We start from the raw sequence: 57,671 nt of genomic DNA on the forward strand, positions 1-57,671 counted from the left end.
GACGCGGCGGACCGCGGCTACCACGTGACCGTGCTGCGCGACGGTTGTGCCGACGGCGACCCGGCGATGCACGACTTCTTCGTGGACGCGGTCTTCCCGAGCCGCGGGTTCGAGGTCGCGACGTGCGCGGACTGGCTGGCCGGCGGCGAATAAATCGCGAGACCGGCTCGCTCGGGTATGGCACCGTGGTCGCCGAGCCGATCAAGGGGGAGCCGGAATGGACACGAGACGACTCGGGCGCACCGATGTCGAGGTGACGCGGCTCGGATTCGGCGGCGGCCCGCTCGGCGGATTGTTCGCGCCGTTGGACGACGGCACCGCGGCGGGCGCGCTGGCCGCGGCCTGGGACGCCGGGATCCGTTACTACGACACGTCACCGCACTACGGGATCGGGCATTCCGAGCGCCGGATCGGCGAGTTCCTGCGTTCGCGGCCGCGTGCTTCGTTCGTCCTGTCGACGAAGGTCGGCCGCCTGCTGGTCCCGCGGGAACCGGACGGGGAAAGGGATCCGGCGGGGTTCCACGTCCCCGCGACGCACGACCGGGTCCGCGACTACACCCGCGACGGGATCCGGCGCAGTGTCGAGGATTCCCTGGAGCGGATGGGCCTGGACCGGATCGACGTGCTGTACCTGCACGACGCCGAGGAGTTCTTCGACGACGCGCTGCGCGACGGCTATCCGGCCCTGGCGGAACTGCGGTCCGAAGGGATCGTCGGCGCGATCGGCGCAGGCATGTACGACACGGCCATGCTGACCACTTTGGTCAAGGAGACCGATGTCGACGTGGTCATGCAGTCCGGCCGCCACACCCTGCTCGAGCACAGCGCGCTCGACACGTTCCTGCCCGCGTGCGAGGAACGCGGTGTCTCGGTGATCGCGGCTTCGGTCTTCAACTCCGGGTTGCTCGCCGTGCCGAGGCCTGTCGCGGGAGCGCACTTCGACTACGAGGTCGCCACGCCGGAAATCCTGGCGCGGGCGAACAAGATCGCCGACGTGTGCGAGGCGCACGGCGTGACGCTTCCACAGGCGGCCATGGCCTTCCCGCTTCAGCATCCGGCCGTCGCCGGTATCGCGGTGGGAATGCGGTCCGCCGAGGAGGTACAACGCAACGTGGAGTCCTTCGCCGCGGAGGTACCAGCACCGGTCTGGGGCGATCTGAAGGCAGCGGGCTTGATCCGTTCGACAGCGACTAGGGTGGTCTGATGGTGTCGGTGAAACAGGTCCAGGTCACTTTCGACTGCGCGAAACCCGAGCGCCTCGCCCGCTTCTGGTGCGAGGTACTGGGCTACGTCGTGCCGTCGCCGCCGGACGGGTTCGCCACCTGGGACGACTACAACCGCACGCTGGCGCCCGAGAAGCAGGACGCCGGCTTCGCCTGCAGCGACCCCAACGGAGTGGGCCCGCGGCTGTACTTCCAGCGAGTGCCCGAAGGCAAGGTCGTCAAGAACCGGGTGCATGTCTGCGTGCGGGCCGGCATCGGACTCGTCGGTGAAGAGCGCCTCGCCGTCCTCCAGGCCGAGCGCGTCCGACTGACGGCGCTCGGCGCGGTCTGCGAGCGGGTCATGCTGGCCGACGAGGAGAACGAGTCCTGCATCGTGATGCAGGACATCGAGGGCAACGAGTTCTGCCTCGACTGAGGTCAGGTTCATCGCGCCTCCCGAATGCTGAACGTCGTGATGCAGAAGCCGCCGTCCTCCGTACGATCCGCGATCACGGTGCCCCTGGCGGACCGTCCTTTGACGACTCCGGCGACGTCGGCGAGGACGAACTTGGCGGTTCCGCCCGCCCTGGTGATCTCGACGCGGGAACCCAGCGGGAGAAGTGAGTCGATCTTGTCGTCCATGAACCGCTTCTGCGCCTCGCAGGCCAAGGCGATCGCTCCCGCCCTGTCGCTCCCGGCGATCTTCGCGAGAAAGTCCGTGACCGCCTGAACACCCTTCTCCGGCGGCTGCGGAGCCGGGCGTACGGTCACAGTGACCCTCGGGCGCGTCGTGCGGCTGACCGTCGTCCTGCTCGGGCTGCTCGGGCTGCTCGTCGGGCTGGAGGTCGTCGCCGGGCTGGAGGACGGGACGGGCAACGAGATCCCGGCGCTCTCGCGGAGCAGGAAGCCCGGAGCGGCGAAACCGGTGACGCAGAAGGCGACCAGCGCGATCACCGCGACCAGGATCCCGATGGCCACACCGGGCTTGACGGTCGAAGACTGGGTGTTCTGCTGGTCGGGCAGGCCTGGATAGCTCATCGGATTCACCTTCCGTGGGATCTGAAGTGGCGATCCGACGGAGCCCTGGCGGGGCGGGTTCCGATCCTTTCGGAGACCTTACGGCTCCCCGGCTTCTGTTCCGTGATAGGGAAAATCATGCTTTCGGCAGGTGTCGGCGATCCTTGCCGGGCAAAACTGTCGGTGGTCGCTGCCATACTCCCCGCCATGACGAACGAGGTGCGCCTCAGGGCTGTCGAGCAGGCCGATCTCGAAGTGTTCTTCGAACAGGAGCAAGACCCGGTCGCCGCCGGTCGTGCCGCCTTCACGCCGCGTGACCGTGAGCGGTTCATGAAGCATTGGGAGACCAGGGTGCTCGGCGATCCGGCGGTGACGGTGCGCACCGTTCTGGTCGGCGGCAGGGTCGCGGGAAACGTGGTGGCCTGGCCACAGGACGGCAGGCATTGGGTGGGTTATTGGTACGGAAGGGATTTCTGGGGAGGAGGTGTCGGATCGCGAGGTCTTGCGTTGTTCCTCGGCGAGATGCCGGTCCGGCCGTTGTACGCCGATCCGGTGGAGACCAACGTCGGGTCGGTCCGGGTGCTGGAGAAGTGCGGATTCCGGCTGTTGTCCGAAAAGGACGGTGAGCACGTGCTGCTCGTCCTCGACGAGTGATCCGCCGGGCGACCGTGCCCCGGCCGCGAGAAGCGACCGGGACACGGAAGGCGACGGGTCAGCAGGGCTGCAGCAGCCAGCAGAGCCGGTAGTTCGCCTGGTACGACGTGGACGTGCCCGGCGCGATGATGTTCTGCGTCCGCGCGCCGCCATGTGCCCAGCTGGTGTAGGCGTACTTCAGGTTGAGCGGTGGCAGTTTCTGCGGGCTGTCCGCGCTGATCGAGTTGGTGGATCCGGCGATCACCGTCCGGGAGAACGGCGTCCGCTGCTGCATGCCGCCGACGGTGAGCGTCGCTTGGCCGGGATTGGAGGTGAAGCTCAGCGACACCGTCTTCGGCTGCAGGTCGATGGTCTTGGTGCCGGTGCGGCCGCCCGAGTCGATCGCCGTGAGGGTCAGTTGCAGATATGACGGGTAGTCGTGGTCCGGTGCGACGAACGAGCCGGACGCGACGCCGGGGAAGTCCTGGACGTTGTGCGTATGACAGGTGCCGTTGGCCGCGCAGTGCCGGATCGCGAGCCGCCAGGACAGCGCCGACGCCGGGAGCTGACCGTCTTGGGCGTCGACAGCGCGGCCGGAGAACGCCACGGTCTCGCCGACGGACCAGGTCAGCGTGCCTGCCGGGCTGTCGATGACCGGCACCGGATCGAGGCCCTGCGGGTTACCGACGGTGACCCGCACGGTCGTGGTCGCGCCCGCGCCGTGGGAGTCCGTCACCCGTAGTCCCGCGTCGACGGCGGCCGCCACGGTGTAGGTCCAGGTGGGGTTGGCGGCCGACGAGTCGTCGTACGCGCCGTCGGCGTCGAGGTCCCAGGCGTAGGACAACGTGTCCCCGGCGTCCGGGTCGGTGGAAGCCGTGCCGTCGAACTGGACGGTCAGTGGCGCGGGTCCGCTCGCCGGGGTCGCCGTGGCCACCGCGGAAGGCGGCCGGTTGGTGCCGCCGGGATGGCTCACGCGACGGAGTTCGCCGCTGCCCAGCGCGACGTAGAACAGGTCACCGCCCGGTCCGGTGAGTACCTGCACCGGCGTGTTGACACCGGTCACGAACGGTACGAGACGGCTCGCGTCCGGCTGGCCGTTCACGGCCTGCATGGCCCAGATGCAGCCGCGGGAGGAGTCGGAGAAGAACAACGCGCCGGAGTACTCGGCGGGGTAGTTGCTCCCGGACTCGAAGGCGATGCCGCTGATCGAAGAGCCGCCGGTGGGACACGGATCGCTCGCCACCACCTTGGCACGGTGGTTGTAGGCGTAATACGGCGTGGCGTGCCCACCGGAGGTGTAGAGGGACTCGCACCGGTCGAGGTTCGCGCCGTCGTAACCGGCCTGCCTGGCTCCACCCTCGAAACAGGGCCAGCCGAAGTTCTCCGCCACACCGTCGCCGACGTCGGCGACGCGGTTGATCTCTTCCCAGGTGTCCCAGCCGACGTCACCCGCCCAGAGCTCACGGGTGCCCGGCCGGAACCCGAACCGGAACTGGTTCCGCGCACCGTAGGCGATCACCCGCCGGGCGTTGGCGTCGGCGCTGTTCGCGAAGGGGTTGCCGGGCACGCCTTCGCCGGTGTCGGGATCGATGCGCAGCAACGTGCCGTTGAGCAGGACCGGCTGCCCGGCGGGGCGTCGCGGCGACTGCGAACGCAGTGCGCCACCCTCGGCCGCGGGCGGCGTCAGGTTCGTCCCGGCGGGTGAGGGCGGATCGGCGCAAGGGTTCCCGACCTGGCCGTAGTCGGCGAAGGTGAAGCTGGCGCCGTCGCCGCCGCCCGCGTACAGGGCGCCGTCCGGCCCGAAGGCGAGAGCGCCGACGGAGTGGCTGGGGAACTGCTGGCACCAGCCGGTGACCAGCGGCTTCTCGCTGACGGCCGTGCCTGCCGAGCCCATGGTCAGCTGGGAGACGCGGCCGGTGACGACGCAACCTTTGTCGGTCGCGCCCGGCGGGGTCGGGCAGGTGTCACCCCACCGCGGCGCGGTACCGCCGGGCTCCGCGTCGAAGGTGTAGGAGACGTAGACGTACGGCCTTGCGGGAAAAGCGGGGTCGACGGCCAGCCCGAGCAGGCCGCGGTCCCAGAAATCCTGTGTCTGCGGACGGAGATCGGCGAAAGTCGTCGCCGTCGTGTCGGCGAGTGAATCGAAGACCTTGACCAGGCCGCTCTTCTCCGCGACGAACACCCGGCCGTCCGGCGCGAACGCGGTGGCGGTCGGCGAGCTGAGCCCGCCGATCGCCACCGTGTCGGTGAAACCGGCGGGCACGGCGGCTTCGGCGGGCAGCACGGTGACGAGCCCGACGGCGAGCGCGCCGATCAGCGGGCCGATCACGCCCGCCGCCAACGCACGTCGTGATCTTCGGGGGAACAAGGAACGACGAGAACTCAACACACGGAACTCCTCCTGCGCGGGGACCGGACATAACGCGGCAGCTGTCCGGTATGGCGTGCCGAGACCCAAAGTTGTTACGTCGCTGACAGAAATGCGCACAAGTCGCTGAAGAAGAACCGGGTGGACGGGCGCCGTCCGGAGGTCTCATGTGGCGGAGTTGGAAAAAGAATCACCACGTTCGACAGAATGTTTGTCATTCGAATGTCCTTTTGAAGATGTATTCGCCTGTCTGTTCCGTTCTTCTTGATATGAGTGCGCTGAACGGCGTATGTGATATGCGTCGATGGTTTCGGGAGGCCGCGCCGCCGCAGATCTCCTTCGCCACGAAGAGCGGGGAGTTCCGGGACATCCGGACGCTCACCGGGCACGCCCTGCCGGTCACGAGCCTCGCGTTCGGTCCCGATGGGCGATCCCTCGCCAGCGGCAGCGACGACAGGACCATCACCGTCTGGACCTTGGCCGACGGCACGATGAAAAGCACCCTTCGCGGGCACACCGACATGGTCCTGGCACTGGCCTATTCACCGGACGGCGCGACGTTGGCCTCCGGAAGCCAGGACGGAACGCTCCGCCTGTGGGACGTCGCCACCGGTCTCCAGATCGGGCGTCCACTCGAGTCCGGGGCCGGCTACGTCTGGTCGCTCGCGCCCTCGGCCGACGGCGCGAGCCTCGTGGCCGCCAACGGATCGACGGTCGTCGAATGGCCGTTGAGCCGGGGAGCGTGGCTGGACCGTGCCGGCCGGCCGGTCGCGTCCTGACCGACGGACGAGCGGAATCGCTACCTGCGGGGAGAGGCCTCTCTACGCCCCTGTGCGTGACCAGCCACGCGCCGCGGGAAGGTCGCGCTCGTAACCGCGTGTGGAGCGGCATGTGGACGATTCACCCGTTCGGAATAAGCTCTGCCCCGTGGGTAACCTTCGGCGGGTCTCGGAGCTGTGGCGGCGGCGGTGTGGCCCGGTCTGGTATCTCCCGGTCGCTTTGGCGCTCTTCGTCGGTTCGCTGCTCCCCGCGTTGCACAGCCACGGCACACAGTTCGGCGGGATGCCGAACCGTCCCTACGACGTCCTGGCCGTCGCTGGAGTCGTTCTCCAGTGCGTTCCGCTCGTCGTTTGCCGCCGGTGGCCGGTCACCTGTTCCGCCCTGGTGTCGCTCGGGTTCGCCATCGATCAGTTCGGGGGCTATCACTCGTTCGCGGGCACCGCGCTGCCGATCGCCCTGCTGACCGTGGGGCTTCGGCTGGAACGTCACCGTCGCTTGGCGGCGATCGTGTTCTCCGCGGCGTACGTCGGGGCGGCGGTCGCGTTCACGCTGCTCGGTGGGACGGAGTCACTGACCGGCTATGTGACCTTCTATCTCGCGCTGGTGCTGGCGTGGGGGTTCGGGACCTGGCTGCGGTCCGACCGGGGCGCGGAGGCGGAACGACGACGCCGCGTCGCCGAGGAGACGCGGGCGGCCGAACGAGCGCGCATCGCCGCCGAGCTCCACGACGTCGTGACCCATCACGTCACGGCGATGGTCGTGCAGGCCGAAGCGGCCCGGTACCTCACTGACGCGCGGCTCGAGCGGAGCCTGACCGCCGTCGCCGACACCGGACGGCTGGCCATCGCCGATCTGCGTCACCTGCTCGACGTGATCGACCCCGGCCACGGGGCCGAAGCGATCCCGACGCTGGTGGAGCGCACACGCTTGGCGGGGCAACCAGTGGAGTACACCGAGAAGGGCGAGCCCGAGGCGCCGGCCGGAGACGCCGGTCCCGTCGCCTACCGCGTCGTACAGGAGGCGTTGACCAACGCGCTGAAACACGCCCGCGGCAGCCGTACTTCGGTGCGGGTGCACCACGGCGACGGGGAGATCACCGTCGCCGTCGACACGGACGAGTCCGGTGGGCACGCGGGGTCGCCGGACGGCGGCGGACGAGGACTCGCCGGGCTGCGCGAACGGATCGACGGCCTGGACGGCGATTTCAGCGCGGGCCGCCGAGGGGACGGCGGGTTCTCCGTCCGTGCCCGCATCCCGGCGAGGACTCCGTCGTGACCGCGCCGACCCGGGTCCTGGTCTGCGACGACCAGATGCTGGTCCGCACCGGACTGGTGACGATCATCGACGCGCAGCCCGATCTCGAGGTGGCGGGCGAATGCGGGGACGGGCGGGCCGCCGTCGAACTCGCCGCCCGCCTCCGTCCCGACGTCGTGGTGATGGACGTGCGCATGCCGGTGCTCGACGGTATCGAAGCCACTCGTCTGCTCGCGGGCGCCGGTGTGGCCGAACCCGGCAAGGTGCTGGTGGTGACCACGTTCAATCTCGACGAGTACGTCTACCGCGCACTGCGCGCCGGTGCGAGCGGGTTCCTGCTCAAGGACACCCCGCCCGACCGGCTGCTGCACGGGATCCGCACCGTGGCCGCCGGCGCGGCCCTGTTGGATCCCGAGGTGACACGTCAGCTGGTGGGCCGCTACGCCGCCAGGATCCGGCCCGCGGAGGACGAAAATCCGGGCGACAGCCCGCTGACTCCCCGGGAACTGGAGGTGCTCCGCCTGATCGCGGACGGCCTCTCCAACAGTGAGATCGCCGCGACCCTCATGATCAGCCAGGAGACCGTCAAGACGTTCGTGTCGCGCATGCTCGCCAAACTCGGTCTCCGCGACCGGGTCCAGGCGGTCATCTACGCCTTCCGCCACGGCCTTGTCACCTGAACTGTCCTAAGAGGACTTCGCGGCTTCGTCGGTGACGCGCTGAATCGTGCGAACGGCGAGGTCCGGCTGGTCGACGTAGATGTAGTGCTCACTGGTCGCCGCGGTGCTCAGATTGCCGCGGGCGGACAGCGCGAGCCATTTACGCTGACCCTCGGACCACGCCTGCTCCAGGGCGGCGCCGTACTCGGGGACGGCCGCGAGATACGGCTTGCCGTGCTGGATCACCTCGACCGGGATGGTCCCGGCCGGGCGGACCTCGCCGTCGGGGACCACCAGCTTCTCCGGACCCTGCCCCGCGATCACCGCCAAGGTCTGGTCCCGCAGTTCGGCCGCCATACCGGTGGCCGACTGCGGGATGTGCTGCCGCAGATCGGCGGCCTGGGTCGGAGACGTGGCGTCCATCAGCACCAGCCCCTTGACCCGGTCCTGATGGTCGGGGGCGTACCTGCCGGCGATCAACCCGCCGAGTGAATGCCCGGCCAGCACGACCGGCTTACCGCCGGCGACCCGGTCGATCACCCCGGTCAGGATCTTCCCGGTGCTCTCGAAACTCTGCGGTCCGTCAGGCTGGTCACTGGCGCCCGCGCCGAGCCGGTCGTAAGAGCAGACCTGACCCTGCGCGGCCAACGTGTTCTGGAGCCCCGCCAGCTTCCCGACATCGTCGCCTCCGCCGTGCAGCAGGACGACGACCGGCCGCCCCTCGACCGGATCACCCGCACACGACACGTTCACCGAACGCTCGCCGACCTTGATCTTCTGGGTTCCGGTGAACGCGACACGATCTTCCGCGGACGACTCCGATTCCGTGGCTTCGTCGCAAGCCGAAAGCGCAACACCGGCCACGGCGCAGCACAGCGCGATCAGAGCGGATGCCTTACGGGACATGATGAACTCCTGGTACAGGGGGACGATTCACGGCAACGCTACGGATCTCGCAGCCGGGAATCGTCACCATGCGGAGGACATCTGCGCGTAGCTCTCACGGGGGACAAGGCGGCTTGAATCACCCTTCAGTGTTGTTCGTTCGATTTCGTTGTCGCTTAAAATTACGAACGCCTGTTCGATTGTTTTGCGGTATTCTTGAGGGGTGTCCGAGACCTTTCTTCCCGAGTTGCCGCAGGAACTGTGGCGTGCCGGCAAGCTGGAGCTTGCCCATGGCGTGCGACAGTCGTTGCAGGTGATCAGGATGGCCACCGCTGGACTGGGGCGATTCTTGGCGGAGGTCGAGTCTCGTGGCGTCAAGGACTTGTACGGGTATGGCCGTACGGCGAACTGGTTCGCTGATGTGGCGGGGTTGTCGGTGGGTGAGGCGCGTGCGGTGGTGAATCGCGCGATCGCGTTGAACCCGACCCGCGCTTTGGACGGGACCGAAGTTCCTGCTGTCGCGCCCGCTACCGCCGCGGTGGCTGCGGAGGGTTTGGTCGGGGATGAGCGGATCGATCAGATCCTGGAGATCTTGAAGAAGCTTCCGGCCGATACCTCTGTTGAGGATCGGGCGAGTGCGGAGAAGATCCTCGCCACCCTCGCCCGCGACGCCGGACCCCGCCAGCTCGCCGACGCCGAAGCGAACCTGCTCGCCTGGCTCGACCCCGACGGCAATGAACCGAAGGATCCCGAACCCGCTCAGCCGCGCCGGGAAATCACCTTGGAGCGCCGCAAAGACGGTTACTGGAAACTCACTGGCTTGCTCGATGACGAAACCGGTGCCCGCACAGCGGCGGCTTTGGAGGCCTATGCGCAACCACGGCCGGTGGACGAGTTCGGCCAAGCCGATCTGCGGATGAAATGCGAACGCATGGGTGACGCCTGGGTCGACATCCTCGACTTGGCGATCGCGTGCCCGGATCAGCCCGGGACCAGCGGCTACCGCACTCTGCTGCATGTCACCATCGGCCTCGACGAGTTGAAGTCCGGTCTCGGGACCGCCTGCTTGGACTTCGTCGGGACGATGACCGCTCGCGAGGCACGCCTCGCGGCCTGCGACTGTCTCATGTTGCCGGTCGTGATGAGTGCGGCCGGTGAACCTCTCGATGTGGGGCGGCTGCGACGGTTCGTCACTCCCGGCCAGAGACGCGCGCTCAACATCCGGGATGGCGGCTGCGCGTTCCCTGGGTGTCATCGGCGGCCGAAGAACTGTCACGCTCACCATATTCATCACTGGGCAGACGGAGGTCCCACCGATCTCCGGAATCTTGTGCTGCTGTGCGGTTTTCATCACCGGCTGATCCATCACGGTGATTGGCAAGTCCGGATGGCGGGCGATGGGTTACCGGAGTTCATCCCACCGCAGTATCTGGACCCGCTACGAAGATCCCGGCGTAACACCTTGCACCGCACCGCCGCTTGATTCGAGGAGCCCGTCGGTCACACCGGCGACGGGCTCCTCGTCATGCCCGAAGCACAGACAAGTCCCTGCAAGGCAATGCCCAGGCTGCTCTCGACCGAGTGTGACCGCAGGCGGCGACCCCATCGGGACGGGGCGATGCGACGGTGGTCGGGAATGGCCGCGACGTACAACCGCGGCGAGGGGCGAAGCGCCAGGCCGAGATCCCGGCACCGGTTCGAAGAAGAAGCTCAACGATCTGATGGCGCAGTTGAGGCCGACCTGAGCCAGGAATCGCTCGGCGTTCTCGTCGACTGGCGGGAGGTCGGCGGCATCTCGTTCCGCGGTGTCGCGGACGAAGACCTCACGATCACCGAGATCACCCGGCTCGCCCCAGAACAGACGTTGCCCGTGCGCTACCGGCCGGCCGTCATGGACCACTACGTCGCCCTTGCCCGGGACGCGGACCCCGCCCATGTGCGGCAGCTTTCTGACGAGATCGCGACCCGCAAGCGGGCCTGACCCGAAGCCATTGGCCGGATCATCTGCCGGTATCGGTGCCGCATCCGCCCCACAGGGGATGGTCGATCGCTCGTCCTGTCCGGAGCCCGTCGCGGACCCCGGCCCGGATCGCCCAGGCACGTCGCGGCGGGGACGTGCCCGCCGCCGCAGTGTCCGTCCATTTTGGATCAGCCGTAGGCGCGTAGGAATACGTCCACCCCGTCGTCGAGGATCGCGAGGATCTCCGACTTGCCGACCGTGCCTGCCAGGTCGTCGTTGACCACGTCGAGGACCAGGCGCATCGTCAGTGCGACGAAGTGCTGCATGGCGCGCCGCGGGTCGGCCGGCCGGAGCCTGCCGTCCGCCGCGAACTTCGCGAACCGTTCCTCCATCATCCGTTCGGGCTGGTCGCGCGCCGCTTCCGGCAGTCGCGGCGCCACGGGGGCCTGCGAACTCAGCCGCCGGAACGTCGCGTAGTCCGAGGTGGGGAACATTCCCGTCGTCACCCGCCGCGCGAAGCCGAGCAGGGCGGCGCGGATGTCCCTGTCGTCGGTGAGTTCTTCGTCGATCGCCTTGTGCACGGTCGCGACCACGGCGTCGTTGGCGCGGCCGAGGACACTGCGGAAGAGGGTCTGCTTGTCGCCGAAGTGGTCGTAGACGGTGCGTTTGGACACGCCGGCCCGCGCCGAGATCGCGTCGACGCTGGTGAGTTCGTATCCGTCCGACACGAACAACGCCTCGGCCGCGTCGAGGATGGCCGCCTGCTTGGCCTCGGCCTGCAGTCGCCTGCCCGGTGTCCGCGCGGTCGCTTTCGGGGTCGCCATGTTCTCATCGTATTCTCAGCCGTAGAAAACTGCACCGTGTAGTGTAGATTTTGAGGCGGATACGCCGCCTTTCCTCCATCCCGCACAAGGAGTCCTTTATGCAGGAGAGCAGGATCGGCAATCCCGGCGCAGGACCGCATACGAGGTGGAACAGGCGGCTCATCGGCCTCGTGGCCGTCCTGGTCCTGGTCAACTTCATGGTCGACACGGCCATCACGGCGCCGCTGCTCGTCCTTCCGGAAATGCTCGACCACTTCGGCACCGATCAGACGGCGTGGCTCAACGCCAGCGCGATGCTGGCGGGCGTGATGTGGGCGCCGCTGCTCGGCAAGAGCGCCGACGTGCACGGCAAACGCAAGGTGCTCGTACTGACGTTGCTGCTCAGTTGCGCCGGCGCGCTCATCTGCGCGGTGGCCCCGAATATCTGGGTCTTCGTGCCCGGACGACTGTTGCAAGGGTCGGCCGTGGCCGCCCTGTTCCTCTCCGTCGCGATCGTCCGGGAGATCTGCGCGCCCCGGATCGCGATGGTCGTGGTGGGCATCGTGACCTCCGGATCCGCGGTGCTCAACATCGGTTCCCGTTTCCTCACCGAGAAACTGGCCGCGGAGTTCGGCTTCCAGATCTTGTTCGTCGTATCGGCCGTCGTCGCCATCGCGATGGCGATCTGCGTGCGCCGCGTCATTCCCGAGTCCGTGCTCAGGACGCCGGGCCGGATCGACGTCGGAGGTGCGCTGCTCCTCGGCGGCGGCCTGGCCGGGGTGCTCGGCTATGTCAGCCTCGGCTCGGAGTTCGGCTGGTTCGCCGTCGGCCCGATGGTCCTCCTGATCGGCGGCGTCGTGGCCTTGGCCAGGTGGTTCCTGGTCTCGAGCCGGAAGCCCGATTCGCTGATCGACATCCGGAACCTCGGCGCGCCTTTGGCGCTCACACTGCTCGTGCTCGTGCTCAGCACCGGTTCGTACCAGAGCATGCTCCAGCTCATCCCGCTGGTCAGCGATGTCTCGGCGGGGCAAGGGCTCGGGTACGGACTGGCGGGCCAGGGAACGCTGGCACTGCTGCTCGCGGCGCCCGGTATCGGCGTCATGATCGGCGGTCCGGTAGCCGGGGTGCTCGCCACTCGCGTCGGGCCGGCGATGACCTTGGCAGGTGGGATCGCACTCGGGACCGTGGGAACCATGGGGATGTTCCTCGGTGTCTCCCAGTTCCCGGTCGCGGTGTTCTTCGCTTTCCTGCTGGGTTTCACGGTCGGCGTGCTCGGAACCTCCGGCTTCAACCTGGCGGGCAGCCTGGCACCCGCCGAACGGCAGGGCATCGTCTCCAGCCTGGTCATGGTCGTCATCGCGATCGGATCGGTGGTGCTGGATTTCGTGGGCGCGGCGGTGCTCAAGTCGACCACCGTGTCCGTCGGCGGCGAAACCGTGAATTCGGGAACGGGTGTCTTCACCTACATCACGATCGCTTCCGTGGCCTTCGCGATCGCGGCGGTACTCGTCGTCTTGCTGGTGCGAAAGTCTCCACACAACAACAAAACGCCCTCACCGGCGTCTCTTTGACGGAATCGGAGAATGGAAATGAACACGGCAAAAGGAACAGTCCTCGTCTCCGGCGCGAGCATCGCCGGACCGGCCGTCGCATTCTGGTTGCGGCGGTACGGGTTCTCGGTGACGGTGGTGGAGAAGGCGGGCGGACTGCGAGGAGGCGGATATCCGATCGACGTCCGGGGCACCGCGCTGGAGGTGGCCCGCCGGATGGGGATCCTGCCACTGCTCCATGAAGCGCATATCGAGACGCGTTTGCTGACGTTCCTTGATTCCACCGGCGGAGAGGTGGCGTCGGTGCATCCGCAGGCGGTGGTCGGCGGGGTCGAAGGGAGCGATGTCGAGGTGCGGCGTGGTGACCTGGCGGAGATTCTGTACGGAGCCACCCGCGACGACGTGGAGTACGTATTCGGCGATTCCATCGACGCGCTCGAAGAACACGAGAACGGTGTCGAAGTCACCTTCCGCAGCGGAACACGGCGCGCGTTCGACCTGGTCGTGGGTGCCGACGGACTGCACTCGCGCACCAGGGAACTCGTCTTCGGGCCCGAGCATCCCTATCACCGTTATCTGGGATATTGCTTCGCCGGATTCACGATGCCCAACGAGTTCGGCCTGTCGCGAGAAGGTGTGCTCTGGACCGTGCCCGGCCGCGGGGCGGCGCTCTACGCGGTCAAGGGCAGCGAGCGGATCCACGGTTTCCTGGTCGCCGCTCGCCCCGAGCCGCCGTACGAGGTGCTTCGCGACCCCCAATCGCAACTGGACCTCATCGCCGCGACCTTCGCCGGCGACGGCTGGGAAATCCCGGCCATGGTCACCGCGATGCGCGGCGCGGACGACCTGTTCTTCGACACCATCAGCCAAATACACCTGCCGCGCTGGTCCAGCGGCCGGATCGCCTTGGTCGGCGATGCCGCCTACGCGCCGTCGTTCCTGACCGGGCAGGGTTCCAGCCTCGCCCTGGTGGGTGCCTACATGCTCGCCAGGGCACTGACCGTCCACCGTGACCACATCGCCGCGTTCGACGCCTACGAAAACGACACGCGGGGATTCGTCGAGGTGAACCAGGCGCAGGTCGGCGTGGGCGACGCGGCGCTCTTCCCGGTCACCGCCGAAGCCCTCGCGCGACGCGACAGCCGGCTGCGTGGCCTGATCACCTCGGCGCCGGAAACCGGGCGATCGGCCCATACCGCTCTCACGCTGCCGGAGCCCGTCGCAGAGCCGCAGCGAGGCTGAAACTCGCGGCTAGCGCGGTGTCGTCGACAACGTCGGTGTCGGCGACACCGAGTCGCGTTCGACGGAAAAGACGGCGAGGAAATAGTTCGCCTGGGCGCAGTTGACGTTCTCCCCACCGGTGAGTTCCGCGGCGAGCGTGTCGCGCTCGACGGTCAGTTCGGCGCCGTCCTCGGCGCAGCCCGGCAGGACGAAGGCGAAACCGCGCCGGTCGGAGGGCAGGGCGAACGACAAAGCCCCACTGACTTCGTCCAGGTTCGTCAGCTTGGCGCGTTCGAGGGTTCGCTGGAGCTCCTGAGCAGCGGCCGTTCCGAGTTCCACTGGCCGCAGGCCCACCAACCGGGTGCTCGTGCCTTTGAGTCTCGCGAACGCCTCCAGCTTCGCCGGATCGTTGCCAATGCCACATCCCGCCACCAGTAGTAGAAGGCACGCTGCAATCCATTTCATACGCCGAGGACGTAGCGGACCGCTCCGCCGGTTGCGCCGCTTGGGTATCTAATCGAGACGTCAGGCCTGTGTGCCTGGCTCGAGCCTTCCCGGCCGGAAAGGCTCGACGCCGACGACGTGGCGAGAGCGGATCGGCTCGACGAGCACCTTGACCCGCCGTTCGCCCGGGATCCGCCATTCGAAACGGTCGGTTCCGACGTACTTCTTCGCCAGCCGGTCCATGCAGTGATCCGCTTCGTCGCCTTCGACGAACTCGACGGCCCGGCCGTGGATCACGACGCGGTCGTAGGGGTTCTCCGTGTCCAGGCATGACAGCGACACGCGGGGATCGCGGCGCAGGTTCTCTTCCTTCACCCTGCCGACGGCGGTGTTGAACACGATGTGGTCGCCTTCGAGGTCGATCCACATGGCGGACACCTGGGGTGAGCCGTCCCCGTTCACCGTGGCCAGGTGCCAGAACTTCGGTGCCGCGATCCAGCCGCGGATCTGCTCGTTCAGCCCAGCCACGCAGGCCTCCAGTGAGTCCGGATCAGGACGACGATTGTCGCGCGGACGAGCGTGGATGTCGACCGACGGCGTGGTGCCTATTGACACCCATGACAGTATTTTTCCAACTAGACGACTAGTGCGTTGCCGGGGTTGTGGCTGAGCAGACGACGATCCGGGTCGGCGCCTCTGGGGAGAGGACCTGTCCATGCAGCCAACCCGTCGTATCTCTCTCGTTCTCGCACTCGGCGCCGCGGCGGGGATCGCGTTCGCGTCGCCGACCATGGCGGGGCCGTCCACCGCCGCGGACGACTACTACCAGGACGCGCTGGGCAAGACCGGGCCCGAGCTCAAGGCGGCACTGCACGGGATCATCAGCACCAACACCAAACTGACCTACGAACAGGTGTGGGACGGGATCAGGGCCACCGACGAGGACCCGGCCAACCCGGCGAACGTCGTGCTGCTCTACAGCGGCCGCTCGCAGGCGAAGACCGCCAACGGCGGCGAGGTCGACGACTGGAACCGCGAGCATGTCTGGGCCAAGTCGCACGGCGACTTCGGCACCGCCGTCGGACCCGGTACCGATTTGCACCACCTGCGAGCGGAGGACGTGTCCGTCAACAGCACCCGCGGGAACAAGGACTTCGACGCCGGTGGCTCGCCGGTCGGCGAGGCGCCGGGGAGTTCGACCGACGACGACTCGTTCGAGCCGCGGGACGCGGTCAAGGGCGATGTGGCCCGCATGATCCTGTACATGGCCGTCCGCTACGACGGCACCGACGGTTTCGCCGATCTCGAACCCAACGACGCCGTCGACAACGGCTCCAAACCCAACATCGGCCGCCTCTCGGTCCTGCTGACCTGGAACACCCAGGACCCGCCCGACGCTGCCGAGCAGCGCCGTAACCAGGTCATCTACGACCGGTTCCAGCACAACCGCAACCCGTTCATCGACCACCCGGAATGGGCCGCCTCCATCTACGGATAGCGCCGCCGCAGCGAGCTCCTATCGCCCCAAAAGGCAGTTTCCGTGGTCCCTTGGGCGATCCCTTCGAACGCGTCAAATGTGTGCCGAGGACAATATCGTCCTTTCTTGTCTCATTCGGCCATATTTGCCGCACGGAGGGAAGAACATGCGAAAGAGCATTCGGAGGATCGGCGGCGCGGTCGCCGCGACGGCGGTGGCGGGCGGCGTCATGGTCGCGGCCGCCGCGCCTGCACAGGCGAGCTTCGTCACGCCGGTGTACGGGATGACCTGCGACACCGGCTACAACTCGAGCTATCGGGCCTGGGGAGTCTGCTGGGCGCCCATTCCGGCGAAGTGGAAGCTGCGGGTGGACTGTATGTTCGGCGGAACGTACGACACGATTTGGCACTACCCGCCGCAGAACGAGTGGTACCGGATCGACCACCACGTCAGCTGCAACATCGGCGTCAACTCGGTCCACGTCGTCGAGGGGACCTGATCGGTGGTCGACGAGTGAGCTTCCGGTGGAAGCACACCCGGTCCTGGCCGGGGCCGTCGTAGTCGCTGTGCAGGGGGAGGCCGTCGGTCACCCGGTCGCCGGTTTCGAGCGTGAACCCCATGGCCTGGTGAAAGGCGATGGATCCGGTGTTGCCCGGCGAGGTGACCGCACGGACTTCCGTGCGGCCCGCCTCGGCGGCGCGCTGGAAGAAAGTCGTATACAGGCGGCGGGCCGTTCCCCGGCCGCGAAGGTTCGGATCCACTCCCACGAAATGGATGTACGCCTCGGTGGCATTGTCCGGTGCGTGGAAGCCGACGAGGAATGCCCTGATGCCCGCTTCGTCCTCCAGGACCAAGCTCGTGCTGGAGAAGAATTGCAGGAAAAGTTTGGGAAGCAGAAGCGAAAGCTCGCGAGCCTGAGCGGGATTGCGCGAATCGCCCCACCATTCCTGTACGCATTCGACGATCGTGCCGTGGTCGGAGACATGAGCTCGGCGGGGCTCGGGCATAGCATTCCCTTCTCGGAAGCCAAGGCTTGACGATCTTGGTTCGACACCGTTTCTACCAGGTGTCGACCGAGGTGGCACGGCCGCTCGACGGTGATTTTCCACCATGCCCGTGAGTAACACCGAATACGCACGCGTGAATTCATAGCACGGTGCTGGAGCGAGAGATCGTTTTCCCGTGCTGTAGAATCCTGACCCTGGGTGATGATCATCGGCTCGGCGTTGTGTCGGCGGATCATCTGTTGAGAACACTGGGGTTTCTCGGACTATCCGTGATGGATGAGCTGGACGCTGCGGTCCGTGGCTCTGTTGCCGGATTTCCGGACAAAGCAGGGGAGTAACACGTGTGCAGCGTTCAACTGACCGATCCGCCGTCGGTGGCGGATCCGGGCGGCCGCGACGGGGACAGACCGAGCGGCGATGGCCGGGCGTCCACGCGCCGGGGGATCCTGGGAGCCTCCCTCTCGGTCATCGTCGGCACGGTGCTGATCGCCGTCCACGCGAGCTTCTACGGCAACTGGATGATCGATGACGCGGCCATCACGTTCGCCTACTCCCGGAACCTCGCCGACGGCTTCGGGCCGGTGCTCCAGCCGGGGGCCGAACCCGTCGAGGGCTTCTCGAACCCGGTGTGGATGGCGCTGCTGGCCCTCGGCAAACTGCTCGGCCTGTTCGACCACGGCACGATCTTCGGCGTCCCCGATTACGTCCTGTTCCCCAAGGGATTGGCACTGCTTTGCTGCATGGCCATCCTGGCACTGGTGTACGTCGGGGCGAAGCGCCTGACGCCCCGGCCCGCCTTGGTCACCCTGATCGCCGGGACGGCGCTCGCGGTCAATCCCTCGTTCGTCATCTGGTGCTTCTCCGGTCTGGAGAACTCGGTCTACGCCCTCATGGTCACCGCTCTCGCCGTGGTCATCCTGTGCGGCGTCGACTCCGGCACGCTCCTGACCGCGAAGATCGCCATGTCGGCAGGCGCGCTCGCCGCCCTCGCCGGGCTGAGCCGTCCGGACGGGGTCATCTACGCGGCCGCGTTCCCGATCGTGGTCGCGCTGTTCACCCGCCGCGGCGGCGTGCCTCCCGCCATCCGGGCGGTGCTGCTGTCCGCCGCCGGGTTCGTCGTCCCCTTCGGCGGCTACCTGCTGTTCCGCTGGATCGAGTACGGGCGTCTGCTGCCCAACACGGCGATCGCCAAGGCACAACCGCTCCCGGCCATCACGGACATCGCCAAGGCCGGGACGGTCCTCCAGTACGCGGGCTGGCTGCTGGTCGCGGTCGCGGTCGTCTGCCTCGCGCTGGTGATGCAGAAGCCGTCCAAACTCCGCGCGGGCGTCGTCGCGCTCCTGGTCCCGTTCGCGTTGTCGGTGATCGCCTTCTGCGTCCTCCAGGCCGACTGGATGGGGCAGCTCCGGTTCGCGACCCCGATCTGGGCGCTGGGTGCGCTCGGTGGCGCGATCGTGATCGTCGAGACCCTGCGGAAGGCGCGTATCCGAGGCCGGATCCTGCTGACGGCCACGCTCGTCGTCGCGACGGCGTCGTCGATCAGCGGATTCCACATCCAGGGCAAGAGTTACCGCGCCGTCCCGAAGACGCCGTTCTGCAGCGTGGTCGAGCGCGACGCCAGGGTCACCAACGGCGTGGCGGATCTCCTCAAGCTGCCAGGCTCGGCGAAGATCGGCGTGATCGACCTCGGCGGGATGGCGCTGGTCAGCAGGCTCCAGGTGGTCGACCTCGCCGGTCTCGCCGACCGCGTCATCGCCGACTACCTGAGCACCGCCGATTTCGCCGGAGTGCGACGCTACGTCTTCGACGAGCTCAGGCCGGAGCTGATCTCGTTCGTCGGCACCTGGGACACCACGCTCGGCTTCGCCCAGGACGAACGGTTCGGGCAGGAGTACGAAGTGCTCTACCGCAGCCCCCGTGACCCGTCCGCGTTCGGTGACGTCGGAGTGTGGGTGCGCAAGGATCTCGTGCGCGACCCCGCGGTTCTCGCCGCGGCACAGCGCTACGTCACCACCGAGACGCAGAAGGTCGTCGCGGCGAACTCGGTCGCACATCTGCGGTCCTGCGGGGACACGCTCCGCCCCGGCCAGACACCCCGGCCCTGACGCTCACCCCGGCCACTAGGGCGCGCACCGCCCGCCGTCGACCGCGAACTCCGCCGGCGACCGGTGCGCGCCCGTGCCGTCCGCGTTGAAACCGATCGACACCGACGCGCCCGGCGCGATCCGGGCGTTCCACGGCGCGTTGCCCGCCCGGACGGCCGCGCCGGTCTGACTCCACGTGGCGTTCCATCCCTGCGTGATCCGCTCCTCGCCGTCGAACGCGAAGGTCAGGGCCCAGCCGTCCCATGCGGTCGTGCCGGTGTTCTTCACGGTGAGCGCCCCGGTCAGGCCCGTCTGCCAGGTCGAGGCCGTGTACGTCACCTGACAGTTCGCCGCGGTCGGAGGCGGGGCGGAATGCTCGGCCACCCAGTTCGACAGCCACGCGAACGCCGAGTTCCAGTTGACCGTGACCTCGTTGAGCGAGTACGCCTCGATGTGGTCGACCCAGCACCGTTGCGGCGCGCAACCGGGCAGCAGCCGCTGCGCGACCGGGTCCTGCAACGCGCTGTTGGGCCCGCCGGACAGGACACCGGGCGGCGCTGTCGGCAGCGACGGGGCCAGCTGGTTCGCCCAGTGCCGGTGGTGCACGTTGCGTACCGGCCGATCGCCCCAGCCGGAGACATACGAGAAACCGACCGGATTACGGCCCAGCAGGTAATCCATCGTGGCGAAAGCGCCGTCCCGGTACTTCGCCGCGCGGGTGAGGTCGTGGGCGAGGCCCAGCACCATGCCGTTGTTGGCGACCAGCCCGTTCGATCCCCACTCGTAGCCGCCGTCGCCGGTCCGGTACGGCGCCGGATGCCCGGCGGACGCCATGGTCGCGAGGTGTGCGTCCGCGGTCGTGACGATCGCGGACCGGATCGGCGCCGTGGGCACGTCGCGCGGTGTGAGTACCAAGGACACGTCACCGAGCGCGCCGGTGGCTCCCCAGTCGAATCCGCGAGCGTTGAAGCTCTTTCCCCCGAACAGCGGTGAATTCGTCACGTCCGTGCGGTAGCGGCCGGTGGTCACGTACAGCTCGGCCGCGGCCCAGTAGAACTCGTCGGTCACCGTGGGATCGCTGTACGAGCCACCGCCGATGCCGTCGTCCGGGTCGGCGATCATGCCGGGATGCGCCTTCGCCGCCGCGTACGCCTTCTCCGCGGCTGAAAGCGCGCGGGCCGCGAAGGCGGCGTCGTAAGGCGCCCACAGCCGGGAGGCCTGTGCCGCCACCGCCGCGAGGTTCAGGGTCGCCGCCGTGCTCGGCGCGGACAGCCTGCGCGGCTGGGCATCCTCGTGCGGCAGGGTGGGCAGGCCGGTCCATTGCTCGTCGTGGATCTTGTGGTGGGCCATCCCTGCCAGCGGCCGCCCGTCGGGGACCTGCATGCTCACCAGGAATTCGAGTTCCCACCGCGCCTCGTCGAGCACGTCCGGCACGCCGTTCGACCGCTCGGGAACGGCTAACGTGCCGTCGCCGAGCGCCGCCTTGTCACCGAGCAGCGCGGCACGCTCGTAGGCGTTCTGCAGCTGCCACGCGGCGATGCCACCGTTCACCACGTACTTGCCGTGGTCGCCGGCGTCGTACCAGCCGCCGCGCACGTCGAGGGTGTACCCGCACTCCAGGCCCGCCCGGCAGGGTACGTCGTCGTCCCCTCGGTTCGGCGCCACGTTCATGTGTCCGGCGGGCCGCGCGTACTCGGCGCCCACGTACCGGGCTTCGATCGGGGTGCCGCTGCGCTGGTGGTAGAAGAACGCGAGCGAGTCGGACCGCAGCCCGGTCATGGCGTTCGCGGAGATGTCGAACGGGTGGCTCACGTCGGCGCCGACGCTCAGTGTGTAGCCGCCGCCAGGCCGGTCGTAGGACGAGAAGTCGATGACGTGGACGTTCTCGTTCGATGCGGCGTCATGGCCCTTCGGAGTGGTCTGGCCGGTGGTGACGGAGGTGCCCGCGCCATCCCGCAGCGTCCATGTCAGCGGGGTGGCCGACCCGGTCGCGAGGCTGGCCTGTTTGGGCAGGCCGGGCATGTAACCGACCTGGTTCACCCGCAGCGGGCCCGCCGGTTCCACTCCCGGTGGCGGCAGCACGCCGCCGACGAGGGACACGTTGTCGACGCAGATGGTGTTGTCGAAAGACTGTCCGCCGAACCAGAACGCGAACTGACCGTTGCCCGCCGCCGGAAAGTCCACTGTGGACTGAAAGGTCAGGGTGAAGGTCTGCTTGGCGGGGGTGACGGCCACGTCGGTGCGCGCGAGTTGCCGGTACGGGGCGACGGACTCACCCGCGACCGCCGAGATCCGCTGTTCGACGACCGCCCGCGCGTCGAACTTCATCGTGTAGGTCTGGCCTGCCTCGTACGGCACGCCGTTCTGACCGGACAAGGCGTCGTACCCGTTGGCCGTGCCGCCGGTGACATCGACGCAGTATTCCCCGCCGGTCACCGAGGCGCGGGTGTTCGCGCCTGCCCACCAAGGTTCGCCGCCGACCGCCGAGAAGTCGCCGTTCACGATCCGCTCGTACCCGGCGGCCTCCTCCGCGGCCGAGGACGACGCTTGCGGAACGACCGCGACACCCGCGACGAGTCCGGCGGACAGCACTACACGCCAAATGTCGATCACCACGTCGTGATCCTTTCGAAGGCCGACTGATTGGGAGCGCTCCCACAATCTAGCCCGATATCCCGTCGCGGGGAAGACCGCGCTCCGGAATCACTGATGTCAAGCCATTCTCACTCGTTCGGCCTGTGTCGCCGTTATTCGAGTCGCGCTATGGTGCCAACGACTGGGAGCGCTCCCAGTATGGTCGGAAAGAAGGCGCTATGCGACACGGAAAGGCAATGACCGCGATGCTGGCCGTCGTCACGACGATGGCGGCCTGCCTCGTGACCGCGACCCTGAACGCACCACCGGCGTCGGCACACGGCGCGATGATGAAACCGGGCAGCAGGACTTTCTTCTGCTGGCAGGACGGATTGACCCCGCAGGGCAACATCGTGCCGAAGAACTCGGCCTGTAAGGCGGCCGTGGGGCAAAGCGGGGAGAACTCGCTCTACAACTGGTTCTCCGTGCTCCGTTCGGACGGCGCGGGCCGGACCAAGGGATTCATCCCGGACGGGAAACTCTGCTCGGGCGGGAATCCGAGTTTCGCGGGCTACGACCGCACCGGGAACTGGCCGATGACGCATCTGACGGCGGGCGCGTCGTTCGGCTTCTCCTACAACGCGTGGGCCGCCCACCCCGGCTGGTTCTACCTGTACGTGACCAAGGACGGATACGACCCCGGCCGCGAACTGCGTTGGGACGACCTCGAGGAGCAGCCTTTCCTCACGGCAGACCATCCGCAGGTGAGCGGCAACGTCGGCAGCGTCGACGGCCAGTACAAGTGGACCGGGAACTTCCCGTCGGCCAAGTCGGGCAAGCACGTCGTCTACTCGGTGTGGAAGCGATCCGACAGCGCCGAGACGTTCTACGGTTGCTCCGACGTCGTGTTCGACGGCGGCAACGGCGAGGTCACGGGCGTCGGCGTGGTCGACGATCCGCCCGATCCCGGCGAGCCGCCGAACGGAGCGTGCACGGCCACGTTGGCGAAGACCGGCAGCTGGAACGGTGGCTACCAAGCGGAAGTGACCGTCACCAATCCGGGCACGGCGCCGCTGTCCGGCTGGCGGGTCGGCTGGACCGTCCCGGCGGGGGAGACGATCACGAGCGTCTGGAACGGCACACTCGCCATGGACGGTGCCGGCACTCGCGCCACCGTCCGAAACGCGGAGTGGAACGGGTCGATATCGGCGGGTACCACCCGTTCGTTCGGCTTGACCGCCACCGCGACGGGGAGTGCCGCCACTCCGGAGCTCACCTGCTCCAGCCCGTAGCGTCCGGGGGACCACGGCTCAGTGGTGCCCGTGCTCCGGGTTGGCGAACACGCATCCCGCGACGTCGGCGGGAACCTGATGCACTCGAGGATCGAGGGAGCCGCATCTGAAGTAGTACAGTCCCAGCTCACCGACGCCGAGAAATCCCGCGGAGATCGCGAACCCGTTACCGAAGGCGAAGGCCGGTCCGTCGGCGATCCGGCCCGCCGTCATCGCCGCATGCCAGGATTCCTGGAAGCGCCGCTGCTCGTCGCCAGTGAACAGGAAGAGTCCGACGACCGGGAATTCCGGGGAAACCCGGCAGGTGGCCCATTCGGACACATGCGGCTGAAAGCGGGCGGCGATGTCCGGCCCGACGAACGTGCGCAGCTCCGCGGGATCCCGGCGGGAAACGTCGGCGCAATCGCCTGCGTTGTCACGGATCCAATCGACAAGATCGTCCATTGTGGTCAATCGAGTGCCGAGCGCCTCGGCGCCGGCGGTGGCCTTCGGCGCCGGTGCGGAACAGCCCGCGAGTATTCCGGCGGAGATCAGCAAAGTGGTGGCGAGTCGCCTCATGCTTTTCAGCTCTACTCCGAAAAACGCCGGATCACAACAGAGGAGGACCTGTGAGATCACGACCACCGGCGCGCTCGATGAGAGCGCGTCCCAGTATGGCACTGGCCACCACAGTGGCACTCGCGGCAGCGGTCACGGCCGGTGCCGTACCCACGGCCGCGGCGGCCGACGTGTCCTGTACGACAACGTACAAAGTCAGCAGTGAGTGGGACAACGGCTTCGGTGCGACGGTGGCGATCCGCAACGAAGGCGCCGACGTCATCCCCGATTGGAATCTGACCTGGACCTTCGCCGACGGACAGCGGATCACCCAGCTGTGGAACGGCACGTACACGCAGTCCGGTGGCGCGGTGAGCGTCCGCGGCGCGGACTGGCAGCGTGCGATCAACCTCGGCGCTACCGTGCAATTCGGCTTCAACGCGGGGAAGAGCGGGGCCGCGAACCGGTCGCCGGTCGACTTCAAGGTCAACGGCATCAGTTGCGCCGGTCCGAACACCGGCCCGGTGGTGCGGCTCACGAAGCCGGTGAACAACGCGACCTTCGCCGTGCCGTCGCCGATCGAACTGGCCGCGTCCGCCAGTGACAGCGACGGTTCGGTGTCGTCGGTGGAGTTCTACGCCGGGACCACCCGGCTCGGCGCCGACACCAGCGCCCCGTTCGAGTACACGTGGACCGGCGCGACCGCGGGGGAGTATTCGGTCACCGCGCGGGCGATCGACAACCTCGGCGCGGCAACGGTTTCCGCGCCGGTCGCGGTGCGGGTGCTGGCGGCGCCGTCTGTCGTCGCCACCCCGTCGACCGTTCGCGTCCGGCAGGGGACCTCGGCCACCGTGGACGTGAAACTCGCGACTCCGCCGACAGGCCCGGTCACGCTGAACGTGGCACGCACGACGGGCAGCGCCGATCTCACGGCCACGCCTGCGACCCTCACTTTCGACCAGAACAGCTGGAACACGGCGAAACCGGTGACGATCGCCTCCGCCGCGAACGGCGGCGCACTCGCCACCGCCGCGTTCTCGATCACCGGATCCGGCCTCACCGCGGCCACGCTCGACGTGGCGGAGATCGACGCGTCCGCCTCGGACTACCGTGCCGCCTTCCTCCAGCAGTATCACAAGATCAAGGACGCGGACAGCGGCTACTTCCGGAATTTCGACGGCCTGCTCGTGCCGTACCACTCGGTGGAGACGCTGCTGGTCGAGGCTCCGGACCACGGTCACCAGACCACGTCCGAGGCGTTCAGTTACTACCTGTGGCTCGAAGCCGCGTACGGACAGCTCGAAGGTGACTGGACGCCGTTCAACCAGGCGTGGGCGTCGATGGAGAAGTTCATCATCCCTGCGCATGTCGACCAGCCCACCAACGACAAGTACAACGCCGCAGACCCGGCGACTTACGCGCCCGAGCATCCGAGGATGGACCGGTACCCGGCGGTGCTGGACGGCAACGTCCCGGTCGGGTCCGACCCGATCGCGGGTGAACTGCGCGCTGCCTACGGCACGTCGGACGTCTACGGCATGCATTGGCTGCTGGACGTCGACAACACCTACGGCTTCGGCCGCTGTGGTGACGGCACCACCGCACCCGCGTACATCAACACCTACCAGCGCGGGTCCAGCGAGTCGGTGTGGGAGACCATCCCGCAGCCTTCCTGCGACACGTTCGCGCACGGCGGGCCGAACGGGTTCCTCGATCTGTTCACCAAGGACTCCAGCTATGCAAAACAGTGGAAGTACACCAACGCGCCCGACGCCGACGCGCGTGCCGTACAGGTGGCGCACCTCGCCAACCAGTGGGCGACCGCGCAGGGCAAAGGGGCCGCGGTGGCCGATGTGGTGAAGAAGGCGTCGAAGATGGGCGACTATCTGCGGTACGCCATGTTCGACAAGTACTTCAAGAAGATCGGCGACTGTGTCGGCCCGAGCACCTGCCCGGCGGGCAGCGGCAAGAACAGCTCGCACTACCTCATGTCGTGGTACTACGCGTGGGGTGGGGCGACCGACACGTCCGCCGGCTGGGCGTGGCGGATCGGTGACGGCGCGGCGCACCAGGGCTACCAGAACCCGCTCGCCGCGCACGCGCTCGCCAACGACCCGGCACTGAAGCCGGTCTCGGCGACCGGCGCGGCGGACTGGGCGGAAAGCCTGGACCGGCAACTGGAGTTCCTGCAATGGTTGCAGTCCGCCGACGGTGGCATCGCGGGCGGCGCGACGAACAGCTGGGACGGCCAGTACGCCGCGCCGCCCGCGGGCTCCTCGACGTTCTACGGGATGTACTACGACCAGCAGCCCGTCTGGCACGACCCGCCGTCCAACAGGTGGTTCGGGTTCCAGGCGTGGGGTCTGGAGCGGGTCGCCGCGCTGTACCAGCTGACCGGCGACGAACGGGCGAAACGGATCCTCGACAAGTGGGTGCCGTGGGCGATCGCGAACACGACGGTCGGCTCCGGCGGGGAGTTCCGGATCCCGTCCGACCTGGAATGGACCGGCAAACCCGATACGTGGAACCCGGCCACGCCGGGGACCAACGCGAACCTGCGGGTCCGGGTGCTGAACCACAGTCAGGACGTCGGCGTCGCGGCGTCGTACTCGAAGATCCTGCTGAACTACGCCGCCCGGTCCGGAAACGCGGAGGCGCGGACGGTCGGCGAGGGGCTCCTCGACGCGATGCTCGCGCACACGGACTCGATCGGCATCGCGGTCCCGGAAACGCGGACGGACTACAACCGGTTCGACGACGAGTACGACTCGGCCACTGGTGAAGGTGTGTACGTGCCGCAAGGCTGGACCGGGACGATGCCCAACGGCGACCCCCTGGCCGCGGGCGCGGACTTCCTGTCCATCCGGTCGTTCTACCGGGACGACCCGCAGTGGCCGAAGGTACAGTCCTATCTGGACGGTGGGGCCGCGCCGACGTTCACCTACCACCGGTTCTGGGCGCAGGCGGAGATCGCGACCGCGTTCTCGCTGCACGTACAGCTGTTCGGCTGAGCTCTCCGGCAGGCACGGCTCTTGAGGCCGGTGGGTGAGGTACCTAGTGCGGCGGTCCGGAAGGACACCTTGAGTCTCAGTAGCACCACCAGCCATAATCGGAGCGCGTGAAGGCCCCCTTCCCTCGGCTCAGCCGAGGAAACTCGACCTTCACACCTTGCCGAGGTACATGAAGGACCCCTTCCTTGCGCCTAGGTACAGGAAGGGGTCCTTCATGTACAGCCCGAGCCGGAGCAGACCCGCTCACCTGACCCAGGCTTAAACCCTCGTGTCCGGCCAGGACAGGGGTTGCGAAAGCCACTTTCGCAACCTTCAACGTTGCGAAAGTGGCTTTCGCAACACCTCCGGCGAGGCTTCTGGTGACCGTTGGATTTCGGAAGCGTCCTTCGCCTCATCAGACGCAGCGAAGGGAGCCTTCACCCCACCGCCCCACAAACCCCGCCCGGCTCAGGCGAAATCCGGTGCCATGACCCGGTCGAAGCCGACCTCGCGGCGAGGGCCGGTCAACGTGCGGGGGACGGCCGTGACGATCCGGGCACTCGACGTCCCGATCCGCAGTTCGACGTCGCCGGGTTCGACGATCCGCTTGCCAGCCCGTCCGGTGTAGGACGTCAGGTCGGCGTGCAGCCCGATCTCGACCACCTCGGTCGCGCCGGGGGCCAGGTCGACCCGCTTGGCCGCGATCAGCTGCTGGACCGGGCGGGCGACCTCCGCGACCGGGTCGTGCAGGTAGATCTGGACGACCTCCGTCGTGGTGCGGTCGCCGTCGTTGCTCAGCGTCACCCGAACCCGGCAGAGGCCGTCCGTCGGCCACGTGGGATCCGGCGTCGTGACGTCGTCCCAGCGGACGGCGCCGTAGGAAAGCCCGTGCCCGAACGGGAACAGCGGTGTCGGGTCCACCGTGCTGACCTCGCTGCGCAGCCCGAGCGGCGCCGTGAGATACGTCGACGGCTGGGACGCTTCCTCGCCGGGGAAGCCGACGGGGAGCCTGCCGGAAGGGTTGATCCGTCCACTGAGGACACCGGCGAGCGCGGCCGCGCCCTCTTCCCCGGGGTAGAAACCGCATACGATCGCGGCGAGACGGCCGGCCTGCCGTGACAGTTCGTACGGCCGTCCACAAAGGAGTATCAGGATCACCGGCGTCCCGGTCGAGAGCAAGGCCTCGAGGAGCTCTTCCTGTCGTCCCGGCAGCTTGAGGTCCGAGGCGTCGCATCCCTCGCCCGAGGTGCCGCCGCCGAACAGACCGGCGCGGTCGCCGAGGACGGCGACGCAGATCTCCGCCTCCTCGGCCGCGGCGACGGCTTCGGCGATGTCCGAGTCCTCGCCGCCGACCACGGGGCAACCGAGCGCGTGGATGACGTCGTGGTCGTCGCGGAGCGCGTCGAGCACGGTCGGAACCGCCACCCCGAACGGCACTTCCGGATGATGCACGCCGACGTGCATCGGGAACGAGTAGCAGCCGAGCATCGCGCCGGGATCGTGCGCTCGCGGCCCGACCACGGCGATCCGGCGGCCGGGGGAGAGCGGGAGTGCGCCGTCGTTGCGCAGCAGCACGATCGAGCGTTCGGCGATTTCCCTCGCCAGCGCGCGGGATTCCGGATCATCGAGGTCGATCTCGTCCGGCACCTCCGGCACCCAGTCCTCATCGAGGAGGCCGAGTTCGCATTTCTGCCGTAGCACCCGTTCGAGGGCGCGGTCGACGACGGCGGCATCGACCGCGCCCTGTTCCACCGCGGCGAGCAGCGGCTCGCCGTAGCAGTCCACAGTGGGCAGTTCCACGTCGATCCCGGCGGTCAGCGCCTGCGCGGCGGCCTCACCGCGATCGGCCGCGACGCCGTGCAGTTTGTACAGGAACGATACGGAGAAGTAGTCCGCGACCACGGTTCCGTCGAAGCCGTAGGTGTCGCGCAGCAGGCCGGTGAGCAACGCCGGATCCGCGGCGGCGGGGACGCCGTCGTTGTCGATGTAGGCGTTCATCACGGATCGGGCGCCCGCGCGCAACGCCATCTCGAACGGCGGCAGCAGGACGTCGGCCAGTTCCCTGGGGCCGACCGACACCGGCGCGAGGTTACGGCCGGCGCGTGAAGCCGAGTACCCGGCGAAATGTTTCAGCGTCGCGATCACGCCGGCGGATTCGAGCCCGGCCACGTAGGCGGCGCCGATCGTCCCGACCAGCTGCGGATCCTCGCCGATGGTCTCCTCGACCCGGCCCCAGCGCAGGTCACGGGCGACGTCGAGGACCGGCGCGAGTCCTTGGTGGACACCCAGCCGTCGCATCGTGCCGCCGATCCGCGCCCCCATGCGGTACACGAGATCCGGGTCGAAACTCGCTCCCCAGCACAGCGGGGACGGGTAGACCGTTGCCTGCCAGGCGGCGAGACCGGTGAGCGTCTCCTCGTGGACCAGCGCCGGGATACCGAACCGGCCGCTCCCGACGATCTCCCGCTGGGAGCGCGCCAGGCTGCGCGCGCCGATCACCGGATCGACGGGCCGCGTGCCGTACACCCTGGTCAGCTGCCCGATGCCGTGCCGCACCAGTTCGTCCCAGTCCAGTTCCGCGTCGGCGAAGTCGTGCTGGTGCGGGGCCATCTCGCCGCCGGAGTCGATGCCGACCCAGACGCCGTACAGCTGGGCGAGCTTCTCCCGCAAGGTCATCCGGTCCATCAGCGCGCGGACGCGATCGGCGGGATCCGCGGTGGTGTCCTGCCAGGGCCGGGGTGAAGCGCTGGGCTGCGTGGTCAAGGCCGTCCGCCCTTCGTCGTGGTTCCGAGTGCACGCGTCGAGCGGCGCACCACGAGACCCGTGGACAGGGTGATGTGGGTTTCCTTCTCGGGTTCCCCGCTGATCAGCGAGATCAGGAGGGTGATGGCGCGGTGGCCCATCTCGCGGATGGGCTGGTCCACCGTGGTCAGCGGCGGGGTGCAGAGCGCGGACTCGGGGACGTTGTCGAAACCGACCACCGACAGGTCGTCCGGTACGGACAAGCCGAGTTCCGCGGCGGCCCCGACGGTCGCGATCGCCGAGATGTCGTTGGCGGCGAACACCGCCGTCGGCCGGTCCGCGCTGGTCAGCAGTTCGCGGGCGGACCGGGCGGAGATCTCCGGATCGTAGGCGCCGAGCCGGATCAGGTCCTCGTCGATCGGGACACCGGCGGCGGTGAGCGCCCGCAAGTACCCGGTTTTGCGCAGCTCGGCCGATTCGAGATCCGGCCGTCCGGAGAGGAAGCCGATCCGGCGGTGGCCGAGTTCCAGCAGATGCTCGGTCGCCAGCTGGGCACCGCGCAGGTTGTCGGAATCGATGGTGGGCACCGTCGAGGGGCCGGTGTGCGGATCGACCGCGACCACCGGCGTTCCGGGCACGGCCTCCAGCGAAGCCACCGGGGTGACCAGTACCGCGCCGTCGACCAGCGTGCCGGAAAGCCTTGAGAGATAACGCTTTTCCCAGCCCGATGGATCACCGGTCCGGCCGCCTGCCGAGTAGACGACGAGTTCGTAGCCGGTGCCTCGGATGGCGTCCGCCGCACCCTTGAGCAGTTCGGTGGAGAACGGTTCGAGGTCGGCGACCAGGATCCCGATCACGTTCGTCTTGTGGTTGCGCAGGCTCTGGGCGACCAGGCTCGCCTCGTAGCCGAGTTCGTCGATCACCGCACGGACCTTCGCGAGGGTCGCGGCGGCGACGCCGTAGCGGTCGTTGATCACTTTGGACACCGTGGCCACGGAGACGCCGGCACGGGCCGCGACGTCACGGATCGTGACCCTCGAACTGGGCTGCATACGGTCAGACTAGCCATGTAAAACGTTATCGACAACGATTGACATCGGAATTTCAGGCGCGCAAACTCATCGCCAGTCCGGGCGCAGTCACGCCCCGTCCTACTCGGCCGAAGTCGTCAGGAGTGGACTCACCATGCTTTCGAACCGCCGAATCCCCGCCGCCGCCGCGCTGGCGGCGGCCGTCCCGCTCGCGCTCGCCGGCTGCTCAGGGGGCGCCGAGACCGCGGCCGAGCCCAGCGGTCCGGTCACCCTCACCTGGTGGCACAACGGCACCACCGACCCGATCAAATCGATCTGGGCCCAGGTCGTCGCCGACTACCAGAAGGCGCATCCCGAGGTGACGATCAAGGGGCAGCCGCTGCAGAACGAGGAGTTCACCACCAAGGTCCCGCTCGCCCTGCAGTCGAACGAACCGCCGGACGTCTACCAGTCGTGGGGCGGCGGTGAGCTGGCCTCACAGGCCACCTCGGGCAAGGTCGCGGACCTGACCGGCCCGGCCGGGGAATGGCTCTCCTCGGTGGGCAAACTCGCCGAGAGCTGGCAGGTCGACGGCAAGCAGTACGGGATCCCGTGGGAGCAGCACTTCGTCGGTTTCTGGTACCGCAAGGACCTTTTCGCGCAGGCGGGCGTCACCGCGCCGCCGTCCACTTTGGATGAACTCAACACCGCCGTCGTCAAGCTGAAGCAGGCGGGTCTCACGCCGATCGCGGTCGGGGGCAAGGATCGCTGGCCGGACGCGTTCTACTGGAACTACTTCGCGCTGCGGGCCTGCTCGGCGGACACGCTGAAGCAGTCGGTCAAAGCGGTGAAACTCGAGGATCCCTGCTGGACCAAGGCCGGCCGCGATCTGCAAGCGTTCCTGGCGACCCAGCCGTTCCAACCGGGTTTCACCGGCACACCGGCGCAGCAGGGCGCGGGCAGTTCGGCCGGGCTGCTGGCCAACGGCAAGGCGGCGATGGAACTTCAGGGCGACTGGGAGCCCGGTACGATGTCCTCGCTCACCGAGGACAAGGACCTCGACTCGAAGGTCGGCTGGTTCCCGTTCCCGTCGGTTCCCGGCGGGCAAGGTGATCCCGCCGCGGTGCTCGGCGGTGGAGACGGTTTCTCCTGTACCACCCGCGCGGCCAAGGCGTGCGCGGACTTCCTGCGGTACCTCGGCAGCGAGCCGGTGCAGAACCAGCTCGCGGCGAAGGGCGCCGGGCTGCCGATGACCGCGTCGGCGGCGAAGTCCCTCAAGACCGAGTCGCTGAAGACCGTCTTCGACTACGGGCAGAAGGCGCCGTACCTGCAGATGTACTTCGACAAGGCGTTCCCGACCGCGGTGGGGGCCGCGCTCAACGACGCCGTGGCGAACTTCTTCGCCGGACAAGGCACCCCGGAAGGCATCGTCGACGCGGTGAACAAGGCCGCGGCGGGCGACAAGTGACGGCGACGGCCACGCGGGTGCGGGCGGCGGCGCGGCCGCCCGCACCCGCGGTCCGGGTACGGGCGCCGGGAGCGCGCAAGAAGCTGGAACTGACGTTCCTGCTCGGGCCGGCGCTGGTGCTGTTCGCCGGGTTCGTGCTGGTCCCGATCGGGATCGCGGCGTTCTACAGCCTCTACGAGTGGAACGGTTTCGGCCCGCTGGACGATTTCGTCGGCCTCGGCAACTACACCGACGCCCTGTCCGGCTCGGTGTTCCAGGGTGCCATCGGGCACAACCTGATCATCGCGGGACTGTCCCTCGTGATCCAGCTGCCGCTGTCGATCGGGCTCGCGTTGCTGCTCAACCGTAAACTGCGCGGGCGTGCCGTCCTCCGCGCGCTCGTGTTCGCGCCCTACGTGCTGTCGGAGGCGATCACCGCGGTGATCTGGCTGCTGATGTTGCAGCCGGACGGTTTCGTGGACCAGATGCTGCGCGGGATCGGCCTCGGCGGGCTGGTCCAGCACTGGCTCGCCGACCCGGGGATCGTGCTCTACACCCTGTTCGCGGTGATCACCTGGAAGTACATCGGCTTCGGCATCATCCTGCTGCTCGCCGGGCTCCAGGGTGTGCCGTCCGAACTGCGGGAAGCGGCCGCGCTCGACGGCGCGTCGGCCTGGCAGACCACCCGGCACGTGGTGCTGCCGCTGCTGGGTCCGACCATCCGGATCTGGGTGTTCCTGTCGGTGATCGGCTCGCTGCAGCTGTTCGACCTGGTGTGGATCATGACCCTCGGCGGTCCCGCCGACTCGTCGGCGACGATGGCGACGTACCTGGTCGACCACGGGTTCAAACGCTACGAGTTCGGCTTCGGCAGCGCGGTCGCGGTGATCCTGTTCGTGATCTGCTTCGTGTTCGCGTTGCTGTACCAGCGGTTCGCGTTGCGCCGTGACACCGACGGCGCGCTGACCAGGATGGTGGACTGATGCGCCGCGCCGGGACGCCGATCGGCTATGTCGCCGCGATCGCCGTCCTCGGGATCACCGTGGTGCCACTGCTGTTCGTGGTGCTGGGCGGATTCCGCACCACCGCCCAGATCAACGCCTCGCCTGCCGGCCTGCCCGGCCCGTGGGTGTGGGACAACTACGCGGCGATCCTCGGCTCGTCGTCGTTCTGGACGTTCCTGGGGAACAGCGCGCTGATCGCGGTGATCGCCACGGCGCTGACCGTGGCACTGGGATCGATGGCCGCGTATGCCTTGTCCCGCTACACCTTCAAGGGCCGCGAGGGTTTCTACACCCTGTTCACGCTCGGCCTGTTGTTCCCGCTCGGCGTGGCGACCTTGCCGCTGTACCTGTGGTTGCGTCAGCTGGGGATGCTGGAGAGCTTCTGGGGCGTGGCGATCCCGGAAGCGGCGTTCTCGCTCCCGGTCACCATCGTGATCCTGCGGCCGTTCATGCGGGCGATCCCCGGTGAGATCGAGGACGCCGCCGTCCTCGACGGCGCGAGCAGGCTCGGTTTCTTCTGGCGGATCCTGCTGCCGCTGTCCGCGCCCGCGCTGACCACCGTCGCCGTGCTCGCGTTCGTGACCAGCTGGAACTTCTATCTGCTGCCTTTGCTGGTGTTCAACGACTCCGCGAACTTCACGCTGCCGCTCGGCGTCGCGACGTTCCAATCCCAGTACTCCCAGGACACCGCGCGTGTGCTCGCGTTCACCGCGCTGTCGATGATCCCCGCGCTCGCGTTCTTCGTGCTCGCCGAACGGCGCATCGTCGGCGGGCTGACCGGATCGGTGAAGGGCTGACTTCAAGCTCGCTCGGAAAGTTTCGCGATCGACCGGAACAGGAGTGATGACAATGAAAGCGTTCTCGGCAACGGTGGCCGTACTGGCGGGAGTGGCCCTTTTGCAGGCGCCTCCGGCGTCGGCGGCCGGCCCGTTGAAGGACATCACGAATCGCTACGTCGGCAGCGCCGTCGCGGCGAACCACCTGGCGAACGAAGCGGATTACCGTTCCGTGCTCACTCGCGAATTCGACAACGTCACCCCGGAGAACGAGATGAAATGGGGTGTGGTCGAGGCGAACCGCGGTCAGTACAACTGGTCGGGCGCGGACGCGATCGTCGACTACGCCCAGCGGAACGGCAAATCCGTCCGCGGGCACACGCTCGTCTGGCACAGCCAGCTGCCCGGCTGGGTGAACAACCTCGCCGCCGGCGAGCTGCGGTCGGTGACGCAACGGCACATAGCCGCGGAAATGGGCCGCTACCGGGGAAAGATCCGCGCTTGGGACGTCGTGAACGAGATGTTCAACGACGACGGTACCCGCCGTTCCTCGGTGTTCCAGCAGAAACTGGGCGACGGCTACGTCGCGGACGCGTTCCGGTGGGCACGGGCGGCGGATCCCTCGGCCAAGCTGTACATCAACGACTACAACACCGAAGGCCTCAACGCGAAGAGCGATGCCCTGTACAACCTGGTCCGGACGCTGAAGCAGCAAGGCGTGCCGATCGACGGCGTCGGTTTCCAGGCGCACCTCGCGACGCAGTACGGCTTCCCCGGCGGCTATCAGGCGAACCTCGCCCGCTTCGCCGCGCTGGGCGTCGACGTCGCCATCACCGAGGCCGACGTCCGCATCCCGATGCCCGCCGACACCACGAAGCTGAACACCCAGGCGAGCTACTTCAAGCAGCTCTGGGACGGTTGCCACGCCGTCGCGCGCTGCGTGGAATTCACGACCTGGGGCTTCACCGATCGCCACTCGTGGGTGCCGGACACGTTCCCCGGACAGGGCGCGGCCTGCCTGTTCGACTCGAACCTGCGGCCGAAGCCGGCGTACGGCCGGATCAACCCCTGAGCCGGGTCTCGTGACCATGACCAGGGGACCACCTGATCAGGCGAGCTCGGCGTTCGCGTACCGCTCGTAGTGGAGCACGGCACTGAGCGGGAGACGTTCCCGCCAGCCGTGCCGCTCCAGATCGGGAATCGACGGCAGGTCGCGCACCGGGCCGACGCACAACCACGCCACCGGGCGGATGTTCTCCGGCAGGCCGACGAGTTCGCCCAGGAACTCTTCCCGGTAGAAGCTGACCCAGCCGAGTCCGAGCCCTTCGGCGGTCGCGGCCAGCCAGAGGTTTTGGATGGCCAGGCACACCGAGTACAGGCCGGCGTCGGCGATGGCGTGCCTGCCCAGCACCGCGGGTGCCCCGCGTGACGGGTCGTACCCGACCACGATGCCGACGGCAGCCTCCACGATGCCCTCGATCTTGATCCGCGCGAAGGTACGGGCACGCTCGGCGTCCAGCTGGCCCGCGAACACCTCCCGTTCGGTTCGCACGTGCTCCCGGAACTTCTCTCGAACGTCCATATCGGACACGACGATGAAGTCCCACGGTTGTGACAGGCCGACACTCGGCGCCGCGTGAGCCGCGCTCAGCACGCGATGCAGTACGTCGTCCGGAATCGGGGCTCCGGTGAACTCGGCCCTGGTGTCCCGCCGTTGGAAGATCGTCTCGTACAGCAAGTGCTCGCCCGTGTCCCGCGTCATGGGCTAGATCGTGCCTCGCCGGATCGGAGCCCCGTCGGCCAGGGCGCCAGGACAGGCCAAGGTGGACAAACCGCCCTCGGGCGGGTGCGACAGACTGGTGCCCGTTGGCTGACAGAGGGGCGGACGCGGTGGAGTTCCAGGTGCTGGGGCCGGTACGGGTTCGAGGGGCCGGGCGTGCGCACGCGTTGTCGGGACGGTTGCAGAGCATCCTGCTCGGCGTGCTGCTCGTGCGGGCCAACCAGCCGGTGCCGGTGGACACCCTGACCGGTGCGTTGTGGGGAGACAAGCCGGACCCGCGCTCCGAACAGCGGTTGCAGCTGCACGTCCACCGGTTGCGGGGTGTGCTCGCGGAGCCGGACCGGTTGTCGTTCGGCGCGGCGGGCTACCGGCTGCGGGTGCTGCCGGGAGAGCTGGATTCGGAGCGGTTCGCGTCGCGGTTCGAGGAGGCACGAACGATCGCGGACGAGGAGCCGCAGCGGGCGGTCGAGTTGCTGCGCGAGGCGCTGGGTCTGTGGCACGCCGATCCGTTCCGCGACGTGGAGGTCCCCCTCCTCGCCGACTGGGCACAGGGGCTCGTCGAGCTCCGATCGGTCGCACTGGAGACGCTTTACCAGGCGGAGCTCGCCTGCGGGCTGAACGCGGCGATCATCGGCGAACTGACCGAGCTGGTGCGCCGGTATCCGGTGCGGGAGCGGCTGCACGGGCTGCTCATGAGCGCCCTGTATCGCGCGGGGCGGCGGGCCGACGCGCTGGATGCCTACCGCACGGCACGGGACACCCTCGTCGAGGAACTCGGCGTGGAACCGGGGCCCGAGTTGCGTGAGCTGCATCGGCGGCTGCTCGCGGGGGAGAGGCTGGGGCCTGCCGAGAAGACGTCCTCCGCTCCCGCTCAGTTGCCGATGGACGTGCGCGAGTTCGTGGGCCGCGACGCCGAGCTCGCGGAGCTCGACGGCCTCCTCTTCGCCGGGGAGGCCGCGGTGATCTCGGTCGTCGCCGGAACCGCCGGGGTGGGGAAGACGGCGCTGGCCGTGCGGTGGGGGCACCGGACGCGGGAGCGGTTCCCCGACGGTCAGCTGTATGTCGACTTGCGTGGTTACGGCCCCGACCAGCCCGTCTCGCCGGAAGACGCGTTGGGAGGCTTCCTGCGCGCGCTGGATTTGGACGGCGCGGCGATTCCGCAGGACCTCGCCGAACGCGCCGCGCGGTTTCGCACCCTGGTCGCCCGGCGGCGGATGTTGATCGTGCTGGACAACGCCCGGACGGTGGAGCAGCTGCGGCCCTTGTTGCCCGGCAGCCCGTCGTGCTTCGTGGTGGTCACCAGCCGCGACGCGTTGGCGGGCCTCGTCGCTCGCGAGGGGGCCCGGCGGCTCGATCTCGACAGGCTGTCGAGCGAGGACGCGCGCGGGCTGCTGCGCGAGCTGCTCGGCGACCGGGTGGCCGCCGAACCTGCCGCCGCGAGGGAACTGGTGGAGCGGTGCGCCCGGCTGCCACTGGCGCTGCGGATCACCGCCGAGCTGATCCGGTCGCGGCCCGCCCGTGGTCTCGGCGAGTTCGTCGACGAGCTCGCTGGACGGCAGAGCCCGCTCGATCTGCTGGACGTGGACGGTGACCCGCAGACCGCCGTCCGCGCGGTCTTCTCGTGGTCGTATCGGCGACTGGACGCGTCGGTGGCCCGGATGTTCCGGCTTCTCGGCCTGCACCCCGGGCATGACACGGACGACAGGGCGGCGGCGGCCCTCGCCGGGACCGGCGGGTGGGAGACGCGCCGGATGCTGGACGTGCTGCGGCGGGCACACCTCGTGGACCAACCTTCCGACGGCCGCTACCAGCCCCACGACCTGCTGCGGGCGTATGCCGCCGAACTCGCGGAAGCCACCGACAGTGCCGACGAACGCGAAGCCGCGTTGAGCAGGCTGCTCGACCATTACGTGTCCACGGCTTCGGCCGCGATGGACGTCGTCGCGCCGGACGACTACGCCCAGCGGCCGAAGGCGTCGGAGTTCCCCGGCGAAGCGCCGCTGTTCTCGACCTACGACCACGCCTGGCGCTGGCTCGACGCCGAGCGGGCCAACCTGCTCGAAGCCGGACGGCACGGCGGACCGGCGAGCGTGATCCATGTGTCGGAGACCGTGTGGCGTTACCTCGACACCGGCGGCTACTACGACGACGCCGCGGCTCTGCACGGTCGCGCGCTCGACGCCGCCCGTGACCTGGGGAGCGAACGCGCGGAAGCGAACGCGCGGCGCGTACTCGGCGTCACGATGTCCCGCCTTGGCCGGGACCGCGAAGCGATCGACCATCTCGAGTGGGCGCTGGCCGCGTTCCAGCGCGTCGGGGATCAGGAGTTCCAGGCCGCGACACTGAGCTTTCTCGGCTGCGTGTACGGGAAGAGGGGCGAGCTGGAGGAGGCCCGGCGCAGATTCGAGCGGGCGCTCGTGCTGACCGAACGCGGCGGCAGCGGCTACCTGCACTGCGCGGTCCGGATCAATCACTCCCGGAACCTGTTGAGCCTCGGCCGGGCCGAGGAGGCCAGGCACCATCTCGACGCGGTGTTCGCCTTGCGTGAGGACGACCGCGACAAGTACATCGAATGCAACGCGGTCAACCTGCTGGCCAGGGTGTTCGTCCACCTCGGACAGAACGAGGCTGCCTTCGAGCACGCTCGCCGTTGCCTTGCCCTCGCCAGGGAAGCGGGTTTCCGCACGCAAGAAGCGGATTCCCTGGGGTTCCTCGGCGTGGTGTACCGGCGAAGGGGCGACCTCGAGCGGGCCTTGCGCCACCACGAAGAAGCGGTGGCGCTCGCTCGTGCCGTCGGCGACACGGAACTGATCGCCGAGGCACTCAACGCGCTGGGCACCACCCACGCGGCCGCCGGCCGCTCCGCCGAGGCCCTCCATCGGCACGGCGAAGCACTGGCCGTGGCCACCGAAGCGGGCCACGGCGAACAGTTGGCTCACGCCAACGCGGGCATCGGCGATGTCCACGCCGAACTGGGCGAACACGACCATGCCCGGCGGCACTGGCTTCAGGTGCTCGCCTTCTACCGCGACCTCGACGTCCCCCAAGCCGCCGAAACGAGGACGAAGCTCGGCAAACTCGGCCTCGGCTGACTTTCTTCGCCATGAAAGCGGGATGAAAGTCCTGCCCGCATCCTTCGAAGCACGCGAGTGGCCGACCCGGCACCACGGTCGACGAAGGGGAACATCGATGCAGCTAACGCGAAGAGGTCTCACGGGGTTGACAGCGACGATCGCTGTCGTTCTCGGGCTCGGCCTGGCGACCGCAGGGCCCGCCGCGGCCGCGGACGGCACTTGGAAGGCCTACGGGAACACGAATCCGATCACCGCCAGCGCCAGCGACTGGACGTGCGGAACCACAGTGACCGTCTCCACCTCCGTGCTCGCGCAGACCTGCATGGTGGTGTCGCCGAGCAGGGCCTCCATGCAGGGCGCGGTGATCGTGCGCAACAACCGATCCGGCGTCTTCGACACGAACGCGTCAGTGGCTCTGTTCAGGCCGTCCGGGCATCAGGTGATGGACACCTGGAAGTGCCGGGAGTCCGGAGTGGGACCGAAGTCGTGGTCGGTGTGCTTCGGGCAGACCATCACCAATCCCGGCCCGACCCGCGCCGAAGGGACCGTGGACTATCGGGAGATCCCGGGTTCGCCGATGAGCGGAAGCTGAAGTGACGCGTTTCCGAGTCACCACCGGTGTCCCGGCCTCAACGGCCGGGGCACCGGTTTCTCGGCGTAATCGCCGCACGCAGGTGGCCTTGTCGGGTGTTCACCTGACATTCCGAGGATTCTTTTCATTGTAAGGTCTCCGGTCGATCGGCCGAATAAAACAGATCACTTTCGAGGGAACCGGTCAGCGAATTCCGACATCGGAGTCGGTGAAATCATGAATATGGTGACGGGGGCGTGAACATGACTTACGGGTTCGGTGCGGTATTCGATGATCTGCACCAGACGGCAAGCAGGATCTCCGACGTCGTCACGGTCGTCGACTCCCTGCCGTGGAACGGTCCGAGCGGGGACTACGGGAATTCCGGCGTGCAGGCAGGCTGGGATCGATTCATCGAAAACGCGAAGGTGTATGTCGATGGACTGCGGGGCAAGGCAACCGAGCATGGCGACCTGGTGCGCACCGCGGCCGGCCGGTACCAGGTGTCGGAGCAGGAATCGGAACAGGCGTTGTCCCGGCTGGGCGGCCTGCTCGACGGTTTCGCCGGTGATCCGGCCGCGGCCATCGGACCGGGGATCGGTGGCGTGGCCGGTGGCGGAATCGCGGCGCGGCTCAACCCCTGACGTATCCGGTGACAACGCGCGGTAAAAGAACTTCGAAGGGATGTACTGCTGATGGCGGTTCAGCTGGGGGAGACCACCGATCCGAGGGAACTGGTTCCCGGTCAGCCGGAATCGATCGCCGATGACCTTCGCCGGTTGGTCGGCAATATCGAACTGGTCGGCGGGGCAGGGGACGGTCTACAGGGTATCGATCCAAGGGAGTGGACCGGTGAGGGTGCCAACTCCTTTCGTGACGCGTTCGGCGCCGCGATACCCGAATGGTTCCGGGCCGTGGATTTCCTCGGCCGGAATGGTGAGACACTCGCCGACTTCGGCGACACACTGACCTGGGCACAAGGTGAGGCGCAGCGCGCGATCGAAATGTTCACCGAGGCGCAGGCCGCGAGCAGGACTGCGCTGGAGCAGTTCACCGGGCTGGCGCGGCAGGCGGTGGAAGCGGGGCAGTCGATCGGGCTGTTCCAGGATCCGGGGGCGGGGCTCGCGCAGGAGGCCCGGTCGATCCTGGACGCCGCGCGGGAGGCGGTGGCCTCGACCGGCGGCTCGGTCGCGCAGGCGTTCGGGATGGGCGGCGACGGTGTCTCGCTCGCGACCACGGTGGGCAACTTCGCCGCGATGGCGTTCGGGATGGACTCCGACGGCGAGGGCGGCTATTCGACGGACCTCCCCGGAGGCGGCCCGTTCGGTGCCGACGACCGGCAGACGGAGCGGGTCTTCAACCCCGAGACCGGCGAGTACGAGGACGTGGACCCCGGCGGGTGGCAGCGGAACGGCCTCAACAGCAGCTACGCCAACGAATACGGCGACGCGGACGCCGATCTCGTGGATCTCCAGGCCATCGCCGAGGCCGCCGGCATCGATGTGACCGAGGTGGGCTGGGAACGTGAGGCGGCCGCGGCGCTGCGCGAGGGCAGCATCGATGGTGAATTCGACAACGGCTCGGTCTCCGGGAGCGGCACGCTTTCGGGGTCGGTGCTCAGCGCCAGTGCCGGTGCGAGCGGGACCGCGAGCTGGCTCGGAGCGAGCGGTGCCGCCCACGCGGAGGCCTATCTGGCCCAGGGTCATGCCGAAGGCGAGCTGAACTTCGGTGAGCACGCCGGCGTTTCGGGCAGTGCGGACGTCATGGTCGGCGCCGAGGCATCGGCCGAGGGGAACATCAGCTGGACGGGGGCGGAGGGCAGCGCCGAAGCCTTCGCCGGGATCAAGGCGGGCGGTGACGTCAGCGCCGAGGCGGCAGGCCTGGGAGCCGGTGCGAACGGCGAGGTATGGGTCGGTGTCGGCGCGGAGGCCAGCGGGCAGTTCGGCATGGGGGAGGACGGCAAGTTCCATGTCGGCGCGTCGCTCGGCGCCGCGCTCGGCGTCGGTGGCAGTGTCGGTTTCGACGTGTCCGTCGATCCCGCCGAGGTCGCCGACACCGTCGCCGACGTGTCCGATGACGTCGCCGATGTCGCGTCGGACGTCGCCGACGGGCTCTCCGACGCCGCCGGCGCCGCCGGCGACGCATGGGGCTCGGTCAATGACTGGCTCTAGGATCGAACGAATACCCGTCCGGGAAAACACAGAGACGGAGACAACATGGTAGCCACCCTTCCCGTGCCGATCGAGTTCTCGCTTCCCGCGGGCTGGCTGTCGGCGCCGCCGGACGAGGTCGGCGCGGGCGGCAGCGCCTTCGTCGCGCTGCATCCGCCTGCCAGCGCGGGATTCACCGCCAACATCACGATCGCCGGCGAGATCCGGGAGTCGTACATCCCGCTCGCGCACGTCGCCGACGAGGCGGTGGAAACGCTGCGGCGGACCGACCCCGATGTGCGGCTGGGCAAGCGAAAGGAGTCCGGATCGCCGGAGAACCCGGGGCTGACCCAGTCCGTCCGGCTGTCGACGGTGCTCGACGGCCGCCGCCTGGATGTCGTGCAACTGCAGGTCTTCCTCGGCATGTGGGACAAGCGCGACCCGCGTCGGCGGGCCGTTCTGCACGTCGTGCTCAGCGCGCTCCCGGAGCAGTTCGACCAGGTCGCCGAGGACTTCCAGAAGTTCGTGTCGACCATCCGCCCCGAGGAAGGCGAGCACACACGATGAGCGAATACGCCAGGCGATTGCTCAGCCGGATAGAAGCTATCGACAACGCGAACGCCGACAACCGCCGGCGCGCCGAGGCCTACCAGCGGATGGAAGGCGAGCTGCAGACCGTCGAGGGCACCGCCACTTCACCGGACGGACTGGTCACCGTGGTCGCGAGCGCGGCGGGGGAGGTCACCGGCCTCACCTTCGGCGATCGTGCGCGCACCATCGAGCCGCTGGCGCTGTCGGCCACGGTCATGCACACGATCGCCGCGGCGCGAGCGGACGCCGCGCGACGGCAGGCCGAGGTGGTCCGTCGTGGTCTCGGTGACACCAGCCTGCTGGACAAAGTGCTCGACGAGGACCGGAAGTTGTTCGGCGATCAGCGGCCACCCGAACCGGGAAAGCCGCCGCGAAGGCGGGACGACGACGAGTTCTTCGGGGAATTCCAGCTGTACCGGGGTGGCAGGCGTCATTCGAGAACCGGCACTGCCTGACCTTGGGGCCGGTAAGGTCACCCGGGCGAGGGATGTCGGGTTCGACGGTGGGCGAGGTAGCGGGTGACGGGGGAGGCCGGGCGGCTGCTGAACGGTTTCGGGCACCGTTACGCCGTCGCCGTACGTGTCGCGACTTTGCCGCCCATCGCGGCGATCGGTCTGCTGAGAAGCTCGTCCGCGGAGTTCGCGGGCACGGTGGCGGTGGTCGCCGCCGCGGTGGTCTGGACCTGTGCGCGGGGATGGTGGCTGCGGCGGGCCCCGATCGGCGTGGACGTGGCGGTCCTGCTGGGTCTGTGTCTCACCGTGTTCTGTACCGGCGCCGAGGCGGACGGCAACACCGGCTGGCTTCGGCTCCTGGTCATTTTCGCGTGTGTGACCTGGCAGTGGCACACCACGCCGCTGACCGGTGCCCTCGCGGCGCTGATCACCGGCGGCGGGATGCTCGTCATCTTCGCCGCCGCCGGGCTCAACCTGAGTGCGTCGCAGTTGTGGGTGCCGGTGATGGCCGCGATGTCCAGGGTGGCCTGGGTGCTGGTCACCCGCGCCGCCGAACGTGCCGATCGGATGGCGGCCGAGGCCGAACGGGCGCGGCGGGAGGCCGCCGTGGCGGCCGCCGTCCGCGCCGAGGAACGTGAACTCGCGAACTCACTGCACGACACCGCGGCCACCACCTTGTTGATGGTCGGCCTCGGTCAGGTTCCCCCGGACGCGAAGTGGCTGGCCCCACAGGCACACCGCGACCTGGCCCGGCTGAGTTTCGTCCACGACGGGCGGACAGCGCCGGAGACCGACCTCGTCGAGACGCTCGGCGCGGATCTCGGCACCGGCCACCTCACCGTCGAGCTGGACGTACCGCCGCGGCTGCCGCTGCCGTCCGACGTCGCCGGTGCGATCGCCGGAGCGGTCCGGGAGGCGCTCAACAATGTGCGCCGTCATGCGGGGACCGACCGGGCAAGGGTCAGGCTGCGCGGCGACACCCGGTCGGTACTCGCCGAAATCTCCGACGAGGGAAAGGGATTCGACGCCGGCGACAGCGTGCCGTCGCGGCGCGGCCTGCGGGAATCCGTGCACGGCCGGATGGACCGGGTCGGCGGCACGGCGACGATCACGTCGGCCGAAGGGGCGGGCACGATGGTTCGGCTGGAGTGGTCGTCATAAGCGACGACGAAGCGACCCAGGAACAGCTGAGGCACGGACTGCGGATCGCCGTGCTGGTCGTCGCGGTGCTGACGGTCGACGTGCTCGGGCTGACCAATCTGGTGCGGGGACTGAGATCCCACGACCTGCCGGCGGCCCAGTTCACCGCACTCGCCGCGCTGACCGCGGTGCTGGCCGTCGAGCTGGTGCTGGTCGTGCGGCGGCGGCCATGGGGAGTGTCGAGGTGGCCCGCCGTCGCCGTCGTGCTGGCCACGTCCACGCTGGCGTACCTGACGTTGCCTGACGGGAAGACGGCGACCACTGTGGACTGGTTGTTCGGAGCGGCCAACTGGGTCGGCATCGTCGTCCTGCTCGATCGTCCTTTCCGGACGATGCTGGCCTTCCTGCTGACGCACGAGTCGCTCGCGCTGGCGAACCTGCTGTTGTTCCACGACGTGAGCCGGTCGGTGCTGGCGCGGTTCGCCACGGGTTCCGTGACGGTGTTCGGCCTTCCGCTGTGCGTCGCCGTGGTCGCGGCCGTGCTGGGCCGGATCGGTGCACAGGCGGCCAAGGCAACCCGGGAACTGGAACGGGTGCGCACCGCGGAAGCCGTCGCGGCGGGCGCGCACAGTCGTCGCACACAGCGATTCGCCGAGCTCGCCGACACGACCATGCCGTTGCTCGCAGGACTGGCGGACGGCTCGTTCGCGCCTTCGGATCCCATGGTGCGGCGGGGATGCGCGATCGAAGCGGCCCGGATGCGCCGGCTGTTCGCCGAAACCGACACGGTGGAGAACCCGCTGCTGCATGAGCTGCGGCATTGCGCGGACATCGCCGATCGCAAAGGTGTCGAGGTCGAGTTGGACGTGCGCGGCCACTGGCCCGTGCCGCCGGTGGCCGTCCGGCGAGACCTCACCGACGCCGCTTTGACCGCACTGGCGACGGCAGGCTCCTGGGCGCGGGTCACCGTGGTCGGAAGCGCGGATCTGGTGTCGGTCAACGTGGTCGCGGACTGTGCCGAGCCGATCGTGTCCACAGCGAGAACCCCGGACGTGCGGATCGAGATCTTCGACGGTGACGGAACAGTGTGGATGGAGGCCCAATGGCAGCCGACGGAGAGCTGATCACGGCGGTGATCGTGGACGATCACGCGGCGATCGCGGCGGGCGTACGGTACTGGTGTGAGCAGGCGGATCCGCCGATCGGGCTCGTCGGCGCCGGCGACCGGCTCGGCGATGTGTGGACCGGCCCCGGCGCCGCCGCCGACGTGGTGATCTTCGACCTCGAACTGGTGCCCCGCAAACCGGACTTCGGCGAACTCCGCCGTCTGGTCGAGAGCGGACGCCGCGTGGTCGTGTACTCGCAGCACGCGGACAACGCCACCGCGATCAAATGCATCGACCTCGGCGCGCTCGCGTACTTGACCAAACGTGAGGGCCCGGAGCATCTCGTGCCCGCTATCCGGGCGGTCGCCGACGGACAGGCCTACACGGGGCCGTCGCTCTCGGGCGCGCTCGCCGCGGACGACGCCCCGGGCAGGCCACGCCTGTCCCCACGGGAAGTCGAGGTACTGCGGGCATGGTTCGCCGCCTCCTCCAAGGAACTCGTCGCCGCGAAACTCCACATCACCGTCAAAACCGTCGACACGCACATCACCCGGGTGCGGGTGAAATACGCGGGCGTCGGACGCGACGCCCGCACCAAGAGCGAACTCGTCACCCGGGCACTCGACGACGGTGTCATCACGCTAGCCGAACTCAACGAGGCGTCGGTGTAAGGCGTTCACCCGACAGCACCGGGGCCGCGACCGGACTAACGTCGCCGGAGCAGGGGACGCCGCGGGCATTCGGTGTTGAGGGGCACTGAATGCCCGCGGCCCTTCGCCGCGACCAGGAGCGCGTCGCTCCGAGGAAGACGTTCGAGGAGTTCGATGAGTCAGCCCGGTCCGCCAGGGTCGTATCCGGGGCAGCAGTACCACCAGCCCTATCTTCAGCAGGGTGGGGGCTGGGGCCGGCAACCGCCGCCACGCAAGAAGAAGACCGGGCTGCTGATCACGATGCTGGCACTGGGCACCGTCATGGTGCTCGGGCTGGCTTTCGGCGGATACTGGTTCTTCATCAGGAAAAGCGACTCGGACGGGCCACCGCCGGTGGACGCCTCACAGGACCTGGCGAAGGCGCCGATCGGTTGTGCGCTCTTCGACAAGGGCGAGGTGGCTCCCTACATCCCCGGACGGACCGAGTTCAAGGCGCTTTCGGGCGACACCACGTCGGACTCCGTGGCGCAGGGGCAATGCCTCTGGGGGAACACCGACACCTTCCTCAAGGACAAGGTCCGGGCGGCGCACGTGATCGTCACCAGCTACGTCTATCGCGCCACCCGCACGAAGTCGGGCGTGGACGCCGCGACGGAACACCTGAAGCGCCGGGTCCGGAACGGGGCTTCGGTGAACGTGAAGGACGCCGATGAGGCCTTGGTCGTCGAGCAGGGAAAACGCGGCCACTCGGTGGCGGTCACGGCGCGGTACCGCAATGTCGTCTACCACGTCGACTACACCAACCAGACCGATGGCGCGCCGGTCAAGGACGGGGTGACCGCCTTGGCCACCGCCGCCATCGGGAAGGTGGCACCGAAGGGCTGAGGCCGGTGAGCTGATCCGTCGCCTCGCGTGCTCAGGTCGCGGAAGTCCAGCGCGTCACCGGCCTCGAACTGAGGTCCGCCTGGCTCAGCCAATGTCCACAGTGGACAAGCTGAGCATCCACGACACGCCTGCCCGCGCTCGCCCATCGTGGGGCGCGGTGTCACGCTGGGTCGGCCATTCGGCCGATGTACACCCGGCCGATAAGCCGATCCAGTCGTGATCATCACCCCATAGCGTGACGACTGTCAGCAATTGGTCATCTACGGGGAGTTGGCGATCATGCTTCGCAAAACAGGGATTCTGGCGGTCGGCTTGGCCGCGGTGGGAGCGGTGCTGGTGCCGGGGGGCGCCGCGGCGGCTGAAGGTCCGACGCCGTACGTCATCGGCGGGCACGACGCCACCGAGGACTATTCGTTCATGGTGTCGCTGCAGGAGGGCGGGAAGCATTTCTGCGGCGGCTCGCTGATCAGCGAGAACTGGGTGGTGACCGCGGCGCACTGCGTGCAGGGAGCGAAGCCGGGACAGGTCAGGGCCAGGATCGGGGCACGGCAGCACAACAGCGGGGGCACCGAGGCCGGCGTCAGCCGGATCATCGTGCATCCGGACTTCGCCAGGCAGAAGCCGCCGGGCGGGGACATCGCGCTGGTGCGGTTGGACAAAGCGGTGACCGAGCAGCCGATCAAGATCGCCGAGGCCGCGGGCGACGCGGGAACGGCGACCCGGATCCTCGGCTGGGGTGAGCACTGCGCCGAGCAGAACTGCGGGGCGCCGGAGATCCTCCAGGAGCTGGACACCAAGGTCATGCCGGCGGAGGAATGCCGCGATGTGGCCACGGGCAAGGAGATCTGCACCGGTTCCGACACGCCGGACGCGATGGGCTGCTACGGCGATTCGGGTGGGCCGCAGATCAAGGGCAGGCCGGGTGAGTGGGAACTGGTCGGTGCGACCAGCCGCGATGGTGACGCGGATCCGAAGTGCGCCAGCGGTCTGGGCATCTGGACCGATGTGACGGTGTACCGGGACTGGATCGCCGAGCAGCAGGCGAGCCAGTGAGGGGTAAGGCAAAGGTGGCATAGCGGTGCCGGGGTCGTGAGTGGCGTTTCGGGTTAGAACCCGAAACGCCACTCACGACCCTTCGCGAAACCGCACATAGGTCTCAAGTGGACATCCGGCCGCCAGGATTCGTCCTTAGTGGACACTTTGAGTGCGGCCGACACCCGTCGGCTGGTCAGTGTCACGCCGCGAGGTCGCGCACTACGTCACCGAGGCGCGAGCGACTCCAAAGACGACAGTGGTGCCTTGTGCAGGTTCGAGATGATGTTCCTCGGCTTGTCCGCGGCCTTGCTGTAGTAGTGCGCGCCGGACTCGAACGCCAGGTAGACGTTGCTGCCGTAGACCGTCAGTCCCTCGGACATGCTCGGCGCGCGGAAGCAGTGCTTCTTGGCCGTGTCCAGGTCTTTGTCGCCGGCGCCGCGCCGGACCACGTAGATGTTGCTGCGGTTGTTCCTGCCGTGCGACGTGCTGTAGATGAACACGTCCTTGGTGACGACGAGGCCCTGCGTCTTCGTCGGCACCTCCCACGACCCCGGCCGGTAGCCCAGCTTGCCGTCGGAGCCGACGGTGTACGAGTGCATCGATCCGCGCTTGGCGTCCTCGAACTTGCCCGCCCACAGGGTGTTGGTCGGGCCGTGGCTGGTGAGGAAAGAGGAGGCGTAGACGGTCTGCGCCTTCCCGTCCTGCTCGATGGGCAGCGACTTCTTGATCGCGTTCTTCAGCTTCGCCAGCGAGTACTTGCGGATCGTGTCGCCCTTGCCCGACACGAACGCCCAGCCCTGCTTCTCGAATACGGCGATCCCGCCGACGTGCGAGTACGCGAGCAGCGCCTGGCCGACCTGCTTGCCGGTCTTGGCGTCGATGCCGATGATGATGGCGCTGCGGTGGCCTGACTCGTACGAGGTGACCAGGATCAGGTCGTTCGACCCGTCCCAATTCGACCAGGTCGCCGTGCCCTGGGGGATGTTGGTTTCCAGCGCCGGGACGGGGTGGCTCTTGCTGAACCGGTCGTCGTAGGCGTAAGAAGCGGATTTCCCGCGGTAGAAGGGGCCGTCCTTGCCGCTGGACTTCGTGTCGCAGGTGATGGCCGCGGCCTCGGCGGAGGCGGTGCCCACCACGGTGAGGCCGAGCAGCAGCGTGCTCGCCGCGGCAGTGATCGTCGCTTTCTTGAGTAGGGTCTTCATTCGTTCCCTTGTAGTCGTTGTACGGCCGGTTCTCAACTGGGACTCGCCGGATGCGCGCGTGGTTCCGGCGAGCTGGCGACCGTGTGCACAGCCTCGAAAATGTTCGGTCACGTAGTGGGAGTCCATTGAGGACGATGAACGCACGCGTCCCGAAGCCACTTTCGGGACCGGAGAGCAGCTGCGGAAGGTCCGTGAAGGCCTCCTTGAGGGCGCCGCATTTGCTTACCCACTGCTCGGGGTTCGCGCTCTGAGGTCCCCCTTGGTCGTCGTGTGGCCTTAGGCGTGACACGCGTGATTGGAAGCGGAACTCGCGTGACTGGACGCGGAACTCACGTGATGGGACGCGGAACTCACGGCGGACCCGGTCACGGGCGAGTTCCGCCTTCAATCACGCGAGATCGGTGTCCAGTCACCGCGACGTCCATCGACCTGGTGGTGGCATCACCTCACGACCCACCCACCAACCCGCAGGTCAGACGTAGGTACACAAATGAAGGCCTCCTTGAGGGACCCAGGGTCCCTCAAGGAGGCCTTCACGGACCGGAGAGCGCCGTAGGCCGTACGCCACCTCGATAGTCTGCGACCCCTTCGCGAAACCGCGTAAAGCGGGCTAATCGGACACTTAGCCGTCTAGGTCGAGCGTAACTTTACGACGGACGTAAGTTCGTCTCGAATGTCGAGTTCCAAGAAGTCCGCGCGATCGGGAATCGTATTTCTGAATCGATTTCGAGAATTCACCTGTTGCCGTTGTGAACGTATTTCGTGGCACGGTGTCGGTTAATATCCGACGCATTACGAAGCGTAGTCGATCGAGTGTCGATGGTGGCCGGTGGCCGGTTGCGAAGCGTGGTCTTGGTGGCCGATCCGGTCACAAGACGGCGATAACTGCACCGTATGGTCCAAGATCAGTAGGCCATTCGAACCAAATCAACGAAATTCGTATTCCGTCGCGCGGCCGGTCGTCTTAACCTTGCGTAATTCTTCACCTGAATGTTCACTGGGGAGCAAGATGAAGTCCACGCCGTTGTTGTCGCGCGCCCGAAAAACCTCGGAGCGACTGCTCGACGCCCGATGACACAAGCCGGCTGTGTCAGCCGATTCGACGTGCACGCCCGGCAATCGCCCGACCGGATCGCGGTCTTCGAGCACGGCACAGGGCTCACCTACGCCCGGCTTGCCGGGCTCGCGGGCGGCCGAGCGCTGCGGTTGCGTGACGCCGGTGTCCGGCCGGGGGAGCGGGTCGGGCTGGTCACCGGGCACGGCAGCGCCGCGATCGCGGCGATCTTCGGCGCCCTCGCCGCGGGCTGCACCTACGTCCCGCTGGACCCGACCTTCCCCCGAGAGCGTCTCGAGTACCAGCTCACGGCCGCGCGGGTGACCGCCGTGCTCGCGGATCCGGAGTACGACGAGCTGGCGGAGTACTTGTGCCGTAACGGATCCGCTCGGCTCGTGCGCTCGGGCACGGAGACCGCGGCGCTCCCGGTGCCCCAAACCGATCCGGACAGCGTGGCGTACGTGCTGTTCACCTCCGGGTCCACCGGCCGTCCGAAGGCCGTCGCGCAGACCCACCGCAACCTCCTGCACGTCGTGGACAACCAGATCGCCGCGCTCGGCATCACCGCGGCCGACCGGCTCAGCCTGCTCGCTTCGTTCGGCTTCGACGCGGCGATCCCGGACCTGTACCCGGCACTGCTCACCGGCGCCGCGCTCGTACCCGTCGACCTGCGCGCGCACGGCCTCACCCACGCCGCGCGCGAGCTGGCCAGGCACGAGGTGACCGTCTACCACTCGACGCCCACGGTCTACCGGCATCTGCTCGACGTCCTCGGCGAGACCGGCCTCCCGTCCGTGCGGACCGTGCTGCTCGGCGGCGAGCAGGCGACCCACGCCGACGTCCGCCGCGGCCGGTTCGCGCCGGAGTGCGTGTTCGTCAACGGCTACGGCGCCACCGAGGTGACTTTCGCCGCGCACTACCGGACGACCGCCGCCGAGCTGGACCCGGACGCCGACGGGCCGCTGCCGATCGGGCGCCCGCTGCCCGGGTTCACGCTCACCGTGCTGGACAGCGGCGAACTCGAAGTGCGCGGGCGGCACCTCGTCGACGGCTACCTCGACCAGCCGAGCCCGGCGTTCGGGGTGACGTCCGACGGCGGCCGTCGTTACCGGACCGGCGACCTCGGCAGGCTGCTCCCGGACGGGAACCTCGTCTGTCTCGGTCGGCTGGACCGGCAGGTCAAGGTGCGCGGCTTCCGGGTGGAGTTGACCGAGATCGAGGCCCGGCTCGCCGAACAGCCCGGCGTGGCCGAAGCCCGCGCGATCGTGCGCGCCGGCGACCTGCTCGCCTACGTGACTGCGGCAGGCCCGCGTCCGGACGGCAGGGTGCTGAGGGCCGCGCTGGCGGACGTCCTGCCCGGCTACTCGGTCCCCGCGGCCGTCGCGGTGCTGGACGGGTTTCCGCTGACCGTCACCGGAAAACTCGACGAACTGGCGCTTCCGGACCCGCGGTCGGCCGCGACCGTCCCAGCCGAGCGGCTGACCCCTGCCGAGGAACGTGTGCACCGGATCTGGTGCGCGGTGCTGGGCCGTGGCCGGGTCGGGCGCACCGAGGCGTTCTTCGACGCCGGCGGCGACTCGCTGCGGCTCGGCCGCGTGCAGGCTGAGCTGGCCGACGAGTTCGGGGTGGACGTCCCGCTGCTCGCTTTGTTCGAGCGTACGACGATCGCCGGGCAGGCCGCCTGGCTCACGGAGTCCACTTCGGACACTTCGCAGCCGGTCACCGCGGAGGAGCAGGCCGGGGATCTCATCGCCGTCGTCGGGCTGGCCTGCCGGTTCCCCGGCGCGCCGGACGCCGCCTCGTTCTGGTGGAACCTCTGCGCGGGCGTCGACTCGATCCACGACTACGCCGACGACGAGCTGGCGGCGCTGGGCATCGGGCCGCGCCTGCGTGCCGACCCGGCGTATGTGCGGGCGGGAGGCCGGATCGAGGGCGTCGAGGAGTTCGACGCCGGGTTCTTCGGGTTCACCGCCGTCGAAGCCGCGCGGACCGACCCGCAGCACCGGCTGTTCCTCGAAACGGCCTGGCAGGCACTCGAAGACGCCGGACGCGACCCTGCCGCCGAGACCGGGCCGGTCGGGGTGTTCACGGCCGCCTCGGTGAACCGCTACTTCCTGTTCCACCTGTTCGGCAACCCGGCGGTGACCGGCGACGTCGACCCCGACGACTGGGAGGGGCGGCTGACCGGCCGCCAGCTCACCGACCACCTGCCCGGCCAGGTCGCCTACCGGCTGGGGCTGACCGGGCCCGCGGTAGCCGTGCAGAGCGCGTGCTCCAGCTCGCTCGCGGCGGTGGCGCTGGCCGCGCAGAGCCTCGCGGACTATCGGTGCGACGTCGCGCTGGCCGGCGGGGCGAGCGTGACGTGGCCGCGGTACCGCGGCGGCGGGCTCGCCTCACCGGACGGCCGGTGCCGCGCGTTCGACGTCGCCGCGGCGGGGGCCGGGTTCAGCTCCGGCGCCGGGGTGGTCGTGTTGCGGCGGCTGGCGGACGCACTCGCCGACCGCGACCACGTTTACGCCGTGCTGCCCGGCTGGGCGATCACCAACGACGGCCCGGACCGTGCGGGCTACGCCGTTCCGGGGCCGGCCGGGCAGGCTGCCGCGGTGGCCGAGGCGCTGGCCGTCGCGGAGGTCGCCCCGGACGAGGTCGCGCTGCTCGAAGCCCACGGCAGCGGCACCCCGCTCGGCGACGCGATCGAGGTGGCCGCGCTCAACCGCGTCTACGGGGACACACCACCCGAAACGTGTGCGCTGGGTTCGGTGAAGACGAACATCGGGCACCTCGACGCGGCGGCGGGCATCGCCGGGCTGATCAAGGCCGTGTTGTCCGTGCGGCACGGCGTCATCCCGCCGAACCTGCACTTCACCGCCCCGCACCCGGAGGTCGACCTGGCGGGCGGCCCCTGGTACGTCCCGGCGAAGGCCACCGACTGGCCTGCCCGCGAGCGGCGGGTGGCCGGGGTCAGCTCGTTCGGCATGGGCGGCACGAACGTGCACGTGATCGTGGAGGAGGCCCCTGCCGGCCCGCCACGGCAGGCGGCCGGCGGTCCGTTCGTGTTGCCGGTGTCCGCGCGTGACGCGAAGGCGTTGCGCGAGGCGGTGTCCCGGCTGCGCGACCGGCTCGCCACGGACGCTCCGGACCTCAGGGACGCGGCGTACACGCTTTCGGTGCGGCGGGCGTTCGCGTGCCGGGCCGCCGTGGTGGCGGACTCGGTCGCGTCGGCGGTCGCCGCGCTCGATGCGGCGCTGGCGAACGGAACCGACGTCGAGGGCCCGGCCGGGGCGGAGCGGGACATGGCCGCCCACTGGGTCGCGGGCGGCGAGATCGAAGGGGTAGCGGACGGCGATCCCGGCCGCGTCCCCTTGCCGGGCTATCCGTTCCAACGAGAGCGGCACTGGATCGACCCACTGCCTCACCACACAACCGACCAGGAGACCCCTCGGTGACCGACACCTTGCCCGTCGTGGGTGGCCACGGCCCGCCACTGTCCTATCCGGACACCACGCTCACCGGGCTGATCCTCGCCCAGGCCGCGCGCACCCCGCATGCCGTCGCCGTCCGGCAGGGTGACGTCCGGCTGACCTACCGCGAACTGGTCGCGTCGGCGACCGGCGTCGCCCGGCTGCTGCAGGCTCGGGGTGCCGGGCCCGGCACCCGCGTCGGCGTCTGCGCCGACCGGCGGCCGGAGCTGATCTCGACCGTCGTGGGCGTGCTGCTGTCCGGGGCCGCCTACGTGCCGCTCGAACCCGGCGGCCCGAAGACACGGCTGGCCGAAATCGCCGAGGACGCCGGGATCTCCCTTGTCGTCGGCGACTGCGCGCGGGCCGAATTCGGCGCCACTGAAGGCATCGAAACTCTCGACGTGCCCCCGCCCGCCGACGGGCCTGTCGACTGCCCCGCCGGGCCGGACGACCTCGTCCACCTCCTCTACACCTCCGGCTCCACCGGCCGCCCCAAGGGCGTGCTGACCAGTCACCGCAACGTGGTCGCGTTCGTCACCGGGTTCGCCGCCGCTCTCGGGGTCCGGCCCGGTGCCCGGTCGCTCGGCATCTCCTCACTCGCCTTCGACGCCTTCACCATGGACGTGTTCGTCCCACTGGCGCACGGCGGATCGGTCCAGCTCGCCGGCGCCGCCGACCGCGCCGATCCCGAACGGCTGCGGCGGTTCCTCGTCGAGCACGACGTCGAGTGGGGTTTCGTCACGCCGACGCTGCTGTCCATGCTGGACCCCGCGGCCGTTCCCGGCTGGCGCGTCATCGCCTGCGGTGGCGAGCCGGTGCCCGCGGAGCTCGCCGCGCGCTGGCTGCCGGGACGGCGGTTCTTCAACGCCTACGGCCCCACCGAAACCACCGTCGTGGTCGTCACCGACGAGGTCACCGGCATCCCAGCCGACCCACTGCCGCTCGGCCGCCCGACGCCGAACCACCGGGCGTACGTCGCGGACGCCGAGCTGCGGCCGGTCGCGCCCGGCGAGATCGGCGAGCTGCTCATCGGCGGCCCTGGCCTCGCGCTCGGCTACCTCGGCAGCCCGGAGCTGACCGCCGCGAAGTTCGTCGACGACCCGATGACGCCGGGGGAACGGCTCTACCGCACCGGCGACCTGGTCCGCGAGCTGCCCGACGGCCGTCTCGAGTTCGCCGGCCGCGCCGACCGCCAGGTGAAGGTCCGCGGCCAGCGGATCGAGCTGGGCGAGGTGGAGGCCGCGCTCACGACTCACCGGGACGTCGACGCCGCCGCCGTGGTGGCCGTCCCCGGGCAGGCGGGCACCCGGCTGGTGGCCTTCCTGGCACCGGAGTCCGCACCGTCCGATGTGGACACAATCGGCCGGGACCTGCTCACCGCGGCGATGCGCCCGGCCGCGGTCCGGGTGCTCGACCGCCTGCCGGTCAACCCGGTCACCGGCAAGATCGACCGGCCCGCGTTGCGCGACCTGGCCGAAGCTGTGCTGGCGGGACAACGGGAGGATCTCGGCCCGCTCGGCACCCCGGCCGAACGCGCGGTCGCGGCGATCTGGCGGCGGGTGCTCGGCGACGGCGCGGGGACGGATTTCCTGTCCTCGGGCGGGAATTCGATCGCCGCGATGCGCCTGGTCGCGGCGCTGCGGGCGGAGCTGGCCGCGGACGTCGCCACGGAGGACGTCCTCGCCGCCGGCACTCTCGACGGGCTCACCCGGCGGGTGGCGGCCGCACTGCCGCTGACCGGGCCGGGGCTGACCACCGGGCACGCGCCCGCGCTGTCCCCGCCGCAGCGGCGGCTGTGGTTCCTCGACCAGCTCGCGCCGGACGCCGCGCCGTACAACATCGCGATGGCGTTCCGGCTGACCGGCGCGCTGGACGTCGACGCGCTGCGCCACGCCTTGCGCGCGGTCGCCGAGCGGCACGACGTGCTCCGCTGGCGGATCCGGGCCGTCGACGGCTCGCCGCTGGCGGATCTCCTGCCACCGTCGGACGTTCCGCTGCCGGTGGCGCCGGTGACCGAGGGCGGACTGCGCGCCCGGCTGGCCGCCGACGCCGCGACGCCGGTGCACCTCGACCGCGAGGCTCCCTGGCGCGTAAGGCTTTACCGGCTCGGCGAGGCGGAGCATGTGCTCGGCTTCACGCTGCATCACGCGGTGTTCGACGGCTGGTCGCAGGAGCTGCTGTGCGCCGACCTGTCGGCGGCCTACCGGGGCGAGCCGCTGCCGCCGCCGGTGGCGTCCTATGCGGACTACGCGGTGTGGCGGGCCGGACGCGACGAACGCCGGGAGGCCGTCGACGTCGCCTGGTGGACCGGGCATCTCGCCGGTGCACCGGCCACAGTGGACATTCCACGGGATCGGCCGCGCCCGGCCGTGCAGACCTACCGGGGCGCGAGCCTGCGTCAGTCCTTTCCGGACGGTGCCGCCGAGTCGGTCCGGGCGCTGGCCGCCCGCACCGGCACGACGCGCGCCGGGGTGCTGCTCGCCGCGTTCGGCCAGCTGCTGCGGCGGCTGACCGGCGCGACCGACCACCTGGTCGCCACGGTCGTCGCGGACCGGCAGCTCGCCGAGTGCCAGGAGGTCGCGGGGTTCTTCGTGGACATCGTGCCGGTGCGGCTGCGAGCCGACGACGCCGCGGACTTCGCCACGCACGTCCGCGACGGCGGCGCCGAACTCCTCGCCGCGACCGCGCATCCGGCCGCGCCGGTCGAGCGGCTCGTCGAGGCCCTCGGCGTGCCCCGCGATCCCGCGCACGCCCCGCTCGTGCAGGTGATGTTCAACGTCCTGAACTTCACCGAGCCGGGGCTGGACCTGCCCGGCGTGCGGTCGGCGTGGCTGCCGGTCGACAAGCCGGGGTCGCCGTTCGACCTCACGGTGTACGTCCACGACGACGGCGTCGAACTGCTGTACAACCCGGACCTGTTCGACCACACCCGGATGGCCGGGCTCGCCGAGGACTACGTCGCGCTGCTCGGCGCGCTGGCCGCGGCGCCGGACGCGCCGGTCGGGACGAGCGTGCCGGAACTGCCGCGGGCGGGCGTCCGCACCGCCGCGCCCGCCGCGATGACCCGTGCTCGGACACGGCCGCCGTCGGTGGCCGCGGATCCGGCGGCGCTCGCCGTGACCGAGGCCGTGATCGCCCGTGCCTGGTGCGAAGTCCTCGGTGTCGCCGAAGTCGGGAACGCCGAAAACTTCTTCGACGTGGGCGGGAATTCGCTCGCCCTGGCACGGGTGCACGCCCAGGTCACCGCCCGGCTCGCCCGCCGGATCCCGTTGGTCGACCTGTTCACCCACCCCACCGTCCGCGCCCTCGCCGCGCACCTGCACTCCGGCGGCGCCGCCGTCCCGGAGCTGGCCCGCGCCGCCGAGCGCGTCGCCGCCCGCCGCAGCCGCACCCAGACCAGAAGACCCCGTCGCACCGCCGGCCCGGCCGGCACCTGATAGGAGCACCACCGTGAACCACCTCCCCGAAACCGGCACCGGCGATCCCGGAGCCGAACCGATCGCGATCGTCGGACTCGACATTCGCGTGCCCGGCGCGCGTGACGCGCGGCAGTTCTGGCGCAACCTCGTCGACGGCGTCGAGTCGATCGTGCCCGCCACCCGCGAGGAGATGATCGCCCGCGGCGCCGCACCGGACACTGTGGACGATCCGAGCTGGGTGAACGCCACCGCCGTGGTCGACGGCTTCGACGAGTTCGACGCCGAGCTGTTCGGCATGACCAGCCGTGAGGCCGAGATCACCGACCCGCAGCATCGGCTGTTCCTCCAGTCGTGCCACGCCGCGCTGACCGACGCGGGCTACGACCCGGCCCGGTTCGACGGCGCGATCGGCGTCTACGGCGGGTCCGGGGGCACCGGATACCTGACCGAGAACCTGATGCGCAACGAGCGGCTCCTCGCCTCGCAGCACGGCGGTATCGGTATCTCGACCGGCAACCAGCCGAGCTACCTGACGACCTCGGTGTCGTACAAGCTCAACCTGCGCGGCCCGAGCCTCGCGGTGTTCACCGCCTGCTCGACGTCCCTGGTCGCGGTGCACCTGGCCTGCGAGGCGCTGCGCAACGGCGAGTGCGACATGGCGCTGGCGGGCGGGGTCAACGTGGAGATGCCGCACGGCGTCGGCTACATGGGCGTCGACGGCTTCACCTCACCGGACGGCCACGTGCGCGCGTTCGACGCCGGCGCCAACGGCACGGTGTGGAGCAGTGGCGTCGGAGTCGTGCTGGTGAAGCGGCTGTCGCAGGCGATCGAGGACGGCGACCACATCCGGGCCGTCGTGCTGGGCAACGCGATCAACAACGACGGCGCCACCAAGGTCGGCTTCTCCGCGCCCAGCGTGTCCGGACAGACCGAGGCGGTCGCGCAGGCCGTCGGCATGGCCGGTGTCGACCCGCGCACCGTCGGCTACGTCGAGGCGCACGGCACCGGAACCGCGCTGGGCGACCCGATCGAGATCACCGCACTGTCCACTGTGTACGGAGACAGGGTCGCGGACACCGGCTGGTGCGCGATCGGCTCGGTGAAGTCCAACATCGGCCACCTGTCGCAGGCGGCGGGCGTGGTCTCGTTGATCAAGGCCGTGCTCGTCATGGAGCACGGGCTGATCCCGCCGACCATCAACTACCACGAACCCAACCCCGGTATCGACTTCCCGGCGAGCCCGTTCTACCCGGCGCGCGAGGTGACGAAGTGGGAGGCGGGCCAGGCACCGCGGCGGGCGGGCGTCAGCTCGTTCGGCGTCGGCGGCACCAACGCGCACGTCGTGCTGGAGGAGGCGCCGGTCCTCGAGCGGACCCGGACGCCGC

At 69.0% G+C, this 57,671-nt stretch carries 47 protein-coding genes (2 of these 47 cut by a window edge); 34 read left to right on the plus strand and 13 right to left on the minus strand.

All coding sequences use genetic code 11. The annotated features are described in order from the left end of the window. The 3 genes from DL990_RS12835 to DL990_RS12845 form a co-directional block, all read left to right on the plus strand. Positions 1–153, plus strand: the 3' portion of a protein-coding gene (locus tag DL990_RS12835) for a cysteine hydrolase family protein (RefSeq protein ID WP_125781396.1). It extends 402 nt beyond the left edge of the window; only the last 153 of its 555 coding nucleotides appear in the window; the start codon falls outside the window, past its left edge; its stop codon occupies positions 151–153. Between the two features lie 64 nt (positions 154–217). Next, positions 218–1,204, plus strand: coding sequence for an aldo/keto reductase (locus tag DL990_RS12840; RefSeq protein WP_125781394.1), 987 nt, complete (start codon positions 218–220; stop codon positions 1,202–1,204). Further along, the gene (locus DL990_RS12845) at positions 1,204–1,638 is read left to right on the plus strand and encodes a VOC family protein (protein ID WP_125781392.1); all 435 of its coding nucleotides are present in this window, start codon (positions 1,204–1,206) and stop codon (positions 1,636–1,638) included. Before DL990_RS12840 ends, DL990_RS12845 begins: the two co-directional genes overlap by 1 nt. 8 nt (positions 1,639–1,646) lie before the next feature. Here the strand turns inward: DL990_RS12845 and DL990_RS12850 are convergent, their stop codons facing one another. Next, the gene (locus tag DL990_RS12850; protein ID WP_125798779.1) at positions 1,647–2,240 is read right to left on the minus strand and encodes a hypothetical protein; all 594 of its coding nucleotides are present in this window, start codon (positions 2,238–2,240) and stop codon (positions 1,647–1,649) included. Between the two features lie 186 nt (positions 2,241–2,426). On the opposite strand from DL990_RS12850, the gene DL990_RS12855 reads away from it, so the two are divergent. Continuing rightward, positions 2,427–2,873: a GNAT family N-acetyltransferase gene (locus tag DL990_RS12855; protein WP_125781389.1), complete on the plus strand. Its 447-nt coding sequence runs from the start codon at positions 2,427–2,429 to the stop codon at positions 2,871–2,873. 58 nt (positions 2,874–2,931) lie between these two features. Here the strand turns inward: DL990_RS12855 and DL990_RS12860 are convergent, their stop codons facing one another. Then, on the minus strand, positions 2,932–5,241 hold the full coding sequence (locus tag DL990_RS12860) for a PQQ-dependent sugar dehydrogenase (RefSeq protein ID WP_233620450.1): 2,310 nt from the start codon (positions 5,239–5,241) through the stop codon (positions 2,932–2,934). Positions 5,242–5,516: 275 nt separating this feature from the next. Between DL990_RS12860 and DL990_RS12865 the strand changes: the two genes are divergently transcribed. From DL990_RS12865 to DL990_RS12875, 3 genes are all read left to right on the plus strand, one after another. Beyond that, positions 5,517–5,999 (plus strand): WD40 repeat domain-containing protein, encoded by a 483-nt coding sequence (locus tag DL990_RS12865; protein ID WP_233620451.1) that lies wholly within the window; start codon positions 5,517–5,519, stop codon positions 5,997–5,999. A gap of 148 nt (positions 6,000–6,147) precedes the next feature. After that, positions 6,148–7,275, plus strand: a complete 1,128-nt coding sequence (locus DL990_RS12870) for a sensor histidine kinase (protein WP_125798780.1) — start codon at positions 6,148–6,150, stop codon at positions 7,273–7,275. Then, the gene (locus DL990_RS12875) at positions 7,272–7,934 is read left to right on the plus strand and encodes a response regulator transcription factor (RefSeq protein WP_125794674.1); all 663 of its coding nucleotides are present in this window, start codon (positions 7,272–7,274) and stop codon (positions 7,932–7,934) included. Before DL990_RS12870 ends, DL990_RS12875 begins: the two co-directional genes overlap by 4 nt. Positions 7,935–7,940: 6 nt before the next feature. Here DL990_RS12875 and DL990_RS12880 read toward each other — a convergent pair whose 3' ends face one another. After that, positions 7,941–8,819 (minus strand): alpha/beta fold hydrolase, encoded by an 879-nt coding sequence (locus DL990_RS12880; RefSeq protein WP_125798781.1) that lies wholly within the window; start codon positions 8,817–8,819, stop codon positions 7,941–7,943. A gap of 202 nt (positions 8,820–9,021) precedes the next feature. Between DL990_RS12880 and DL990_RS12885 the strand changes: the two genes are divergently transcribed. Both DL990_RS12885 and DL990_RS12890 read left to right on the plus strand, forming a co-directional pair. Then, a complete protein-coding gene (locus tag DL990_RS12885; RefSeq protein ID WP_125798782.1) occupies positions 9,022–10,281 on the plus strand; it encodes an HNH endonuclease signature motif containing protein in 1,260 nt (419 codons plus the stop codon). Positions 10,282–10,434: 153 nt separating this feature from the next. After that, positions 10,435–10,779, plus strand: a complete 345-nt coding sequence (locus DL990_RS12890) for a hypothetical protein (RefSeq protein ID WP_233598669.1) — start codon at positions 10,435–10,437, stop codon at positions 10,777–10,779. Positions 10,780–10,946: 167 nt separating this feature from the next. Here DL990_RS12890 and DL990_RS12895 read toward each other — a convergent pair whose 3' ends face one another. Then, on the minus strand, positions 10,947–11,582 hold the full coding sequence (locus DL990_RS12895) for a TetR/AcrR family transcriptional regulator (protein ID WP_125798783.1): 636 nt from the start codon (positions 11,580–11,582) through the stop codon (positions 10,947–10,949). A gap of 98 nt (positions 11,583–11,680) precedes the next feature. Between DL990_RS12895 and DL990_RS12900 the strand changes: the two genes are divergently transcribed. Continuing rightward, positions 11,681–13,132 carry an MFS transporter gene (locus DL990_RS12900; RefSeq protein ID WP_125798784.1) on the plus strand — a complete coding sequence of 484 codons (1,452 nt, stop codon included), beginning with the start codon at positions 11,681–11,683 and terminating at the stop codon, positions 13,130–13,132. A gap of 18 nt (positions 13,133–13,150) precedes the next feature. Continuing rightward, positions 13,151–14,353, plus strand: coding sequence for an FAD-dependent monooxygenase (locus tag DL990_RS12905; protein WP_233620452.1), 1,203 nt, complete (start codon positions 13,151–13,153; stop codon positions 14,351–14,353). 9 nt (positions 14,354–14,362) lie between these two features. Here DL990_RS12905 and DL990_RS12910 read toward each other — a convergent pair whose 3' ends face one another. Next, on the minus strand, positions 14,363–14,797 hold the full coding sequence (locus DL990_RS12910) for a hypothetical protein (protein ID WP_233620453.1): 435 nt from the start codon (positions 14,795–14,797) through the stop codon (positions 14,363–14,365). A 60-nt stretch (positions 14,798–14,857) separates the two neighbouring features. Then, the gene (locus DL990_RS12915) at positions 14,858–15,304 is read right to left on the minus strand and encodes a PPOX class F420-dependent oxidoreductase (protein ID WP_125798786.1); all 447 of its coding nucleotides are present in this window, start codon (positions 15,302–15,304) and stop codon (positions 14,858–14,860) included. A gap of 187 nt (positions 15,305–15,491) precedes the next feature. Between DL990_RS12915 and DL990_RS12920 the strand changes: the two genes are divergently transcribed. Both DL990_RS12920 and DL990_RS12925 read left to right on the plus strand, forming a co-directional pair. Further along, positions 15,492–16,274: an endonuclease I family protein gene (locus DL990_RS12920; RefSeq protein WP_125781371.1), complete on the plus strand. Its 783-nt coding sequence runs from the start codon at positions 15,492–15,494 to the stop codon at positions 16,272–16,274. Between the two features lie 145 nt (positions 16,275–16,419). Continuing rightward, complete coding sequence (locus tag DL990_RS12925) at positions 16,420–16,752, plus strand: hypothetical protein (protein ID WP_125798787.1); 333 nt, start codon at positions 16,420–16,422, stop codon at positions 16,750–16,752. Here the strand turns inward: DL990_RS12925 and DL990_RS12930 are convergent. Beyond that, positions 16,721–17,365: an N-acetyltransferase family protein gene (locus DL990_RS12930; RefSeq protein ID WP_370451307.1), complete on the minus strand. Its 645-nt coding sequence runs from the start codon at positions 17,363–17,365 to the stop codon at positions 16,721–16,723. The two genes, DL990_RS12925 and DL990_RS12930, sit on opposite strands and share 32 nt — an antisense overlap. A gap of 236 nt (positions 17,366–17,601) precedes the next feature. Here DL990_RS12930 and DL990_RS12935 point away from each other — a divergent pair, with 236 nt between their 5' ends. Next, entirely contained in the window at positions 17,602–19,365 is a 1,764-nt protein-coding gene (locus tag DL990_RS12935; RefSeq protein ID WP_125798789.1) for a hypothetical protein, read from the plus strand. A 15-nt stretch (positions 19,366–19,380) separates the two neighbouring features. On the opposite strand, the gene DL990_RS12940 is transcribed toward DL990_RS12935, so the two are convergent. Continuing rightward, positions 19,381–21,960, minus strand: coding sequence for a glycoside hydrolase family 9 protein (locus tag DL990_RS12940; RefSeq protein ID WP_199746326.1), 2,580 nt, complete (start codon positions 21,958–21,960; stop codon positions 19,381–19,383). A 215-nt stretch (positions 21,961–22,175) separates the two neighbouring features. On the opposite strand from DL990_RS12940, the gene DL990_RS12945 reads away from it, so the two are divergent. Continuing rightward, entirely contained in the window at positions 22,176–23,210 is a 1,035-nt protein-coding gene (locus DL990_RS12945) for a lytic polysaccharide monooxygenase (protein WP_125798790.1), read from the plus strand. Positions 23,211–23,228: 18 nt separating this feature from the next. Here the strand turns inward: DL990_RS12945 and DL990_RS12950 are convergent, their stop codons facing one another. Beyond that, complete coding sequence (locus tag DL990_RS12950; protein WP_125798791.1) at positions 23,229–23,768, minus strand: hypothetical protein; 540 nt, start codon at positions 23,766–23,768, stop codon at positions 23,229–23,231. Positions 23,769–23,863: 95 nt separating this feature from the next. On the opposite strand from DL990_RS12950, the gene DL990_RS12955 reads away from it, so the two are divergent. Beyond that, positions 23,864–26,758 (plus strand): glycoside hydrolase family 48 protein, encoded by a 2,895-nt coding sequence (locus DL990_RS12955; protein ID WP_233620454.1) that lies wholly within the window; start codon positions 23,864–23,866, stop codon positions 26,756–26,758. Positions 26,759–27,205: 447 nt separating this feature from the next. On the opposite strand, the gene DL990_RS12960 is transcribed toward DL990_RS12955, so the two are convergent. Both DL990_RS12960 and DL990_RS12965 read right to left on the minus strand, forming a co-directional pair. Continuing rightward, entirely contained in the window at positions 27,206–29,500 is a 2,295-nt protein-coding gene (locus DL990_RS12960; protein ID WP_125781358.1) for a beta-glucosidase, read from the minus strand. After that, positions 29,497–30,531 (minus strand): LacI family DNA-binding transcriptional regulator, encoded by a 1,035-nt coding sequence (locus tag DL990_RS12965; protein WP_125781356.1) that lies wholly within the window; start codon positions 30,529–30,531, stop codon positions 29,497–29,499. Before DL990_RS12965 ends, DL990_RS12960 begins: the two co-directional genes overlap by 4 nt. Positions 30,532–30,664: 133 nt before the next feature. Here DL990_RS12965 and DL990_RS12970 point away from each other — a divergent pair, with 133 nt between their 5' ends. From DL990_RS12970 to DL990_RS12985, 4 genes are read left to right on the plus strand one after another with little or no spacing between them, the layout of a single operon-like run. After that, complete coding sequence (locus DL990_RS12970) at positions 30,665–31,957, plus strand: ABC transporter substrate-binding protein (RefSeq protein WP_125798793.1); 1,293 nt, start codon at positions 30,665–30,667, stop codon at positions 31,955–31,957. After that, positions 31,954–32,919 (plus strand): carbohydrate ABC transporter permease, encoded by a 966-nt coding sequence (locus DL990_RS12975; RefSeq protein WP_125781352.1) that lies wholly within the window; start codon positions 31,954–31,956, stop codon positions 32,917–32,919. Before DL990_RS12970 ends, DL990_RS12975 begins: the two co-directional genes overlap by 4 nt. Continuing rightward, positions 32,919–33,737 carry a carbohydrate ABC transporter permease gene (locus DL990_RS12980; protein WP_125781350.1) on the plus strand — a complete coding sequence of 273 codons (819 nt, stop codon included), beginning with the start codon at positions 32,919–32,921 and terminating at the stop codon, positions 33,735–33,737. Before DL990_RS12975 ends, DL990_RS12980 begins: the two co-directional genes overlap by 1 nt. A 52-nt stretch (positions 33,738–33,789) precedes the next feature. Beyond that, positions 33,790–34,788 carry an endo-1,4-beta-xylanase gene (locus DL990_RS12985; RefSeq protein ID WP_125798794.1) on the plus strand — a complete coding sequence of 333 codons (999 nt, stop codon included), beginning with the start codon at positions 33,790–33,792 and terminating at the stop codon, positions 34,786–34,788. Between the two features lie 36 nt (positions 34,789–34,824). Here the strand turns inward: DL990_RS12985 and bluB are convergent, their stop codons facing one another. Further along, the gene (gene bluB, locus DL990_RS12990) at positions 34,825–35,478 is read right to left on the minus strand and encodes a 5,6-dimethylbenzimidazole synthase (RefSeq protein ID WP_125781348.1); all 654 of its coding nucleotides are present in this window, start codon (positions 35,476–35,478) and stop codon (positions 34,825–34,827) included. A gap of 104 nt (positions 35,479–35,582) precedes the next feature. Here bluB and DL990_RS12995 point away from each other — a divergent pair, with 104 nt between their 5' ends. From DL990_RS12995 to DL990_RS13045, 11 genes are all read left to right on the plus strand, one after another. Then, positions 35,583–38,588 (plus strand): tetratricopeptide repeat protein, encoded by a 3,006-nt coding sequence (locus DL990_RS12995; RefSeq protein ID WP_125798795.1) that lies wholly within the window; start codon positions 35,583–35,585, stop codon positions 38,586–38,588. 127 nt (positions 38,589–38,715) lie between these two features. Then, complete coding sequence (locus tag DL990_RS13000) at positions 38,716–39,162, plus strand: hypothetical protein (RefSeq protein WP_125781345.1); 447 nt, start codon at positions 38,716–38,718, stop codon at positions 39,160–39,162. 236 nt (positions 39,163–39,398) lie between these two features. Continuing rightward, positions 39,399–39,785, plus strand: a complete 387-nt coding sequence (locus DL990_RS13005; protein WP_125798796.1) for a hypothetical protein — start codon at positions 39,399–39,401, stop codon at positions 39,783–39,785. Between the two features lie 51 nt (positions 39,786–39,836). Beyond that, positions 39,837–41,312, plus strand: a complete 1,476-nt coding sequence (locus tag DL990_RS13010; RefSeq protein ID WP_125798797.1) for a putative T7SS-secreted protein — start codon at positions 39,837–39,839, stop codon at positions 41,310–41,312. A gap of 45 nt (positions 41,313–41,357) precedes the next feature. After that, positions 41,358–41,858 carry a hypothetical protein gene (locus DL990_RS13015; protein WP_125781339.1) on the plus strand — a complete coding sequence of 167 codons (501 nt, stop codon included), beginning with the start codon at positions 41,358–41,360 and terminating at the stop codon, positions 41,856–41,858. Then, positions 41,855–42,337, plus strand: a complete 483-nt coding sequence (locus DL990_RS13020) for a YbaB/EbfC family nucleoid-associated protein (RefSeq protein WP_125781337.1) — start codon at positions 41,855–41,857, stop codon at positions 42,335–42,337. Before DL990_RS13015 ends, DL990_RS13020 begins: the two co-directional genes overlap by 4 nt. A gap of 63 nt (positions 42,338–42,400) precedes the next feature. After that, on the plus strand, positions 42,401–43,495 hold the full coding sequence (locus tag DL990_RS13025; protein ID WP_125781335.1) for a sensor histidine kinase: 1,095 nt from the start codon (positions 42,401–42,403) through the stop codon (positions 43,493–43,495). Beyond that, positions 43,483–44,598, plus strand: a complete 1,116-nt coding sequence (locus tag DL990_RS13030) for a hypothetical protein (RefSeq protein ID WP_125781333.1) — start codon at positions 43,483–43,485, stop codon at positions 44,596–44,598. Before DL990_RS13025 ends, DL990_RS13030 begins: the two co-directional genes overlap by 13 nt. Next, positions 44,577–45,251 carry a response regulator transcription factor gene (locus tag DL990_RS13035; RefSeq protein WP_125798798.1) on the plus strand — a complete coding sequence of 225 codons (675 nt, stop codon included), beginning with the start codon at positions 44,577–44,579 and terminating at the stop codon, positions 45,249–45,251. Before DL990_RS13030 ends, DL990_RS13035 begins: the two co-directional genes overlap by 22 nt. A gap of 153 nt (positions 45,252–45,404) precedes the next feature. Further along, complete coding sequence (locus DL990_RS13040; protein WP_125781329.1) at positions 45,405–46,115, plus strand: hypothetical protein; 711 nt, start codon at positions 45,405–45,407, stop codon at positions 46,113–46,115. A 279-nt stretch (positions 46,116–46,394) separates the two neighbouring features. Then, positions 46,395–47,168, plus strand: coding sequence for a trypsin-like serine protease (locus DL990_RS13045; protein WP_125781327.1), 774 nt, complete (start codon positions 46,395–46,397; stop codon positions 47,166–47,168). Positions 47,169–47,374: 206 nt separating this feature from the next. Here DL990_RS13045 and DL990_RS13050 read toward each other — a convergent pair whose 3' ends face one another. Next, positions 47,375–48,352, minus strand: a complete 978-nt coding sequence (locus tag DL990_RS13050) for a hypothetical protein (RefSeq protein WP_125781325.1) — start codon at positions 48,350–48,352, stop codon at positions 47,375–47,377. Positions 48,353–49,423: 1,071 nt separating this feature from the next. On the opposite strand from DL990_RS13050, the gene DL990_RS13055 reads away from it, so the two are divergent. The 3 genes in view from DL990_RS13055 to DL990_RS13065 are tightly spaced (at most 13 nt apart) and all read left to right on the plus strand, a layout consistent with a single transcriptional unit that may run on beyond the window. Further along, positions 49,424–52,852, plus strand: coding sequence for an amino acid adenylation domain-containing protein (locus DL990_RS13055; RefSeq protein WP_125798799.1), 3,429 nt, complete (start codon positions 49,424–49,426; stop codon positions 52,850–52,852). Next, complete coding sequence (locus tag DL990_RS13060; protein ID WP_125798800.1) at positions 52,849–56,304, plus strand: non-ribosomal peptide synthetase; 3,456 nt, start codon at positions 52,849–52,851, stop codon at positions 56,302–56,304. The genes DL990_RS13055 and DL990_RS13060 overlap by 4 nt, the downstream gene beginning before the upstream one ends. Positions 56,305–56,317: 13 nt before the next feature. Beyond that, positions 56,318–57,671: the beginning of a type I polyketide synthase gene (locus tag DL990_RS13065; RefSeq protein ID WP_125798801.1), read on the plus strand. The gene runs 3,980 nt beyond the window's last position; the window shows 1,354 of its 5,334 coding nt (coding positions 1–1,354); its start codon is at positions 56,318–56,320; its stop codon lies beyond the right edge, outside the window.

Origin of the sequence: Amycolatopsis sp. WAC 01416 (genome assembly GCF_003947485.1) — a bacterium.
Lineage (GTDB): Bacteria > Actinomycetota > Actinomycetes > Mycobacteriales > Pseudonocardiaceae > Amycolatopsis.

Bases quoted from the DNA above. Each gene is read 5' to 3' on its own strand.
- DL990_RS12840 (WP_125781394.1), top strand. From the start codon at position 218: ATGGACACGAGACGACTCGGGCGCACCGATGTCGAGGTGACGCGGCTC.
- DL990_RS12845 (WP_125781392.1), top strand. From the start codon at position 1,204: ATGGTGTCGGTGAAACAGGTCCAGGTCACTTTCGACTGCGCGAAACCC.
- DL990_RS12850 (WP_125798779.1), bottom strand. From the start codon at position 2,240: ATGAGCTATCCAGGCCTGCCCGACCAGCAGAACACCCAGTCTTCGACC.
- DL990_RS12855 (WP_125781389.1), top strand. From the start codon at position 2,427: ATGACGAACGAGGTGCGCCTCAGGGCTGTCGAGCAGGCCGATCTCGAA.
- DL990_RS12865 (WP_233620451.1), top strand. From the start codon at position 5,517: ATGCGTCGATGGTTTCGGGAGGCCGCGCCGCCGCAGATCTCCTTCGCC.
- DL990_RS12880 (WP_125798781.1), bottom strand. From the start codon at position 8,819: ATGTCCCGTAAGGCATCCGCTCTGATCGCGCTGTGCTGCGCCGTGGCC.
- DL990_RS12890 (WP_233598669.1), top strand. From the start codon at position 10,435: ATGGCCGCGACGTACAACCGCGGCGAGGGGCGAAGCGCCAGGCCGAGA.
- DL990_RS12895 (WP_125798783.1), bottom strand. From the start codon at position 11,582: ATGGCGACCCCGAAAGCGACCGCGCGGACACCGGGCAGGCGACTGCAG.
- DL990_RS12900 (WP_125798784.1), top strand. From the start codon at position 11,681: ATGCAGGAGAGCAGGATCGGCAATCCCGGCGCAGGACCGCATACGAGG.
- DL990_RS12905 (WP_233620452.1), top strand. From the start codon at position 13,151: ATGAACACGGCAAAAGGAACAGTCCTCGTCTCCGGCGCGAGCATCGCC.
- DL990_RS12910 (WP_233620453.1), bottom strand. From the start codon at position 14,797: ATGAAATGGATTGCAGCGTGCCTTCTACTACTGGTGGCGGGATGTGGC.
- DL990_RS12920 (WP_125781371.1), top strand. From the start codon at position 15,492: ATGCAGCCAACCCGTCGTATCTCTCTCGTTCTCGCACTCGGCGCCGCG.
- DL990_RS12925 (WP_125798787.1), top strand. From the start codon at position 16,420: ATGCGAAAGAGCATTCGGAGGATCGGCGGCGCGGTCGCCGCGACGGCG.
- DL990_RS12930 (WP_370451307.1), bottom strand. From the start codon at position 17,365: ATGGTGGAAAATCACCGTCGAGCGGCCGTGCCACCTCGGTCGACACCT.
- DL990_RS12945 (WP_125798790.1), top strand. From the start codon at position 22,176: ATGACCGCGATGCTGGCCGTCGTCACGACGATGGCGGCCTGCCTCGTG.
- DL990_RS12950 (WP_125798791.1), bottom strand. From the start codon at position 23,768: ATGAGGCGACTCGCCACCACTTTGCTGATCTCCGCCGGAATACTCGCG.
- DL990_RS12955 (WP_233620454.1), top strand. From the start codon at position 23,864: ATGGCACTGGCCACCACAGTGGCACTCGCGGCAGCGGTCACGGCCGGT.
- DL990_RS12965 (WP_125781356.1), bottom strand. From the start codon at position 30,531: ATGCAGCCCAGTTCGAGGGTCACGATCCGTGACGTCGCGGCCCGTGCC.
- DL990_RS12970 (WP_125798793.1), top strand. From the start codon at position 30,665: ATGCTTTCGAACCGCCGAATCCCCGCCGCCGCCGCGCTGGCGGCGGCC.
- DL990_RS12980 (WP_125781350.1), top strand. From the start codon at position 32,919: ATGCGCCGCGCCGGGACGCCGATCGGCTATGTCGCCGCGATCGCCGTC.
- DL990_RS12985 (WP_125798794.1), top strand. From the start codon at position 33,790: ATGAAAGCGTTCTCGGCAACGGTGGCCGTACTGGCGGGAGTGGCCCTT.
- bluB (WP_125781348.1), bottom strand. From the start codon at position 35,478: ATGACGCGGGACACGGGCGAGCACTTGCTGTACGAGACGATCTTCCAA.
- DL990_RS13010 (WP_125798797.1), top strand. From the start codon at position 39,837: ATGGCGGTTCAGCTGGGGGAGACCACCGATCCGAGGGAACTGGTTCCC.
- DL990_RS13015 (WP_125781339.1), top strand. From the start codon at position 41,358: ATGGTAGCCACCCTTCCCGTGCCGATCGAGTTCTCGCTTCCCGCGGGC.
- DL990_RS13020 (WP_125781337.1), top strand. From the start codon at position 41,855: ATGAGCGAATACGCCAGGCGATTGCTCAGCCGGATAGAAGCTATCGAC.
- DL990_RS13035 (WP_125798798.1), top strand. From the start codon at position 44,577: ATGGCAGCCGACGGAGAGCTGATCACGGCGGTGATCGTGGACGATCAC.
- DL990_RS13040 (WP_125781329.1), top strand. From the start codon at position 45,405: ATGAGTCAGCCCGGTCCGCCAGGGTCGTATCCGGGGCAGCAGTACCAC.
- DL990_RS13045 (WP_125781327.1), top strand. From the start codon at position 46,395: ATGCTTCGCAAAACAGGGATTCTGGCGGTCGGCTTGGCCGCGGTGGGA.
- DL990_RS13050 (WP_125781325.1), bottom strand. From the start codon at position 48,352: ATGAAGACCCTACTCAAGAAAGCGACGATCACTGCCGCGGCGAGCACG.
- DL990_RS13055 (WP_125798799.1), top strand. From the start codon at position 49,424: ATGACACAAGCCGGCTGTGTCAGCCGATTCGACGTGCACGCCCGGCAA.